Consider the following 56,935-nt stretch of genomic DNA (forward strand, 5'->3'; position numbering starts at 1 on the left):
CGAGAAGTAACCCCGCAGCCCGCATACGCCGGTCCGGTGCCGTGCCGCCTCCTCAGGGGCACGGCGCCGGCCGGCGGGGACGTACCGGCCCCGGAGAAACGATGAGCGACGATGGCTGGTGGGGCGCCGAACTCCTCGCCTGTGCCGACCCGCGAGCGGTCTGGGCGGAGGTGGACGGACCCGACCCGTCCGCTGCCGTCTCCTTCGAGACCCTGCGCGTACGGACCGCGCGCCTGGCCCGCACCCTGACCTTCCACGGAATCCGTCCGGGGGCCTCCGTGGCCCTCCACGGCTCCCCCAGCTTCACCCACCTGTGGGCGGTGTTCGCCCTGTGGTCGATCGGCGCGCAGGTCATCCTGCTGGAACCGGCCCTGGGCCGCGCGGAACGGGAGGCACTGCTCGAGCTGAGCGACCCCCAGTACGTGGTGACCCTCGGCGAACTGCGCCGCGACGAGAAGACCTTCGTCCCGGAGTGCGAGGTCCTGGTGCGGCCGCGGCCGAACGCCCGGGCCCCGCGCACGGACCACTGCCTGGTGCAGTTCTCCTCCGGCACCACGGGCCGCCCCAAGGCGGCCGGCCGCACCGCGGACTCACTGCTGACCGAGGTGCGCCGCCTCGGACGCCTCCCGCTGATGCCCCGGGCGGGCGAACGGGTGGCCGTACTGGAACCGGTGGCCCACTCGTTCGCGCTGATCGGCGGGGTGCTCCACGCCCTGGCGGTGGGGGCGGCTGTGGTGTTCCCGGCCGCCGCCGACCGTACATCGGTCGTCTCCGCGGCCCGGCGCTGCGAGGTGCTCCTGGGCCGCCCGAACCATTTCGCGCAGCTCACAGGCGCCCCGGCCGGGTTCCGGCTGCCGCGCCTGCGGCTGGCCGTGTCGGGCGGCGACGCCCTGCCCGGTGAGACGGCCGGAGCCTTCGCCCGGCGCTACGGGGTCCTCGTCGGCCAGGCCTACGGCACCACCGAGACCGGCATCGTGGCCACCGACCTGGCGGGCACGCACGGCCCGGGGTCGATCGGCGTACCGGTCCCGGGCGTCCGCACCCGGGTCTCCGGCGGAATCCTCCAGGTCGAGATCCCCCGCTCCCCCTACCCCTACGAGGCCTCGCCGCTCCATGACGAGGGCTGGCTCTCCACCCATGACCTGGTGGCACGCGATCCGGCGACGGGCGCGCTGCGGCTGCGCGGCCGGGCCGGTCGGACCACCTCGGGCGCGGACCTGCTGGACATCGAAGCGGTGCTGCGCGCCCACCGGCACGTCACGGACGCGGTGGTACTGGGCGGAGCGGATCCGGTGGAGGCCCACGTGGCGGGCACCGAAGACCTGCGCCCGGCGGAACTGTCCGACTGGTGCCGCCGCTTCCTCGGCGAACACTCCTCCCCGCGCCGCTTCCACGTGGTCCCCGAGCTGGCCCGCTCCGCCAGCGGCAAGGTGCTGCGTGACCGGGCCCGGCTGCACGCCCGGGGCTGGGCCCCGCCGCCGGGGCCCGCGGGACGGAGACGGTGATGCCCGTACTGACGGCCGCGCCGCCGTCCCCCGCCCCGTCCCCCGCCTACGCGAGCGACGAGGAACGCTGGCGGGCGGTCCGGGACGGGGACGGGGCCGCGGACGGGAAGTTCTACTACGTCGTCCGCACGACCGGCATCTACAGCCGCCCCTCCTGCGTGGCGCGCCTCGCGAACCGGGAGAACGTCGAGTTCCACTCCACCCTGGAGGAGGTCCGCGCCCGCGGCTACCGCCCGTGCCGCCGCTGCCACCCCGACGAGCCGGTACTGAACCGCTACTACGCCGACACGGTGGCCCGCGCCTGCCTCCTGATGGACGAGGCGCTGGCACCCCCCAACCTGGACCTCGTGGCCCGGTCGGCCGGCTACAGCCGCTTCCACTTCCACCGCATGTTCAAGTCCCTGACGGGCGTGACCCCGTACGCGTACTGGACGGCGGTGCGCGCCCACCGGGTGCGCGGCGAACTGATCCGGGCCCGGACCGTCTCCGACGCCATCTACCAGGCCGGTTTCAATTCCAACGGCCAGTTCTACGCCGCCTCCTCCGCCATCCTCGGCATGACCCCCCAGGAATTCCGCGCGGGCGGCGCCGGCGTCCACATCCACTCGGCGACGGGCACCACCACCCTGGGCCCGGTCCTGGTAGCGGCAACGGCCAAGGGCGTGTGCGCGGTCCTCGCGGAGGCGGAGGACCCGCCGGACGCCGGGGACGCCGCGGACGGCACCGACGGTGCGCGGCTGCACGCCCGGCTGACGGAACTCTTCCCGCACGCCGACCACCACGAGGCCGATCCGGCCTTCGACACTCTCGTCGCGCGGGCACTGCTGCGCGCTGAACTCCCACTCACCGGAGGGAAGTTACTGCCTCCCACCGCCCTGCTCGTCTGCCTTCGGGAGCGGATCCGCCAGGAGCTCACCCCGCTGCGGGCCACCCCATTCCGGTGTGGAACCCGGGTCCGGACGAACGTAGCCTTCCTCGGGTGACGAAGACCGTGACGACGTACGTCGAGATGACCGACCCGAGCCGGCTCGTCCCCGGTGCTCCGGTCCCCGGGCTGGCACTCGTCTCCCTCGATGGGGACCTGTCGCCGGTTCCCGGCCTGATGGCCAGGATCGGCGCGCCGTACCAGTGGCGCAGCGCCCGGCGTGACCCACAGGAGTGGCAGGCGTGGTTCGCCGCGCATCCGGACAGGACCTGTTGGCTGCTGACGCTGGCGGACGAGCCGGCCGGCATGGTCTGTTACGACCTCCACCCGGGCGCCGACGTCGAGATCAGGACCTTCGGGCTCCTGCCGGAGTTCACCGGCAAGGGGCTCGGCGGTCACGCGCTGACGCTCGCGGTCCGGCAGGGCTGGACCCTGGTGCCGGGCGTGCGCCGGGTATGGCTGCACACGTCGTCGGCGGACAACCCCAACGCGCTCCCCAACTACCACCGCCGCGGATTCCGCACCTTCAGGACCGAAGAAGGCGACCACTGAACTCCCGGGCCCCGACTCGGGAGGGGACTTGCTGCCGCTCAGTGCGCCAGTCAGCCCTCGTCAGGCTCCGCCACGATGAACCCGCGCACGGGCACGGGGCCGTTCCGGTCCGGGGCCTGCACGCTCTGAGCCTGACGCATGACCTCGATGACATCGGCGTACTCGGGGGCGATCCACTCCATCATGGCGGCAGCCTACTCAGCCCTTCGGCTTCGGGATGATGACGATGGGGCCGCCGTCATCCGAGTGCCGGCAGGACGCGGCGACGGAAACGGCGGAGTCCTCCGGGCCGCGCCACAGGTCCGCGTCCACGGTGTAACCCGCCGCTCCGATAGCGGCCACCGTCCGTTCGACGGAGCTGTGCGGCCGGTTGTCGGGATCGGGCCGCTCCGGCACGTGGTGGATGAAGCCGCCGAGCCGGGCGCACAGGGCCTGGTAGAGGCGGGTGTGCAAGACGAGCGCGTGCCAGCCTTCATCGACCACCCGGGAAGGCACGAGACCTTGCGGGCGCCGGACTGCCGTGGCAAGGAATGCCAGGGCGTCGACGACGATCCGTCCGGCCAGCTCCGGGGCCATGCCCGGATTGTTGTCGAGGACCGTGTGCATGACGCCGTTGAACTCGGCGTCGCTGAGCAGGGCGCGCGGGTTCACGGATACGGAGGTCGTGAGGCTACCTCCAGGCAGCGCGGACGGTGCCGGAGCGTCGGGCCGGGTGATGCACGGGGGCGGGACCGGATTGGGTACGGGACTGGACATGCTTCTCCCTAGATCGTGTGCAGGAAGGTGCGATTCAGCGCGGCGTGCCGACGACGATGGCGGCGAAGGTGCCGAGCACGATCAAGACGTACAGGGCCTGCCGTGCGTACTCGTTCATCCGCTGGCCTCGATGTTGCGTATGGCCGTCGTCAGCTCTCGGCCGGACGGCATCCGGATGTAGGCGATCCGTGCGTACTCGGGGTCTCCGCAGACGCGGCGGACCTCTTCGCGGACGACGGCCATCAGCTTGCCGTGCGTGCCCGAGGCGATGTCGCGAACCTGTTGATGCAACAGCGGGTGGTCCAAGTGCTCGAACGGGTCAGACATCGGACACGTCCTCAAGAGAGGAAACGAACCGCTCCAGCCCGGACTCGGCGCGAGCCATCAGCTCGGGGCTCGGCGCCTCCGGCAGGGCGGGCAACCTACCTCGCTCCCGGCTCTGTTCGTCTGCGCTACTCGTCGTCATAAGAGGATGGTGGGCTGACATGCAGAGGGGCAGAAAGGCCATTGCGCGGCCATCGGTGGCCATGTGGCGGCCATGGCCGGGGACCGACGCCATGACACCTCACACTGGGGCCATGGGCCACCGAAACGACGCGCTGAGGGCCGCCCGACTCCGGATCGGATGGCGCAGCATGGATGCTGCGGCCGCAGCGCTCAGCACCCACGGACAGCGGTTCCTCGGCGACCGGTCGTACGAGGTGTCCGCACGGACATGGCGGCGCTGGGAGGGTACCCAGCCGGGATGGCCGTCGGAGGAGACCGCGACCGTGCTGCACGACGCGCTCGGCCGATGGCCCGAAGACCTCGGCTTCCGGGCGCCCGCCGGCTGGATCCGGCCTGAAGCCCACCCAGAGGAAGACATGAAGCGCCGCACCTTCGTCAACGTCACGGCCGCCGCACTCCTGCCCGGCCCCGTCGCCAAACAGCACGTCGACCCCGCGCTCATCACGTACTTCCAGGAGCAGTTGGAGGGCCACTACCGCGCCGACATGTTCCTCGGCCCCCACGACCTGATCGGCACCGTGTCCGCGCAGTATCAGCTGATCGACAAGCTGGTCCGCAGTGCCGCAGGCGAGACCCGCCGCGGCCTCCTCCGCGTTGGTGCCGCCTACGCCGCGCTCGTCGGCTGGCTTTACCAGGACGCCGGCGACCTTGGCGCGGCCAGCTTCTGGCGGGGGGTCACGCAGGAGATCGCGGCCCGCTCCCGAGACCCTCACCTCGTCGGCTACTCCCTCGTGAACCTCGCGCAGGTCCGGACCGACCTCGGCGACGGTCACGGCGTCATCGACCTGTGCGAGGCCGCCCTCCACGATGACCGGGTCATCCCCAAGGTGCAGGTCATGGCCATGCAGCAGCAAGCCCACGGTGCCAGCCTGACCGGCGACCGGACCGCCGTCGACCGGCTTATCGACACCGCCGGTGGGCTCATCTCACGCGTGGACGATGACCTGCCGTGGGGCAACGCCTGCCGACGCACTCCGGGCTACCTGGAGGTGCAGCGGGCCACTTGCTACGGCCGTCTCGGGCTCGGCCAAGAGGCGGAGGCGCTGTGGTCGCAAATCCTCGACGCTGTGCCCGCGACCGCTCGCCGGGACCGCGGCGTGTACCTGGCCCGGCACGCCACGGCGGCCGCCGGGGCCCGGGAGCCGGAACAGGCAGTAGAGATCGCACGCGCCGCAGCAGAGATCGCGGCAGAGACCCGGTCCGCACGCATGCTGCGTGAACTGCGCGGCCTGGAGCGGGCCATGCGGCCGTGGCACGATGCCCCGGTAGGCCGGGACCTCACCGAGATCCTGGCCCCCATGAACGAGGGGAGCTGACATGGGCGTACCGACGCCGCTGTCCGACGAGGAGATCGTGCGTGGCTTGGCCAAGCTGCCGGGGTGGGAGCGTGAGGGCGAAGAGATCACCCGTACGTACGAGATCCGCTACCACGCGGCGGTCGCCGCGATCGTCACGATCGCGGACCGGTCCCGCCGTATCCAGCACCATGCCGACCTCGACCTCCGGATCGACAGTCTGCGCGCATCGATCACCACACACGACGCCGGCCACCGGCTGACGCTCGCGGACTTCGACCTCGCGCACCGCATCGACGCGATCGTGGCTGCGCACCAGGCGCTCCCTCTGGACTGATCCGCACGCACGCGCTCCCTCCCGCCCATGGTCGAGAGGGAGCGTTGTGCTGTCAGCCGACACCGGCCCTCGTCGTGCCCCGTCAGCTCCAGAGGTTCTTGCGCTGTTCGCGCAGTTCCTTGAAGGAGTCGAGGTCCGGGACGGTCCAGCCGTCCAGGTCGTACTCCTCCAGGGCCTTTTCCGCGAAGCCGCGGTAGCCGTCGAGCTGGCCGCTGGCGGACTGGGCGTGGAAGATGTCGGTGCGGACCTGCTCGTGGTTGCCGGAGTAGTTGCGCTCGTAGAGCTCGTGGCGGCCGCCGAACTCGGTGCCGACCGCGTCCCACAGCATCTTCATCAGCTTGACCCGGCTGACGGAGTCGTAGCCGTTCGAGCCGCGGACGTACTTGTCGAGGTAGGGGCGGATCTCGGGGTTGTTGAAGTCCTCGGCGCTGGAGTTGACGTAGATCAGGCCGCTGGCCACGTCCTGCTGGATGATCTCCTTGATGCGCGGGTAGCCGATGGTCATGAACCAGCGGTAGGCCATGCCGTAGTCGAGCCGCGGCAGCAGCGCGCCGTTCTTCCACTCCTGCGGGTTGCGGGCCGCCGCGTCGCTCAGCGCCCAGAACATGTTCCGCCAGGCCAGGACCTCGCCGACGCGGGCCTGGATGCCGCGGAAGTCCTTGGAGCCGGTCATGTCCACAGCCTTGAGGAGGAGGCCCGCGATGAAGTCGATCTTCACCGCCAGGCGGATGGCCCCGTGGAAGGTCAGCCGCTCCAGGAAGCCGGACTGGGGGGCGAAGCCGTTGACCTTGTCGACGTCCCCGTAGAGGAAGACGTTCTCCCAGGGGATGAGGACCTTGTCCATCACGAAGATCGTGTCGTTCTCGTCGAGCCGGCTGGAGAGCGGGTAGTCGAAGGGGCTGCCCATGACGGAGGCGGCCGCCGCGTAGGAGGGGCGGCAGATCAGCTTCAGGCCCGGCGAGCCCATCGGGATGGTCGCGACGAGCGCGAACTTCTTGTCGCGCAGGGGCAGCCCGTAGTGCGAGATGAAGTTGTAGTTGGTGATGGCCGAGCCGGTGGCGACCACCTTCGCGCCGGAGACGATCAGACCGGCGTCCGTCTCCTTCTCCACGTGCACGAAGACGTCCTGGACCTCCTCCGTCGGCAGGTGGCGGTCGACCGGCGGGTGGATGATCGCGTGGTTCCAGAAGAGGACCTTCTCCTGGGACTCCTTGTACCAGCGGCGCGCGTTGTCCTGGAACGGCGCGTAGTACTCGCTGTTGGCGCCCAGGGTGCCGAGGAAGGCGGCCTTGTAGTCGGGGCTGCGGCCCATCCAGCCGTAGGTCATCCTGGCCCACTCGGCGATGGCCTCGCGGTCCTCCACCATGTCCTGGACGGTGTGCGGGGTCCGGAAGAACTTGTGGGTGAAACCGTTGCTGCCGGTGTCCGTGCGGGTGGTGAGCACGTCCTGCTTGGCCGGGTCGTGCAGCGCGTTGTACAGCCGCGCGGTCATCAGCGCCGAATTGCGGAAGGCGGGGTGGGCGGTGACGTCCTTGACGCGTTCGCCGTAGAGGTAGATCTCCCGGTCGTCGCGCAGGCTCTCCAGGTACTCGTCGCCGGTCATGGGCCGGGTCACGGGGGCCTCGGGAGCGCCGGTCGGGGCCGCCGTCGGAGCCGCGGTCGGGGCCGCTTCGCCGTTCGTGAGCGTCATGTGGTTCGTCCTTGTCCGGTCAATGAGCCTGTGAGTGATGGGTGGTCGTCCTCGCGGATGCCGAAGGCCGCCGTCCAGCCGTGGGCGGGCCCGTCGAGCGACCCGGTCCAGGCCGCCCCCTCGGACGGCCGGCGGAAATCGCCGAGCACCCCGGAGTGGAAGACGAGGGGTGGACCGCCGGGGGCGTCGAAGGCGACGACCTGCCCGATGTGGAGCACGTGGTCCCCGCCGTCGTACGAGGCCCAGGGCACGCAGGAGAAGTGGGCGACGGCGCCCTCGATGCGCGGGGCCGCCGTGTCCTGGCCCCAGCTGAGGTCCGGCGCCGCCGCCCGGTCGCCGCGGCCCGCGAACAGCCAGGCCAGGTCCTGCTGGTGGGCCCCGAGGACGTTGATGCCGAAGGGGGCGCCGACGAGCCGTTCGCAGGTGCGGCTGCGGCGGTCCAGCGACACCAGGACCAGCGGCGGATCGAGCGACACCGAGGTGAAGGAGGAGACGGTGGCGCCGTAGACGGCGTCGTCCTGCGCGGTGGTGACCACGGTGACGCCCGAGGCGAACTGGCCCAGGCAGTTCCTCAGCGCGCGCTGGTCAAGGCTCACGGGTTCTCCTCGGCGAACTCGATTGGTCTCGATCGATCTCGATTGATACGGGCGCAAGAACCGGGAAACAGCATTCCTTTTGAATTTGATAGAACGGGCGGACCGGCGATATAGGCCAGGGCGGATCACCGCCGCCACGCGGGCATTGTTCCAGTAGTCACTGAAGAACCGGTCCAGGGATATAGGACCTCTTCAAGACGCTTGACGAATTCTCGCGCCCGCTCTAGCTTTCTGCTGTTTCCTGCGCGTCGCCGCAGGTCGTCAGGGTGTGTGAACCGATCCGCACCGAATCCGCTGTCGCCCGTACTGACCCAGGAGTATCCCCATGCGTATCCAGGTCGATGTCAATGAAGCCCTTCAGGACTATGTGGCCTCCATTTCTCTTCGCGAGCCCGAGGTACTGGGGGACCTCCGGGTGAAGACCTCGGAGCTGCCCCTTTCGCTCATGCAGATTTCCCCCGAACAGGGCCAGTTCATCTCGCTGCTCGTGAAGGCGATCGGGGCCAAGCGCGCCCTGGAGGTCGGCGTGTTCACCGGCTACAGCCTGCTCGCCACGGCGCTGGCGCTGCCCGAGGACGGCAGTGTCGTCGCGCTGGACATCAGCGAGGAATGGACCGCGATCGCCCGTGAGTACGCGGACCGCGCCGGGGTCTCCGACAAGATCGACCTGCGCATCGGCGACGCGCGCGAGTCCCTCGAGGCGCTGCTCGGCGAGGAGGGCGCGGCCGGCTCCTTCGACTTCGTCTTCATCGACGCCGACAAGGAGAACTACTGGGCCTACTACGAGGCCGCCCTGACGCTGCTGCGCCCCGGCGGCCTGGTCGTGGTGGACAACGTGCTGTGGCACGGCGCCGTGCTCGACGAGACGAAGCAGGACTCCGAGACCACCGCGCTGCGCGCGTTCAACGCCAAGGTGCGCGACGACGAGCGGGTCGAGCTGAGCGTCCTGCCCTTCGCCGACGGCCTGACCTTCGCCCTCAAGCGCTAGAGGGTGTCTGGCGGATCGGGGCCGGGCCCGATCCACCAGACACCCCCTACCCCCGGGGCCGCCCGCCCCCCGCACCGTCCAACCGCCTCAGGCCTCAGGCCTGCGAGGTCCGAGCTCTCAAGAAGGTATGACCATGGCGCAGTACCCAGCCGGGATGCACAGACGACGCTTCCTCATCGGAGCGGCCGCCGCGGGCGGAGCCGCAGCCCTCGGCATGGAAGGGAAGGCCTTCGCGGACGACCCCATCATTCCCGCGGAGAGCACGGCGAGCACGGCGGGCCTGACGACGAACTCGATCGGCGCGATCTCCGTCACCCAGGCCGACCAGCAGTACCCGGACATGGTCCGGGCGCTGAACGCCCGGTACACAGCCGCACCGGAGTCCGTCCGGGTCGTGGACGCCCCCGCCCAGGTGGCCCCGATCGTCACCGAGGCGGTGCGGGCCGGCAAGCGGCTCACCATCCGCAGCGGCGGCCACTGCCTGGAGGACTTCGTCTACAACTCCGAGACGCAGATCGTGCTCGACGTCTCGAAGATGAACGGCGTGTACTACCACTCCGGGACGAACGCGATCGCCGTCGAGTCCGGCGCCACGCTGCTGGACGTGTACGAGAAGCTGTACTCGGCCTGGGGCGTGACCATACCCGGCGGCATCTGCTACTCCGTCGGCATGGGCGGGCACGTCGCCGGCGGCGGCTGGGGCATGCTCGTGCGCCGCAACGGGCTGGTCGTCGACCACCTGTACGCCGTCGAGGTGGTCACCGTGGCCGCCGACGGCACCGTGAAGACCATCGTGGCCACCCGCGAGGCCGCCGACCCGAACCGCGAGCTGTGGTGGGCCCACACCGGTGGCGGCGGCGGCAACTTCGGCGTGGTGACGCGCTACTTCTTCCGCTCCCCCGGGGCCACCGGCACCGACCCGCGCCAGTTGCTGCCCAAGCCCCCGGCCGAGGTGCTCTTCAGCGCCGTCTCCTGGGCGTGGAGCGACCTCACCAAGGACGAGTTCGTCCAGCTCGCGCAGAACTACGCGTCCTGGCACGTGGCCAACATCGGCGCGGACAGCCCGACCCGCTTCCTGACCAGCTTCCTGCTGCTCAACCACAAGTCCAACGGCCAGATCGGCCTGGTCACCCAGGTGGACGCGAACGCGCCGAACGCGCAGCAGATGCTGGACGACTACCTCGCCCACATGAACCAGGGCGTCAACGTGGTCCAGGGCGCCCTGACCGAGCCGATGGGCGAGATGTCGGCCCTGCCGCACTTCGCCTCACCCCGCCGGATGCCGTGGCTCCAGGCGACCCGCTTCGCCGGCACCACGAACCCGCTGCTCAACGACCCGACGCTGCGGGCCGAGTACAAGTCGGCGTACATGAAGGCCAACTTCCCGCGGGCCCACGCGGAGACGATGTACAAGTACCTCACCAGCACGGCCATCGACAACCCGAAGGTCAACATCCAGCTGACCCCGTACGGCGGCCGGGTCACCGCGCTCGGCGACACCGACACCGCCGTGTCCCACCGTGGCTCCGCCTTCAAGATCCTGTGGTCCGTGCTGTGGAACGACGCCTCCGAGGACGCCAAGCACATCGCCTGGACCCGGGAGAGCTACGAGGAGACGTACGCCGACACGGGCGGCGTGCCCGTACCCAACACGGTCACGGACGGGTGCTACATCAACTACCCGGACGCCGACCTGAACGACCCGCTGCGCAACCGGTCCGCGGTGCCGTGGCACGACCTGTACTACAAGGGGAACTACCCGCGGCTCCAGCAGGCGAAGAAGAAGTACGACCCGAAGAACTTCTTCCGCCACAGCCAGTCGGTGCGGTTGCCCGCCGCCTGACGCGCCACCCACCGCCCCACGGGCCGGGTCCGGATCCTCCGGGCCCGGCCCGCCGCGCGTGGCCGCGGCCCGCGTCCCGAGAACGAGCGCAACTCTTGGGGCGCCCGCAGCCCTTGCGATCCATAGCGTGGCTCCGGTCAAGGAGTGATCGGCGGAGGGGTTGGGGCGATGGTGCAGGACAGGGGCGGTATAGGACGGCGCAAGTTCCTCGCGGGCAGTGCCGCGGCGAGCGGGGCCGCGCTGCTCGCGGGCACGGTCGCCGCGAGCCCCGCGGCGGCGGTCGAGGACGGGGCCCTGGCCGAGCCCCTCACGGCGGTCACGCCCGTCGACAAGCGGTACAAGGACCTCGTACGGGGCTGGAACCAGCGCTGGGTCGCCTCGCCCGAGACCGTCTACCTGGCCGAGACCACCGCGCAGGTGCAGCAGGTGGTGCAGAAGGCGGTGACGGCCGGCAAGCGGCTCACCGTCCGCGGCGGCGGGCACTGCTGGGAGGACTGGGTCTTCAACGCGGACGTCCGCGTCATCCTCGACATGACCAAGATGAGCAAGGTCTACTACGACCCCGCGCGCAATGCCATCGCCGTGGAGGCCGGGGCCCAGCTGCTGAACGTCTACGAGCGGATGTACCGGACCTGGGGCGTCATCGTCCCGGCCGGCATGTGCTTCCAGGTCGGCGCGGGCGGCCACATCAGCGGTGGCGGCTGGGGGCTGCTCTGCCGCCAGCTCGGGCTGGTCGTCGACCACCTGTACGCCGTGGAGGTCGTGACGGTCGACGCCGACGGCACCGCCCGGGTGCGCGTGGCGACGCGCGAGGCCGACGACCCGAACCGCGAGCTGTGGTGGGCCCACACCGGTGGCGGCGGCGGCAACTTCGGCGTCATCACCCGTTTCTGGTTCCGCTCCCCCGGCGCCACCGGCACCAACCCGGCCGCCCTGCTCCCGCAGCCGCCGGCCGAGGTGCTGCTCAGCGCCGTCTCCTGGCCGTGGGCCGAGATGACCAAGGAGCGCTTCGCGCGGCTGGTGAAGAACTACGGGGACTGGCACGCCCGGAACCTCAAGCCCGGCACCGTGAACGACAACCTCGTCACCATGCTGGCGCTGAACCACAAGTCCAACGGGTACATCGGGCTCGTCACCCAGCTCGACGCGACCATCCCCGACGCGGAAGGGGTGATGGACCGGTTCCTCGCGGAGATGACGGCGGGCCTGGACCTGGCCCACCAGCCGCTGACCACCCACATGGGCGAGCTGTCCGCCATGCCGGAGCTCGCCAAGCCGCGCCGGATGCCGTGGCTCCAGGCCACCCGGTACATGGGGACGACCAACCCCACGCTGAACGACCCCAGCCTCAAGGGCGACTTCAAGTCCTCGTACTACCGCACGGCCATGCCGGACTCGCACATCGACGCCTTCTACACCCACCTCACCCGCGAGGACCTGGTCAACCCCACCGCCTCGGTGCTGCTCAGCTCCTTCGGCGGGAAGGTCAACGCGGTGGCCCCCGGGGACACCGCGGCCCCGCACCGCGAGGCCGCGTACAAGGCGGCCTGGATGATCTGGTGGACCGATCCGGCGGACGAGGCCAAGTCCCTCCAGTGGATCCGGGAGTTCTTCCACGGGGCCTACGCGGACACCGGCGGCGTCCCGGTCATCAACGCGGTGACCGACGGCTGCTACGTCAACTACCCGGACATCGACCTGCACGACCCGGCCTACAACACCTCGGGCGTGCCCTGGTCCACGCTCTACTACAAGGACAACTACCCCCGGCTCCAGCAGGTCAAGAAGAAGTACGACCCGCGCAACGTCTTCCACCACAGCCAGTCCGTCGAGCTCCCGAAGCCGTGACCGGGCAGCCGCCGCGCGCGCCGCGCACACCCCGGCGCGGCGGCTGGCCGGCGGTGGCCTCGGTGGCGCTCGGGTCCTTCACCCTGGTGCTCTCCGAGCTGCTGCCGGTCGGCGCCTTGACCGACATCGGCGAGGACCTGTCCGTCTCGACGGGGACGACCGGGCTCCTCGTCGTGATGCCGGGTCTCGCGGCGGCCGTGTCCGCTCCCGTGCTGACGGTGGCCTCGCGGGGCCTCGACCGGCGGACGGTGCTGTGGGCGCTCGCCGCCCTGACGGCCCTGGCCGACCTGGTCTGCGCCCTGTCCCGCGATCTCACCACGATGCTGGCCGGCCGGCTGCTGCTGGGCCTCGCGCTCGGCGGCTTCTGGGCCGTCGGCGCCGCGATCGCACCCCGGTTGGTGCGCCCGGAGTCCGTCCACCGGGCCTCCTCGCTGGTCACCGCCGGCATCTCCGTCGGTACGGTGGCCGCCCTGCCGCTGGGCGCGCTGGCCGCGCGGAGCGCGGGCTGGTGGACGGCGTTCTGGGCGGCCGGCCTGCTCGGGCTGGCCGCCCTGGCCGCGCAGATCCGCTGTCTGCCGCGACTGCCCGCCGATTCGGCCGTCGGCTGGCGGGACCTGGCGGGGGTGGTACGGATCCCCGCGGCCCGTGCCGGGCTGCTGGCCACCGTCTTCGTCTTCCTGGGCCAGTTCGCCTCGTACACCTACATCGCCCCCTACCTGGAGCGGCACGCCCGCTTCGGCGCCGGGGCGGCGGCCGCGCTGCTGCTCGGGTACGGGCTCGCCGGGATCGCCGGCAACTTCCTGGCCGCCGCCTCGCTCGCCCGCTCCGTACGGGCGACCGTCATGGCGAGCGCGGCCGCGCTGGCCGCCGTGGCGGCCCTGCTCCCCGTGGCCGCGGACTCCGCGGTGCTGGTGGCGTTCCTCGTGCTCGTCTGGGGCGCGGCGTTCGGCGCGCTGCCGCTGAGCCTGCAGACCACGATGCTGCGGGCCGTGCCCGCGGCGCCGGAGCGCGGCCTCGCGGTCTTCGTGACCGTCGTCCAGGTGTCGCTGGCCACGGGCTCGCTGTTGGGCGGCGTGGTGGTCGACGGGTACGGGATCCCGGCGAGCCTGGGCGTCGGGGCGGCGCTGGCCGCCTGCGCCGTCGCGGTGGTCGCGGCAGCGCCCGTACGCCGTTCCTCCCGTAGGCCGGACCCAAAGCCGGACTCAAAACCGGACCGAAGGCCGGAGCAAAAATCGGTGGTGTGAACGGCGGCCCGCCGGGGCCAGCCTGGGGGGACAACGCGGCTCACCGGATGGCCGGTCGAGCGTTCCCCTCTGGAGGAGACATGGCTGTCCACCCGGGCGAGGTCTACTACAACCCGCGGTGCCGGGAGAAGATCGTCATACGGACTCCCGCGGCACACACCGGCGGCGAGCGAGCGGTCATGGACCTCTACGTGGAGCCCGGCGGCTTCGCCGCCGGCTACCACGTGCACCCGTTCAGCGAGGAGATCTTCACCCTGGTCCGCGGCAGTCTGCGGGTGCACATCGACGGGCGCGACATCATCCTCGACGAGCTCGGCCAGACCGTCACGGTCCCGGCCGGCACGGAGCACCGGTGGTTCGGCAACACCGAGGAGGAGACCTCCTTCGCGGTGGTGGAACTGGTCAACCGGGCCGACCGTTTCGAGCAGCTGATCCTGCGCCAGCTCTTCGGTCTCGCCCAGGACGGCAAGACCGACGCCGAGGGCCGGCCGAGCCTGCTCCAGCACGCGGTGACGATGCGCGAGTTCTCCGACGTACTGCGGTTCACGGACCGCCCCTGGCCCGTCCAGCGCCTGGTGAACGGCGCCCTGGCGCCGCTGGCCCGGATGCTCGGCTACCAGGCCTGCAACCCCGACTACATGAACCGGCGCCCGCTGGAGGTGGCCGAGCCGGAGGAGCTGCCCGACGTGGTCGCCGCCCGGCTGGGCGCGCCGAGCGGGCGCGGCTGACCCGGCCGGCGCGATCCGCGCGGGCCGCTCCCGGCCCGCGCGGGACCCCGTACGAACGAAGGACCCCGGTGGCCTCACGGCCGCCGGGGTCCTTTTCGCTCGGTGAGCGGTTCCTGGGTGGGGAGTGCGTACCGAAAGGTCGGGTCAGAAGGTCTTGACGAAGCCGGCGTCGACGGCGAAGTCGGCGCCCGTGGTGCTCGCCGAGCGCGGCGAGGCCAGCAGCAGGATCGCGTCCGCGACCTCCTGCGGGGCGACGAGGCGGCCGGTGACCTGGCCCATCATCTGCGGGGCGATGGACTCCATGATGCTGTCGCGGTCGGCGCCCGCCATGCCGGCGATGATGTCGGCCGCGCCGCCCTCCTCGGTCCACCAGGCGGTGAGCACCGCGCCCGGGGAGACCGTGTTGACGCGGATGCCCTGGCCGCCGAACTCCTCGGACAGCGACTGGGTGAGGTTCGACAGACCGGCCTTGGCCGCGCTGTACTCGACGTTGACGGGGGCGGGCTGGCGGGCCATGCCGGTGGAGACGTTGATGATGGAGCCGCCGCCGCGCTCGAGCATCTTGGGGATGGCGGCGCGGATCGCGCGGACCGCCGAGTACAGGTTGAACTCGAAGATCGCGGCCCACTGCTCGTCGCTGCTGTCGAAGAAGCCCGTACGGGGCATCGAGACGCCGGGGGGCGGGCCGCCCGCGTTGTTCACCAGGATGTCGAGGCCGCCGAAGTGCTCGACGGCGCGGGCGACGACCTCGGCGGGAGCCTGCGGGTCCATCAGGTCCGCGGAGACGTGCAGCAGGTCCGGACCCGCGAGCTGCTCGAGCTCGGGGGTGTTCTTGCGGGAAACCGCCACGACCTTCGCGCCCTCTTCGAGCAGCGAGCGGGTGACGGCCAGGCCGATGCCCTTGGAGGCACCGGTGACCACTGCGACGCGGCCGGAAAGCTGGAGATCCATGGTTTTCCTTCTCTGTGTATCGGGCCCGCACCCAGGAGGGAGGGGGAGAGCTCTGCCGTGCGCTCTCACCCTTTGAACACCGGTGGTTTCCATCGGGTTGCACGGGTCGCGCGACACGGGTCGCACCGGCTCCCCGGTGCAACCGCGGACCGGGCGGCGGGGTTCTGACCCACACACCCCTCCCCCGCTTCACGCTTCCCAGGAGCCCCCATGCCCTCGACCGAGCAGCTCGCTTCGCGCAGGTCGGTGGTGATCCTGGTGTCCCTCGCCCCCTTGCTGGCGAACGCCGACGCCGGACTCGTCGTCCTGGCCCTGCCCGACATCCGGCACGGCCTCGGCATGAGCCTGACCGGCGCCCACTGGGTGACCAACCTGTACGTCCTACTGATCGGCGGGCTCCAGCTGCTGGGCGGCCGGCTCTGCGACCGGGCTGGATCCCGGCGGCTGTTCCTCGTCTCGCTGGCCGCCTTCGCGGCCGCCTCGGCGGTGTGCGGGGCCGCGCCCAACGGGCCGGTGCTGCTGCTGGCGCGCGCCGGGCAGGCGGTGGCCGCCGCCGCGATGGTGCCGGCGGCCATGTGCATCCTGCTCACCTCGGTCGCGGGCGGGCCCGAGCGGCGCCGGGCCCTGGCCCTGTGGGCGGCGTGCGGGGGGATCGGCTCGGTCGCCGGGGTGATGGCGGGCGGGCTGGTGGTCAGTCAGCTCGGCTGGCGCTGGGCCTTCCTGCTCAACGTGCCCGTCGCGCTCGCCGCGCTGGTCGCGGCCCGCCGTCTCTGTCCCCCCGACGGGGCCCGCCCGCGCGCCTCCTCCCCCGACGTCCCGGGGGCCCTGAGCCTCGTGGGCGCGCTGCTGGCCCTGGTGTACGGGCTGGTGGGCACCGCGGACCGGGGACTGGGGGCCGGCACCTGGGGGATGTTCGCCGTCTCGGGGGTGCTGGCCGCGCTGTTCCTGCGCAGACAGGCACGGGCCGCCGACCCGCTGCTGCCGGCCGTGCTGCTGCGGGACCGCTCGCTGGCCGCGGGCGCGCTGGGCATCGTGTTCGTCGCGGCGGCCACCGGTCCCGTGGTGTTCCTGGGCAGCGTGTACATGCAGGAGGTGCACGGGTACGCCGCCTGGACCGCGGGCTGCGCGCTGCTGCCGGTGGTCGGCGGGGTGATCCTGGTCGGGCGGCTGTGCAGCCGCCTGCTGGGCCGCTTCGGCCCCCGGATCCCCTGTCTGACCGGCTGCGCCCTGAGCGGGTCGGGCCTGTTGCTGCTGACGCAGGTCTCGTACGCGTCCTCGTACGCCACGGGGCTGCTGCCGGGGCTGACCCTGGTCGGCGCGGGGCTGCCGTTCCTCTGGATGGCCTGCGAGACGGCCGCCGTGGCCGGGGTGAGCCGGTGCGCCGTGGGGGCGGCCGCCGGTGTGGTGCAGTGCGCCGGCCAGATAGGCGCCGCCCTCGGGCTCGCGCTCGCCGTGAGCGCTTACGGAGCGGCTGCTCACGCGGGCGGCGGCCCGGTGGATCCGGTGGCGCTGACCTCGGGAGTGGCGCGGGCGTTCTGGGTGTGCGCCGCGCTGATGGCGTGCGCCGCGCTCACGGCCCGGTTCGGGCTGGGCCCCGTACGGCGGGAGACGGCCGTGGCCGCCACCGCCGCACCGGCTGCGGCCGTGCCCGGCGCCGCTGTGGCCGCCGCTGCTGTGCCCGGCGCCACTGCGGCCGCCGCTGCCGTGCCCACCTCCGTCGTGCCCGGCGGCTACGCGCCCAGCAGCACCGGCCTGGCCTCCGACCAGCCGCCCGTCCCGGTGCGCGGCTGAGCGGTGGCGCGGCGGGGCCTGGGCACCACGGCGTCCAGCGACAGCCGCAGCTCGCCCTCGGTGGGCGGCTCCAGCCGGGGGTGGCCGCACAGGATGTCGGTGATGAGCCGGTGGATGCCCTGGCCGGGGGAGGTGCCGAGCTCCTCGCGCAGGGTGCGGCGCAGCCGGTGGAACGCGGCCAGGGCGTCGGCTTGGCGGCCCGAGCGGTACAGGGCCAGCATCAGCTGGCCGGTGAGCTGCTCGTTGGCGGGGTCCTGGTGGACCAGGGCGCAGAGCTCGGCGAGGAGCTGGTGGTGGCGGCCCAGCCGCAGCTCGGCGCGGACCCGCAGGACCATGGCCTCCAGCCGGTCCCGTTCCATGGCCGCGAGGGCGGCCCGCAGCAGCGGGCCGGCGGGTGCGTCCACGGGGCCCTGGCCGCTCCACAGGGCGTGGGCGGTGCGGATCTGGCGGGCGCCCGCCTCGAGGTGGCCCGCGTCGAGGGCGGCGCGGCCGGCGCGGACCTGGCGCTCGTAGGCGTGCAGGTCGAGTTCGCCGTCCTGGACGTGGAGCACGTAGCCCTGGTCGCGGGTGACGAGCCGGCAGGCGCCGGCGCCGGTCGCGGGGCCGGAGCCCTGGAGGATCCGGCGCAGCTGCATGACGTAGGTGTGGACGGCGGCGACGGCGCTGGGCGGTGGGCTGTACTCCCAGAGCTCTTCGACGAATTGGGCCATCGAGACCACATGGTTGGCGTTCATCAGCAGGAGGGCGAGCATCTGGCGGTGCTTGGGCGCGCTGGGTGTTCTGTCCTCCCCGTTTTCAGTGACGCACATGGGCCCGAGTACAGAGAAACGCATTACCCCTCCACGGATATTCACCCGGCCAGGAACCCTTCGACCGTAGCGATAATCCGCCACCGGGCGGCGAACTCGGGAACCACTTTGGCAACTTGGAAATCCGGTACGGAGCCCCGCCCATTCCGGATAATCGGAATACGGGGCTCCGCTGCCGACCGCGAAGTGGAGGGAAAGGGAACGCCCGGTCAATGCCCGGTGACGCGCGCCAGCAGCTCCGCCGGGTCCCGGGGCGGCCGGTTGCCCCGCCAGGCCACGTGCTGGTCCGGCCGTACGAGGACCAGGTCGCGCTCGTAGAGCTCGCGCGCGGCGGGGTCCTCGACCCGGACCACGGTGAGCGGGATCCCGGCGGCGCGGGCCGCGTCCTCGAAGCCGGAGGTGTCCTGGTGCAGCACGCACAGGCTCAGCAACGTGAACCCGGTGCCGAAACGGTCGAAGAGGGAGTCGCCCTCGCCCCGGCCCTCGCCCAGCCACAGGTGCGGGGCGCGGCCGCCCGGGACCCCGGAGGGGGTGTACGAGGTGAAGTCGTCCGGCGGCGGGACGTCCCCGGCCGCGTCCACGATCGGTGACGCGTCGTAACGGGCGCCCAGCTGGACTCCGGTGGTGGCCAGGGTGAGCAGCCCGTACTCGGCGAGCCGCGCGCCGGTCTTCTCCCGGGCGGCGGCCCCCTCGGCGGTGTCCGCCTCCAAGGCCGCCGGCCGGTCGATGGCCCCGAGCCCCACGTTCAGTTCGCGCGCGGCGGCCGTGTTGCGCAGTGCCACGGGGCGCCGTTCCGACTCGTAGGAGGGCAGCAGCCCGGGGCCCGCCCAGCCCTGGACCGCGGCGGCCAGCTTCCAGGCGAGGTTGGCCGCGTCGTCCACTCCGGTGTTCATGCCGAAGCCGCCGTTGGGCGTGAACAGGTGCGCGGCGTCCCCGGCCAGCCAGGTCCGGCCCGCCCCGAAGCGCTCGGCCACCAGGGCCGCGCCGGGGGTCCAGGCGCGGCGGCTGAGGACCTCGACCTCCAGCGGGACCCCGGCCGCCTGCCTGACCAGGGCCGCGATCGCCTCGTCGTCCGTGTCGTCGGGGTCTGCGGAGCTGGTCAGCAGGAAGTACTCGTCGGCGCCGTCGAGGGCGATCAGGTTGAGGGCCAGATCGCGGTTGAAGACCCAGTTGCTCCAGCCGGCCCGCTCGCGCAGGAAGCCGCCGCGCAGCCCCGGGACGCGCAGGTGCGCGGCCGTGGCGCGGCGGCCCAGGACGTCCTGGTCGAGGGTGCCCTCACCGGTGTACGCGATGCCCAGCGAGCGCCGTACAAGGCCGTGGCCGCCGTCGCAGCCGACCGCGAAGGCAGCCCGCCAGGTGCGGGACACGCCGTCGGGGCCCTGCTCGGTGAGGGTGATGTGGCCGGATTCGGCGGCGGAACCGGCGGACCCGGCGGCCTCGGAAGCTCCCCCGGGTACGGCGGACTCGGCGATCGCGGTGACCCGGTGTCCGTAGCGCAGGGTGATGTTCGGCCGGGTCCGGGCCCGGTCCCAGAGCAGCCGCTCCACGTACATCTGGTTGGCCCGGTGCATCGGTTCGGGCAGCTGGTCGGTGCGCTCCGAGGCCGCCACACCGGCGCGGACCTCGTCGGCGCCGGGCCAGCGGAGGTCGGCGAGCAGGTGGCCGTCGTAGCGGGTGAAGAAGGAGATCCCGGCGCTGTGCCCGCCGGGCAGACCGAGCGATCGCACCCGGGAGGCGAGCCCGAGCCGCCGGTAGTGCTCCATCGTGCGGGCTCCGTGGGTGCTGCCCCGGGGCTCGGCCGGTACCGATTGCCCGGTGTTGAAGACGACCGACTCCACTCCGTGGCGGTCGAGGAAGAGCGCGAGGAGCAGCCCGACGGGACCGCCCCCCACGATGGCGACCTGCGTACGCGCGGGACGGTCCATCGAACCGGCCTCCAGCCTGAGTCACTTTCGAATACGGGACGCGCCGCATCCTCGCAAACCCTTCTGAAGGATTAATGGAAGGCCTGTTGGGGAATTACGCGGATTTCCTCTCCAGAGGATCTTTAGATGCCACCTGGACACTCGGTGCCGGACCGGGCCCGACTTCCCGAAGCCCTCAGCGGAGTGTGAGGTATTCCATGTTTCTTTTTGGCACGCACCGATCCGTTGTGCAACGCCTGCGCCTCACCGCGGACCGTGAACTCGGCGCCGGGAACTTCTTCTGGCACGCCTGGGAGATATCCCGTGACCGGGACCGGCCGCTGCTCTTCCACCCCGACACCGAACAGCCGGGCTGGGAGGACCGGGAGCTGCGCGGGCTGTCCCTCAACGACATCCGCCGCACCGTCATCCGGTACGCGCACTGGTACCGCGAGCAGGGTGTGACCCCCTCCTCCCACGTCGGCCTGTACACCCGCCACGGGCTGTTCGGCCTGCTGCACCACATCGCCGTCACCAGCCTGGGCGCGGCGGCCGTCCACTGCAATCCGCGCATGGAACCCCGCACCGCCTCCGAGTACTTCCTGCGCACCGGAACCACGCTCGTCGTCGGCGACGGGGATCTGCTGGGGGACCTCACCTCGGCCTGGCAGGCCGCCGGCGCGAACGCCCCCGAACTCCAGGACGTCCACGCCCTCGACGCGGACGCCGTGCGACCGCCCGCGCCGCCGGCCTCGTACCCCTACCGGCACGCCGCCGACGACCTCGTGATGATCTCCCACTCCTCGGGGACCACGGGCCGGCCCAAGGCCCCGGTCTTCCACCACCGGTCCTTCTTCATCGGCAAGCGCGAACGGCTGTGGACCTTCCCCTCGTTGCGCAGCGACCGGCTGCTCACGGCGCTGCCGCACAGCCACTCGGCCGGCATCAGCTACCTGTCCATGGCCCTGCTGCTGGGCATCCCCACCCTGGTCCTGGACGGCGCCGACGGCGACCGGGTGACCCGCGCGATCAACGGGTTCCGGCCCACGATCGTTCTGGGGTTCCCCCTCACCCTCGCCGAGATCGACCCCACCGCCATCCGTCCGGAGGCCGCACGGAGCGTCCGCACCTGGAACGGCATGGGCGACGCCTCCCACGAACGGCACATCCGGCCGCTCGTGGCCCTCGGCGACAGCGGTACGGGGACCGCCGACGGCGGCTCCGTCTACCTCGACGGGCTCGGCTCCTCCGAGATGGGCATGGTCCTCTTCAAGGCCGCCCACACCGCGCGGAGCACGCACTACGGACGGTTCATCGGCACCCCCGCGAAGGTGGTGCGCAAGGCCGCCGTGCTCGGCGCCGACGGCCGCGAACTGCCGCCCGGGCAGGCCGGATTGCTCGGCGTCCGGACCCCGAGCGTCACCCCCGGCTACTGGGACGACCCGGCGCTGAACAAGGAGTCGCTGCTCAGCGGCTACTTCCTCACCGGCGACATCGTCCGCAAGGACACCGAGGGCAACTGGTACCACCTGGACCGCACCCCCGACGTCATCAAGGCGGCGGCCGGGGACGTCCACAGCCTGCCCCTCGAAGAGGTCGTGCTGAACTCCACCCGGGCCCTGGACGCGGCGGTGGTGGCAGTGGCCGATCCGCAGCTGCCCGGCTCGTCCTGCCCGGCCGCGGTCGTGTACTACGCCGACGGGGTCCAGCGCAGCGCCGCCGACCTGCTGTCCGTCTGCAACACGGCCCTGGAGGGCGCCGGCCTGGCCCGGCTCAACGCCCTGGTCCTCGTCTCCGCGCGCGAGGACCTCCCGGTCGGAGTGACCGGCAAGGTCCTCAAGCGCGTCCTGCGCGAGCGCCACCGCGACGTGCTGAGCGGACCGTCCACCAAGACCGTCGCCAAGGCCGCCGCGGCGGGCCCCTCCTCCGGGGAACGGCCGGGCGAGCGCCAGGCCGTGCGGTCCGCCGGCCCGGCGGCCAGCCCGGCCGCCGACCCGTCCGCCCGCCCGTCCGCCGCCTGATCCCTCGTCAGCCAGCTGACCGACAAAGGACCGATCATGCCCGACCAGAAAGCAGTCCGCCGGGTCGTCGACATCATCACCGGAACGTGGCAGGCGCAGGCCCTCTACGCGGCGGTCGCCTTCGGCCTCGCCGACCACGTGGCGGCCGGAGACGTCACCGACGAGGCCCTCGCCGCCCGTACGCAGGCCAGCCCCGACGGCATCCGCCGCCTGATGCGCCTGCTGACCGCGATGGACGTCTTCGAGCGGACCCCCGGCGAACGGACCGGCGAGGCCGCAGGCAGCGACGCCGACGGCGACACCCCCGGCGCCCCACGCAGCGGCGGCTACCGGCTGACCCCCGCCGGGGAGCTGCTGCGCGCGGACTCCCCCCAGTCCATGCGGGACATGATCCGCATCTACGGCGAGGAGTTCCACCGGGCCTGGGGCGCGGTCGAACCGGCCGTGCGGACCGGTACCTCGGGATTCCAGCACGCCTTCGGCAAGACCCTGCACGAGTACCTGCGCGACCCGCAGGCCGGTGCGAAGTTCCAGCGGGCGATGAACGCGGGGAACGTCTTCTTCCCCGACGTGCTCGACGCGTTCGACTTCACGCACTGCCGCACGGTCGTCGACGTGGCGGGCGGCAGCGGCATGCTGCTCGGCACCGTCCTGCGGGCCCATCCGCACCTGCGCGGCATCCTCTTCGACCAGCCCCACATGCTGCCCGTGGCCCGGACGCACCTCGACGAGGCCGTCGGCCGGGGCCGCTACGAGGCCCTGGCGGGCGACCTCTTCGAGGGCGTGCCGCCGGGCGCGGACGTCTACCTGCTCTCCCGGGTCCTCCAGGACTGGGACGACCCGCGGTGCACGGCCCTGCTCTCCCACATCCGCGCCGCCCTGCCCGAGTCGGGCCGGCTGCTGATCCTCGAACGGGTCGTCCCGGACGACGGGGAGACGCTGCTGCCGCTCCTGTACGACCTGCACCTGCTCATGGCCGCGGGCGGGCGCGAGCGCGACCTCGCCGGGTACCGCGCCGTCCTCGCATCGGCCGGGCTGCGCCTGGAGTCCGTGCACGCCCTCTCCCTTGAGACCAGCCTGCTGGTCGCGGCCGTCGCGTGAGTACGCGCGTCCCCGCCCCGCCCACCACCACCCGTATCGGAGGAGCCGGATGAGCCGCGGGGAACTCACGGTCTGCATAGTCGGTGCCGGGCCCCGCGGCCTGTCGGTGCTGGAGCGGATCTGCGCCAACGAGCGCAGGTCCCCTTCCCGTTCCGCGCTGACGGTCCACGTGGTCGACCCCTTCCGGGCCGGACCGGGAAGGGTCTGGCGCACCGCGCAGTCGCGGCAGCTGCTCATGAACACCGTGGCCTCCCAGGTCACGGTCTACACCGACCACAGCGTGGAGATGAACGGACCCGTCGAGGACGGGCCGAGCCTCTACGAGTGGTCCTCGGAGCTCTCCCGGACCGGGGACGCGGGCTCCGGGAGCGCCGGCTCCGAGAGCACCGCCTTCCTCGCCGAGGCGCGCCGGCTGGGTCCCGACTCGTACCCCAGCCGCGCCCTCTACGGCCGCTACCTGGAGGAGAGCTTCGACCGGGTGGTCCGGGGCGCGCCCCGGCACGTCGCCATCCACGTGCACCGGGCCCGGGCCACCTCCCTCGACGACGGCCCGCCCGGTGGTGCGCCCGGCCGGCCCCAGACCCTGCGGCTGTCCGACGGGACCGTGCTCACCGGGCTCGACGCGGTGGTGCTCGCCCTGGGCCACGTACCGGCCGAGCCCACCGCGGAGGAGGCCCGGACCTTCGAGGAGGCGCGGTCCCTGGAGCTGACGCACGTGCTGCCGGCCAATCCCGCCGACGTGGAACTGCGGTACCCGGCCCCGGGCGAGCCCGTGCTGCTGCGCGGGCTGGGGCTCAACTTCTTCGACCACATGGCTCTGCTCACCGTCGGCCGCGGCGGCCGCTTCGAACGCACCGGGTCCACCGGGGACCGGCTGCGCTACGTCCCCTCGGGGCGCGAGCCGAAGCTCTACGCGGGTTCCCGGCGCGGGATCCCGTACCACGCGCGCGGCGAGAACGAGAAGGGCGCCCACGGGCGCTACCTGCCCCGGCTGCTGACCCCGGAGCTGATCGCGGAGCTGGCGGGCCGGGCCGTGGACGGCGAGCGGGTGCACTTCGGCACCGACGTGTGGCCGCTGATCGCCAAGGAGGTGGAGAGCGTCTACTACGGGACGCTGCTGACCGCCGCCGGGCGGGACCCGGAGCGCGCCGCCCTCGTCGACCGCTACCTGTCCGTCCCGGCGGGCGAGGACGAGCACAAGCTCCTGGACGAGTACGGGATCACCGCGGCCGACCGCTGGGACTGGGAGGAGCTCTCCCTGCCCTACGGGCGGCGGGTGTTCGCCGACCGGGACGATTTCCACGCCTGGCTGCTGGAACACCTGGCCTCGGACGTGCGCGAGGCCCGCGCCGGCAACGTCAGCGGCCCGCTGAAATCGGCCCTGGACGTCCTGCGGGACCTGCGCAACGAAATCAGGCTGGTGGTGGACCACGGCAGGCTCGAGGGGAACTCCTACCGGGACGAACTGCAGGGCTGGTACACCCCGCTCAACGCGTTCCTCTCGATCGGCCCGCCCGCCTCGCGCATCGAGGAGCTCATCGCTCTGGTGGAAGCCGGGGTCGTCTCCCTCGTCGGTCCGGGCATGCGGGTGCGGATCGCCGCCGAGGGCGGGGAGGGCCCCGAGTTCGAGGCCACCTCCGACCGGGTGGGCGGGGAGCCGGTGCGCGCCCGCGTCCTGATCGAGGCCCGGCTGCCGGAGCCGGACGTACGGCGCACCGCCGATCCGCTGCTGGCGCACCTGCTGGCGACCGGGCAGATCACCCCGTACCGCATCGCCGGTACCTGCGGGTCGAGTTACGAGACGGGCGGGCTGTCCGTCACCGAGCGCCCGTACCGGGTGCTGGACGCGGACGGCCGCGCCCATCCGCGCCGGTTCGCCTACGGGGTGCCCACCGAGGCCGTGCACTGGGTGACGGCCGCGGGCATCAGGCCCGGGGTCAACTCGGTGACCCTGGGCGACTCCGACGCGATCGCCCGGGCGGTGCTGTCCCTGCTCCCGGCCTCGGGTCCGGACCCGGGCGAGGCCGACGAGGCCGACGGCGGGTTCGACGAGATCGACCTCGACGGGGCCGACTTCTCGGAGGTGGCGATATGACAGCCGCACCCGGAGTCGCACCCGCAGCGGGAGCCGACACCGGGCTGCTGTCCCCCGTCCGCGCGGGCACCCCCGTCGAAGCCGCCGTCGCCGACGAGGCCTGGCTCCAGGCCATGCTCGACGCGGAGGCGGCCCTGGCCCGCGCCCAGGCGGCCCTCGGCACGCTGCCCCGCTCCGCGGCCGAGGCCATCACCGCGGCCGCCGACGCCTCGGCCTTCGACGTACGGGCCCTGGCACTCGCCTCCCGGGAAACGGCGAACCCCGTGGTGGGGCTCGTACGGGAACTCGGGCTGCGGGTGGCGCGCAGCGACCCGGCAGCCGCCGAGTACGTGCACCGCGGGTCCACCAGCCAGGACGTCTTCGACACCGGAGCCATGCTGGTCGCCCTGCGGGCCCTGCGCCTGATCCGGGCCGACCTGCGCCGGTCGGCCGAGGCCCTGGCCGCGCTGGCCGCGCTCCACCGCGACACCGCCATGGCCGGGCGCACCCTGGCCCTGCACGCCGTACCCACCACCTTCGGGCTCAAGGCCGCCGGGTGGCGCGAGCTGGTCCTCCAGGCCGACCGGCGGCTGGCCGCGCTGGAGGACACCCTGCCGGTCTCCCTCGGCGGGGCCGCCGGAACCCTCGCCGGGTACGCGGAGTACGCGGCCCTGGCCGGCGCCGACCCCGTCACCTATCCCGACCGGCTGATCGACGCCTTCGCCGAAGAGACCGGACTGGCACGCCCCGTCCTGCCCTGGCACGCCCTGCGCATCCCGCTCGCCGACCTCGCCGCGGCCCTCGCCTTCACCACCGGAGCCCTCGGCAAGATCGCGGTCGACGTCCAGTCGCTGACCCGCACCGAGGTCGGGGAGGTCACCGAACCGGCAGTGGCCGGGCGCGGCGGCTCCTCCGCCATGCCGCACAAGCGCAACCCGGTGCTCTCCACCCTGATCCGCGCCGCCGCCCTCCAGGTCCCGGCCCTCGCGGGCGCGCTGACCCAGTGCCTGGTCACCGAGGACGAGCGCTCCGCCGGGGTCTGGCACGCCGAGTGGTCGCTGCTCCGCGAATGCCTGCGACTGGCCGGCGGCGCCGCGCACACCGCCGTGGAACTCTCCGAAGGGCTGGTCGTCGCCCCGGACCGGATGCGGAACAACCTCGGGCTCACCGGCAGCCAGGTCGTCTCCGAGCGGGTTGCGGTGGTGCTGGCCCCGCGGCTGGGCCGGATCCGGGCCAAGGAGCTGCTCACCGAGGCCTCGCTGACCGCCGACCGGGAGGGCAGCCCGCTCCACTCCGTACTCGCCGCCCTCCCGGAGGTCCGCGCCCACCTCGGCGACGCCGAACTGGCCGCGCTGCTCGACCCGGCCGCGTACACCGGAGCCGCCGGACTCCTCGTCGACCGGGCCCTCGGCCCGGACGCCGGCCCGCACACCAGCCCACACCTCCGTCCGCACGCCCGTCCGCACGCCCGCACCCTTCCCCAGGAGTGACATGTCCCGCCGTCTGTTCACCTCCGAGTCCGTGACCGAAGGCCACCCCGACAAGATCGCCGACCAGATCAGCGACACGATCCTGGACGCGCTCCTCGCCGCCGACCCGACCTCCCGCGTGGCCGTGGAAACCCTCATCACCACCGGCCTCGTGCACATCGCGGGCGAGGTGACGACGAAGGCCTACGTGCCCATCGCGCAGCTGGTGCGCCAGAAGATCCTGGAGATCGGCTACGACTCCTCCGTCAAGGGCTTCGACGGCGCCTCGTGCGGTGTGTCGGTGTCGATCGGGGCCCAGTCCCCGGACATCGCGCAGGGCGTGGACACCGCGTACGAGCAGCGGGTCCAGGGCTCGGCCACTGGCCAGGAGGACGAGCTGGACCGGCAGGGCGCGGGCGACCAGGGCCTGATGTTCGGTTACGCCTGCGACGAGACCCCCGAGCTGATGCCGCTCCCGATCCACCTCGCGCACCGGCTCTCGCACCGCCTGTCGGAGGTCCGCAAGGACGGGACGATCCCCTACCTGCGTCCCGACGGGAAGACCCAGGTCACCATCGAGTACGACGGGGACAAGCCGGTCCGCCTCGACACCGTGGTCGTCTCCACCCAGCACGCCACCGATGTCAGCCTGGACGGACTGCTCATCCCCGACGTCCGGCGCAGCGTGGTCGAACACGTACTGGCGCAGCTCGCCGCGGAAGGCATCAAGCTGGAGACCGAGGGCTACCGCCTCCTGGTGAACCCGACCGGGCGCTTCGAGATCGGCGGCCCGATGGGCGACGCGGGCCTCACCGGCCGCAAGATCATCATCGACACCTACGGCGGCATGGCCCGCCACGGCGGCGGCGCCTTCTCCGGCAAGGACCCGTCCAAGGTGGACCGTTCCGCCGCCTATGCCATGCGCTGGGTCGCCAAGAACGTGGTCGCCGCCGGTCTCGCCTCGCGGTGCGAGGTCCAGGTCGCCTACGCCATCGGCAAGGCCGAGCCCGTAGGCCTCTTCGTCGAGACCTTCGGCACGCACAAGGTGGACGTGGAGAAGATCGAGGACGCGATCGGCGAGGTCTTCGACCTCCGCCCCGCCGCGATCATCCGGGACCTCGACCTGCTGCGCCCGGTCTACGCCCGGACCGCCGCGTACGGCCACTTCGGCCGCGAGCTGCCGGACTTCACCTGGGAGCGCACCGACCGCGCCGACCGGCTCCGCATCGCCGCGGGCCTGTAAACCGCCCCCGTCTCCCCCCACTCGCGACCCGCGACCGCCGAAGGCCCCAAGGAGAAATCCGTGCGCATCGCCGTCACTGGTTCCATCGCCGTCGACCACCTGATGGTCTACCCCGGGCGATTCGCCGACCAGCTGATCCCCGGCCAACTGGACCGGGTGTCACTGTCCTTCCTCGCCGACGAACTGGAGATCCGGCGCGGTGGCGTCGCCGCCAACATCGCCTTGGGCCTCGGCCGGCTCGGCGTACGGCCGCTGCTGGCCGGGGCCGTGGGCGCGGACTTCGCCGAGTACCGCGAATGGCTGCACGCACACGACGTGGACACCACCCTCGTCCTGGTCAGCGCGACCCTCCACACGGCGCGGTTCGTGTGCACCACGGACTCCGACCAGAACCAGATCGCCACGTTCTACGCCGGAGCGATGTCCGCGGCCAGGGAGATCTCCCTGGCCCCGGCGTCGGCGGACGGCCCGCTGGACCTCGTGGTCGTCGCCCCCAACGACCCCGCGGCGATGCTCCGGCACACCGAGGAGTGCCGCACGCTGGGCATCCCCTTCGCCGCCGACCCCTCCCAGCAACTCGCCCGCCTCACGGGCGAGGAGGCACGGCAGCTCGTGGACGGGGCCCGGTTCCTGTTCACCAACGAGTACGAGGCCGCCCTGCTCCAGCAGCTCACGGGCTGGAGCGAGGAGGACGTCCTCGGCCGGGTCGGCAGCTGGATCACCACCCTCGGCCCGGAGGGCGCGAGGATCGCCCGCTCCGGCGAACCCCCGCAGCTGATCCCCTCCGTCCCGACCACGTCCATCGCCGACCCGACCGGGGCCGGCGACGCCTTCCGCTCGGGGTTCCTGGCGGGCGTCTCCTGGGGGTGGACCCCCGAACGGGCTGCGCAACTGGGCTGCGCGATCGCCACGGTCGTCCTGGAATCGGTGGGCACCCAGGAGTACAAGCTCTCCGCAGCCGACCTCACGCTACGCATCGAGAACGCCTACGGCCCGGACGCGGCCCGGGACGTGGAGCACCGGCTCCAGGGGTCCACGACATGAGCACCGTCCGGATCGAAGCACTGCGGCAGGCACTGGCGACGCGGGTGGTCGTCGCGGACGGCGCGATGGGGACGATGCTCCAGGCGCAGGATCCGTCGATGGAGGACTTCGAGCAGCTGGAGGGCTGCAACGAGATCCTGAACGTCACCCGCCCCGACATCGTGGCGAACGTGCACCGGGAGTACTTCGGGGCCGGTGTCGACTGCGTAGAGACGAATACGTTCGGCACGAACTACGCGGCCCTGGCGGAGTACGAGATCTCGGAGCGGAATTACGAGCTCTCCGAGGCCGGTGCCCGGATCGCCCGTGAGGTCGCCGACGAGTTCACTGCTTCTACGGGTCAGCAGCGCTGGGTCCTGGGCTCCATGGGCCCGGGCACCAAGCTCCCGACGCTCGGCCACATCGGCTACGGGACCATCCGCGACGCCTACCAGGTCAACGCGGAGGGCTTGCTGTCCGGCGGCGCCGACGCACTCCTCGTGGAGACCACCCAGGACCTGCTCCAGACGAAGTCCGCGATCGTGGGCGCCCGGCGTGCGATGGAGGCGCTGGGTCTTTCCGTCCCGCTGATCTGTTCGGTGACGGTGGAGACGACCGGCACGATGCTGCTGGGTTCGGAGATCGGTGCGGCGCTGACGGCTCTGGAGCCGCTGGGCATCGACATGATCGGCCTGAACTGCGCCACCGGCCCCGCCGAGATGAGCGAGCACCTGCGCTACCTCGCACGGAACTCCCGTATCCCGCTCTCCTGCATGCCCAACGCCGGCCTGCCCGTCCTCGGCAAGAACGGCGCCCACTACCCCCTGACGGCCTCCGAGCTCGCCGACGCCCAGGAGACCTTCGTCCGTGACTACGGGCTCTCCCTGGTCGGCGGCTGCTGCGGCACCACCCCCGAGCACCTGCGCCAGGTCGTGGAACGGGTGCGGGGCGCGGCTGCCACCGAGCGCACGCCCCAGCCCGAGCCGGGTGCGTCCTCGCTGTACCAGACGGTGCCGTTCCGTCAGGACATCTCGTTCATGGCGATCGGTGAGCGGACGAACGCGAACGGGTCGAAGAAGTTCCGCGACGCGATGCTCGAAGCCCGCTGGGACGACTGCGTGGAGATGGTCCGCGACCAGATCCGCGAGGGCGCGCACATGCTCGACCTGTGCGTGGACTACGTCGGCCGCGACGGTGTCGCCGACATGCAGGAACTCGCCGGCCGCTTCGCGACCGCCTCCACCCTGCCGATCGTCCTGGACTCCACGGAGGTTCCCGTCCTGCGGGCGGGTCTGGAGAAGATCGGCGGCCGCGCCGTCATCAACTCGGTGAACTACGAGGACGGCGACGGCCCCGAATCCCGCTTCGCGAAGGTCACCGCCCTGGCCCGGGAACACGGCGCCGCACTGATCGCCCTGACCATCGACGAGGAAGGCCAGGCACGGTCGGTCGAACACAAGGTCGCCATCGCCGAGCGCCTGATCACCGATCTCACCACCCGTTGGGGGATCCGGGAGTCGGACATCCTCATCGACACCCTCACGTTCACGATCTGCACCGGTCAGGAGGAGTCCCGCAAGGACGGCATCGCGACGATCGAGTCGATCCGCGAACTCAAGCGCCGCCACCCCGACGTCCAGACCACGCTCGGTCTGTCGAACATCTCCTTCGGCCTGAACCCGGCCGCCCGCGTGCTGCTGAACTCCGTCTTCCTCGACGAGTGCGTCAAGGCCGGCCTGGACTCGGCGATCGTGCACGCCTCGAAGATCCTCCCGATCGCCCGCTTCGACGACGATCAGGTCGGCACCGCCCTCGACCTGATCTATGACCGACGCAGCGAGGGCTACGACCCGCTGCAAAAGCTCATGGCCCTCTTCGAGGGTGTGAACACGAAGTCGATGCAGGCAGGCCGCGCGGAGGAACTCCTCGCACTGCCGCTGGACGAGCGGTTGCAGCGCCGCATCATCGACGGCGAGAAGAACGGCCTCGAAACGGACCTGGACGAGGCCCTCGCAACGCGTCCGGCCCTGGCGATCGTCAATGACACCCTGCTGGAGGGCATGAAGGTGGTCGGCGAGCTCTTCGGCTCCGGCCAGATGCAGCTGCCGTTCGTCCTCCAGTCGGCGGAGGTCATGAAGAACGCCGTGGCGTACCTCGAGCCGCACATGGAGAAGTCGGATGCGGACGGCAAGGGCACGATCGTGCTGGCCACGGTCCGTGGCGACGTCCATGACATCGGCAAGAACCTCGTCGACATCATCCTGACGAACAACGGCTACAACGTCGTCAACATCGGCATCAAGCAGCCGGTCTCCGCAATCCTCGAAGCCGCCCAGGAGCACAAGGCCGACGTCATCGGCATGTCGGGTCTCCTGGTGAAGTCCACGGTGATCATGAAGGAGAACCTGGAGGAGCTCAACCAGCGCAAGCTGGCAGCCGACTACCCGGTCATCCTCGGCGGCGCCGCCCTGACCCGCGCCTACGTAGAGCAGGACCTCCACGAGATCTACGAGGGCGAAGTCCGCTACGCCCGCGACGCCTTCGAAGGCCTGCGCCTCATGGACGCCCTGATGGGTGTGAAACGCGGGGTCCCCGGAGTCGTCCTTCCCGAACTCAAGCAGCGCCGCGTCTCCAAGCGCGCCGCGCCGATTGTCGACATCGAGGAAGTGGAGCAGCCCGGCGGCCGCTCGGACACCGCCATCGACAACCCGGTCCCCACCCCGCCGTTCTGGGGCACCCGCGTCGTCAAGGGCATCCCGCTCAAGGACTACGCCTCCTGGCTCGACGAAGGCGCCCTGTTCAAGGGCCAGTGGGGCCTGAAGCAGGCCCGTGCGGGCGGAGCCACGTACGAGGAACTGGTCGAGTCCGAGGGCCGACCCCGTCTGCGCGGGCTCCTCGACAAGCTGCACACCGAGAACCTCCTCGAAGCAGCCGTCGTCTACGGCTACTTCCCGTGCGTCTCCAAGGGCGAGGACCTGATCATCCTCGACGAGGCCGGCAACGAGCGGACCCGCTTCACCTTCCCCCGCCAGCGCCGCGGCCGCCGCCTGTGCCTCGCGGACTTCTTCCGCCCCGAAGAATCCGGCGAAATCGACGTCGTCGGCCTCCAGGTGGTCACCGTCGGCTCGAAGATCGGCGAGGCCACCGCCAAGCTCTTCGAAGCCGACTCCTACCGCGACTACCTCGAACTCCACGGACTGTCCGTCCAGCTCGCCGAAGCCATGGCCGAGTACTGGCACGCCCGCGTCCGCGCAGAGCTCGGATTCGGCGGCGAGGACCCCACCCAGGTCGAAGACATGTTCGACCTCAAGTACCGCGGAGCCCGCTTCTCCCTCGGCTACGGCGCCTGCCCCGACCTCGAAGACCGCGCGAAGATCGCCGACCTCCTCAAGCCCGAGCGGATCGGCGTCCACCTCTCCGAGGAATTCCAGCTCCACCCCGAGCAGTCCACCGACGCCATCGTCATCCACCACCCCGAAGCCAAGTACTTCAACGCACGCTGACACGGAGTTTGACCATGGCCTTTGCCCCAGCCGTCGCCCCCGGCGTGCGTGAACTCCTCGCCCAGGGCCGCAAGAGCTTCTCGTTCGAGTTCTTCCCGCCGAAGACCGATGCCGGCGAGCGGACGCTCTGGGCGGCCATCCGCCGGATCGAGGCCCTCGCGCCTTCCTTCGTGTCCGTGACCTACGGAGCCGGCGGCTCCTCCCGCGACCGCACCATCGAGGTGACCAAGCGCATCGCAGCCGAGACCACGCTGCGCCCCGTGGCCCACCTCACCGCGGTCGGGCATTCGGTCGCCGAGCTGCGCCACATCATCGGCCAGTACGCCGACGCCGGAATCCGCGACGTCCTCGCCCTGCGCGGCGACCCGCCCGGCGACCCCAAGGGCCGGTGGACCCCGCACCCCGAAGGCCTCCGCCACGCCGATGAACTCGTACGGCTCATACGCCAGTTGGGAGATTTCACGGTAGGCGTCGCCGCCTTCCCCGAGCGGCACCCCCGGTCCCCCTCCTGGAGCGAGGACATCCACCACTTCGCCGCCAAGTGCCGGGCCGGCGCCGACTACGCCATCACGCAGATGTTCTTCCACGTGGAGGACTACCTGCGGCTGCGCGACCGGCTCGCCGCCATCGGCTGTGCGACTCCGATCATCCCGGAGATCATGCCGGCGACCGATTTCCGTCAGATCCGGCGCTTCGCCGAGCTCAGCGACGCCCGTTTCCCCGACGCGCTCGGGCACAGGCTCGAAGCGGCCAAGGACGATCCGGCCGAGGGGCACCGGATCGGCGTCGCGTACGCGACGACGATGGCCGAGCGGCTGCTCGCCGAAGGCGCGCCGGGCCTGCACTACATCACCCTCAACAAGTCCACCGCGACCCTGGAGATCCACCGGAACCTCGACGTGGACCCGGAGAAGTAGGGGAATGGGGCGCCAGATCGCGGGGGAACGGAACCTGGCGCCCCGGTCTTCGGTGCGGCCTCCGGAGCCTCCGGGGGCAGCGGGGTCAGGCGGATTCCTCCAGGTCGAGGAGGTACTTCTTGGCCTCGACCCCGCCGGCGTATCCGGCGAGGCCTCCGGCGGACGCGACGATGCGGTGGCAGGGCAGGACCACGCACAGGGGGTTCGCGCCCAGGGCCGTGCCGACCGCCCGCGCCGCCCGGGGGCGGGAGAGCGCCCCGGCCAGCTCGGCGTAGGTCGCGGTGCGGCCGTAGGGCACGAACGCGTCCAGGGCCAGGACGGTCTGGCGGCTGAACGGCGTCGCCAGGACCAGGTCGACCGGCAGCGTGAAGGAGCGCCGCGTGCCGGCGAGGTACTCGTCGATCTGGGTCCGGGCGTCCGCGAGCAGTTCGCTCTGGCGCGGTGTCCACCGGGCCTGCGGCGTCCGGGTCAGTCCGGCCCGCGCGATCCGCAGGTCCACGGTGTCGGGGTCCTGGAATCCGCAGTACACCAGCGCGTGGTCGGTGGCGGCGAGTCTCAGCTCTCCGATGGCCGTCGCGTGGCTGGTCCGCGCGACGCCCGGTGAGGCGGCGCCGACGCTCTCGGGGGCGGCGGCACTGGCACGGGCGGTACTGGGCATGTGGGGACTCCTTGGGCGCGATCGTGCTCAGACCGGCAGCGGCCGGCAGCTCTTGCAGGCTCGGTATCCCGCCTGCCGGGCGTCCCGTGCGGTGGCGAACGGCACCCGGTGGGGCGGGGTGATGCGCCGGGCGTGGGCGCAGGTGGGGTGGCAGTAGATGCGGGTGGTGTCGCTGCCGAGGAACACCGAGCCGCTGCGCGACCACTGGTCCACCTCGGCCCGGTCGATGCCCTCGGCGTCGCGCAGGGCGTCGCCGGTGGCCGGGAGGTACCCGCAGTCGCAGGGGGAGCCGTTCTCGTAGGTGACCCGGTGGCAGGGGACGAGCACCGTGAACGGGTTGCGGGCGAGGGAGCCCGCAATGCCGTCGAGGGCGTCCGGGGACGGCAGTCCGGCTTCCCGGAGGATCCAGGAGAGCGGTCGCAGCTGGCCGTGCGGGACGGCCCGTACGGCCTCGAGCACGGCGGCGTCCACCGGGTCCACGGCGGCCAGGTCCAGGGGCAGGCTCCGGGCCCGGCCGGTGCGCAGGGCTCCCACCAGGCCGGGGAAGGGTTTGGGGGTGGGGATCGCGGACCGGCCGGTCCGGGCCCGGTGCAGTTCCTCGAACCGCTCGGCCGTCAGCCCGGCGCCGCCCAGCGCGGATCCGCTGACGCTCTCCGGGGTGAACGCCACGAACAGTGCGCCCGCCGGTGTCTCCAGCCGGACGTAGGTGTCGTAGCGCTCGCGGGGAATGCCCACGCGCTGCAGGATCCGCAGCGCGAAGTCCACGGGAGCCGGCGGGCTGCCCAGCTCTTGTCCGGGGTCGCCCGCCACGGGTGGCGCGGATGACCCCTCATGATCGTTTCCGCTCACGTAGCCACCTCCTTCAGCTCCTCCTCCGGCGCCAGCAGGCGGCGCAGGTCCCCCATGCCGCGCGATACCTGTGCCTTGGCCGTGCCCACGGGGCATCCCTGCACTTGGGCCACCTCCGCGTAGCTCATCCCGACCACGTGCCGCAGTACGACCGGTATCCGGTAGTACTCCGGCAGCTCCGACAGTGCCGCGACCAGTCGGCCGCGGTCGTCGGAGTTGACGGCGCGCTCGACCGGTCCGGGGCCGGTGTCGGCCCAGCTGTCCTGCGCATCGTCGATGCGCAGGGCCGACACCGGCCGCCGCATGCTGCTGCGTACATGATTGCGCCATACGTTCGCCGCGATCGTCATCAGCCAGGCGCGCGGACGCAGCTCCCGGCGCCGGGCCGGCGAGTACGTCTGCAACGCCGTGTAGGCGCGCAGGAACGTGTCCTGACCCAGATCGTCCGCCTCCGCGGCTGATCCGGACACGCGCAGCAGGAACGCGTGCACACCCTTGGCGTGGACCCTGACCAGTTCCGTGAAACCGTCGTCGAGATCCGTCGCCAGCAGGTCCGTTAACTGCTCGGCCACCTTGTCCATCACTAACGAAACACCGTCCCCGGGAAAAGGGTTGCTGGTTGCTGCGGAGTGCCGGGGCGCGGCGGCTCCGCCGACCGCCGGCTCATGTGGCGTGCAGTGCACCCGCCGGCGCGCGGAGCACGGGATCATCGGCGTCGATCGCCTCGTACAGGCGTCTCAGCCGTGGCACCGGTTCGATGCCGAAGTGGTCGCCCAGCCGGCAGCGGAGCCGCTGGAACACGCCGAGCGCCTCGGGCCGCAGACCGGACCGGTGGAGGGCGAGCATGTACTGGGCGTGGATGTTCTCGTGGGTGGGGTGCTGGGCGGACAGGCCCGCGAGTTCGGTGAGCAGTTCGCGGTGGCGGCCGAGCTGGAGGTCCACTTCGACCCGCCATTCCCGTACGCCCTTGCGGGCCTCTTCGAGCTCCACGACGTGCGGGGATCCGACCGCTCCGGCCGGTACGTCGGCCAGTGCGGGCCCGCGCCACTGTTCGAGGGCCTCGCCGAACAGGCGCGAGGCCCGGACCGGGTCGCCGGTGGCCACGGCCTCGCGGCCGAGGCGGGCGAGGTTCTCGAAGCGGAGCCGGTCGCTGGCCTCCGGGGCCACCCCGAGCTGGTAGCTCTGGTTGCGGGTGATCAGGCTGCAGCTGCGGTCCGTGGCTCCGCCGCGCAGGATCTGGCGGATGTAGAGCACGTAGGTCTGCAGGGTGGACAGCGCGGTCTTGGGCGGGTGGGAGCCCCACAGCTCCGTGATGCACTCCCCGGCCCGGACCATCTGGTTGGCGTTGAGCATCAGCAGGGCGAGCAGCTGGCGGGGTTTGGGGGCGCTGGGGGTGCGGTCCTCCCCGTCGACGACGAGGGAGAGCGGCCCGAGCACCCCGATCCGCACCCAGGGCTCGACGGCCGGGGCCTCGGCGGGGACCTCGGTGGGGGCTTCCGCGGGGATGCCGGACGGGGTGCTCATGCGAGGTCCTCGTCGTACTCGCCGATGTTCTTGACGATCAGTCCGCGCAGGACCACGCGCCAGATCTGCGCGAGCTCCTCCCCCGGGCCGGAGTGGTTGCCGGTCATCAGGGCCACTCCACCGCCCCGGACCTGTATTTCGGCGCCCGCCACGAGGTGGGCCGCCAGTGCGGCGAGGGCGTCGGGGTCGCTGTCGCGGCGCAGGCCGCACTCGTTCTGCGCCTGGTGGAAGAGCTCGCGTACGACGGGGAGCCAGTCGGCTGACCAGGGGGCTACGGACGGCGGGCATTCGCGGGCCAGCCGTGCGGCGGCGCGTACTTCGACGTTGTCCTCCAGTAATCGGGCCAGCGCGAGGGTCAGGGCGATCCCGGTGGCCAGGGCGGGGCGCGGGCGGGCGACGACTCCGGCGACCGCTTCCCGGACGAGGGCGCGGCCCTGCTGCTGCACGGCCTCGGCGAGCGCCTGTTTGGTGGGGAAGTGGAAGGTCAGCGCCCCCATGGAGATCCCGGCCAGCCGGTTGATCTGGTTGAGCGTCGTGCCCTCGTAGCCGGAGCGGTCGAACTGGGTCGATGCCGCGTGGACGAGGAGTGAGCGGGTCCGCATGGCTCTCTGCTGTTGCGCCATGGACGTTCTCCGATCGAGTCGGGGAGCCGGGGGGCGACGGCCGGTCGGCCGCTGGAGCACCTTGCGACCTCTGTCGCGCGGGGCACAACGCCGACTTGCCAAAGCCGTCACATGGAGGGCCGTCACTCCACTCTAGAACATAGAGAGCGTTCGCTATGCTACTTGCGCCGACCGAAATCCTGGGATGAGCAGCAGGGGGAGCGGGCATGACCGCGTACCGCAGCACGATGCACATGCGGAATCCGTTGGACGAACCTTCGACCAGCACGATCAGCTCGATCAGCACGGCCCGTACGGGCAGCACGGGCAGCACGGGCAACGCCTTCAGCGCGTTCGCCCAGGAGGTCTTCGGGCACCTGCCCCGCCAGGACCAGCGCCGCTGGGCCGAGACCTACCTCAAGGGCCTCCTGGGCACACCGGGCCGGAAATCGGTGCGCCGCATGGCCTCCGCCGTCTCCGCCGCCCCGACCGCCTCGCAGTCCCTGCACCAGTTCATCAGCGCCAGCCCCTGGCCCTGGGATCCCGCCCGGCGGGCCCTGGCCCACTGGGCCGGGCAGCGCGCGGCGGTACGGGCCTGGACCCTGGCCCCGATCGTCGCCCCCAAACGGGGCCTGCACTCGGTCGGCGTGCACCGGCGCTACGACGCCGCGGCCGGCCGGGTCATCAACTGCCAGGTGGGGATAGGCATGCACCTGTCCACCTGCTGCGGGGACCTGCCCGTCGACTGGCGGCTCCACCTGCCGGAGACCTGGTGCGCCGATCCCGAGCTGCGCCAGCGCGCCCGGATACCCGACTCCGGCGACCCGCGGCCGCTGTGGGAACTGGGCCTGGAGATGGTCGACGCCCTGGCCGCCCAGTCCGCTGGCCCGCCCCCGCCGGTGGTCGCGGACGGGCGCGAGCTCACCGACGCCGTGGCCCTGGCCAACGGGCTGAGCACCCGGTGCCTGAAGTTCCTCGTCTCGGTGCCCGGCCAGCTGCCGCTGCACGCCGGCCCGCATCCGGGCGGCCGCCATCCGCACCGCCTCGCCGGCCCGGCCCGGATGCACGCCCCCAGGTCCCCCCGGGCCCTGTGGACCCTGTCCGGGCCGGTGTACCTGCCGGGCGCGCACCACACGCTGCGGCTGCTGGCCAAATGGCATCCGGCCCGCACCCGGCCCGTCCGGATCTGGATGACCAACCTCGTGCACGCGGGCCTGGACGAGCTGCTCCCGCTGGTCGGGACGCAGGCCGGTACCCGGGCGGCCATGCAGTCCCTACGGGAGGACTTCGGCCTCCTGGACTTCGAAGGCCGGTCCTTCCCCGGCTGGCACCGCCACACCACCCTGGTCTCCGCCGCGTACGGCTGGCACCGGCTGTCGCAGGCGCCCGGCCACGCCCCGGCGTGTCAGCCGACGGCGCCGGCGATCTCGGTGCCGCCCAGCCGGAGCCGGGCCCTGGCCTGCGGGGTGGCGATGCCGGGGAGCAGGTAGCGCCACATCACGAGGATCCGGTCGGGGAGGTCCGCCCGGCCGTTGACGAGCTCGGACACCAGCTGCGTGCCGCTGTACGCGCTCACCAGGAGCAGCGACAGGTCTTCCTCGTCCACCTCGGGCAGGACGTCGCCCGAGGCGCGCGCCGCCACGAGCTGCTCGCGGAAGAGTCCGGCCCAGTTCATGTACGGGGTCTCGTCGCGCATCCCGAACGCCCTCTGCTCCACCGCGAGCCGCACTCCGGCGCGCAGCAGCTCGTTGACCCGAAGCTGGTCGGCCAGGTACATCGTGATGTCGATCAGCCGCTGCAACCCGTCCGGCCCACCGGGCAGTTCGAGGTCGTCGGCCTGCTCATTCATCACCGCGCGCGCCAGGTCCTCCTTCGAGGCGAAGTGGAAGTAGATCGCCCCCATGGTCAAACCGGACTGCTTGGTAATAGCCGTGAGGCGGGATCCGTGGAAGCCGTTCTCCTCGAACACCACCGCCGCGGCACGCAGGATCGTCTGCCGCGTTCGCGCCGCGCGTTCCATCTTGGACATGATCAGCAACCTCTGGCCTGGGCGTTCCACTGTGGTGCCGCGCAGTGAAGGACGGAAAACGAAAGTGCCTTCGCCGATGGGGCGGTGGGCTTTGTCAAGAGGTTCCGCCTGTTCAACTGAAGGAAAAATTCTGCCTGCAGGGTATCTGCTCCCGCCTCCAGTTTCATGGGTGCGTCGAAGGTTCGGGCTGCTCAACGGCACCCTCCTGGCCACAACCCGCCGTCCGGAGGGGGACGGTCGTCCAGGTGAAACGTCACCTGCGGCCATCATCACCACAGGCCACCGCGGCCTCTACCGGTCCGGAATATGCCTGATCGGACACCTGCCGCCCGTCTCCATACGCGGTCGTTACACGCCATATTTTCCCCCTCGACAACAAAAAGAGCGTCCTCTATCTTGTAGCCGCCGACCTACCCCAAAGGGGCGGCGGCCATGCAGGACACGACCTCTTCGATGACGAAGGAGATCTTCCTTATGCGTGCCACCACAGACTCGAGGAACTTGGACTCCGGTTTAGGACAGGCAGGCCACGACCTGTCCGACCGCTCTCTGTTCGAAGCCCACCCGGAACTCGCGGGTTCGCTTCTGCCCGAAACCGGGTACCACCGGCCGGGCACCACCGTGCCCCGCCAGTACGTCCACCGTGCCGCCCTGGCCGAGGTGTTCCTCACCGGGATAGGCCCCGCCGGCGCGGACTCGTACCTCGTCACCGCCCAGTGGCCGCGCGGCCACAGCCTCTACGGATCGCGCGACGGCCGGCTCGACCCGATGCTCGCGTGCGAGACCGTGCGCCAGACCGTCCCGCTCCTGTCCCACACCGTCTTCGACGTCCCCTTCGGCCACATGCAGAGCTGGGACCGGATCGCCGTCGGCCTCGACCCCGACGCCATGAGGGCGGGGGCGACGCCCCCGGAGATCGAGATGCGGGTGCGGTGTCACGACACCGTGCTCCGGGGCAGCCGCCTCGTCTCGACCTCCCTGGCGATCCTGCTCTTCCGGGACGGCGACCTGCTCGGATCGGCCCAGGCCCGCTACTCCTGCCACACCCCCGCGGTCTACAAGCGGCTGCGCGCCGGACGCGCCGACGTCCATCCGGACCTGCTCACCAAGGACATGCCCCAGCTGCCGCCCGCCGTCCCGGCGGCCGTGGGCCGGGACCGCGCCTCGGACGTGGTCCTCTCCCCCACCGGACGGCCCGGACAGTGGCTGCTGCGCGTGGACCCGTCCCACCCGATCCTCTTCGACCACCCGGTCGACCACGCCCCCGGCATGCTCCTCCTGGAGGCCGCGCGCCAGGCCGCGCACGCCGCCTGCGGCGGCGGGGACGACGTCGTGCTCAGCCTGGAGTCGGAGTTCATCCGGTACGTGGAACTCGACGCACCCTGCCGCATCGAGGCCAGGAGGCTGTCGGCCGATCCCTTCGGACGGTCCCAGGTCCTGATCACCGGAACCCAGAGCGGGGCCACCGCCTTCACCGTGGCGGTGACCATGCAGCCGCGGGCCGAGGTCGCCGGGCGGGCCGCGCACGCAGCCGCGTAGCCCCCGAACGCGATGTCGGAAAGCCGCCAGCGCGAAGGGAGCAATCGGGAAATCATCACCTCATGGACCTTTCGTCACCCCCGGCGACGCTCTTCACCACAGTCCCCAGCCCCTTGGGCGAACTGCTGCTGGTGGGCCGGGAATCACCCACCGCCCCCGGCACGGCCGCCCTGGCCTCGCTGTCCATGGCCGGCGGCCGCGGCGAGCCGGGCCCCCGCCCGGGCCGGCGGCGCGAGCCTGCGGCCTTCACCGAGGTGCTCGGGCAGCTGCGCGCGTACTTCGACGGCCGGCTCACCCGGTTCGACCTGGAGTACGTCACGGGCGGCACCCCCTTCCAGCGCCTCGTCTGGGAAGCCCTGGACGAGATCCCGTACGGCACGACCACCACGTACGGCGAACTGGCCGAGCGGCTCGGCGTCCCCCGCGCCGAGGTACGGGCCCTGGGCGGGGCCATCGGCGCGAACCCGCTGCTCCTCGTGCGCCCCTGCCACCGCGTCATCGGGGCGGACGGCGCCATGCGCGGCTACGCGGGCGGGGTCGAGCGCAAGGTCGCGCTGCTCACCCACGAGGGCGCCCTGCTGCCGCTGTTCAACTGACCGAGAACGAGAGACACCACATGACGACCACCCGAACGAAAACACCGGTACCGACACCGGCTTCGGCACCGGCGCCGTCGTGGGCGGGCGAACGGGCCGGGGCGGCCGACTGGGCCGCCCTCGCCGCCGAGCTCGACGCCTACGGGTGCGCGCCGACCCCGCAGCTGCTCACCCCGGCCGAATGCCAGGACCTGATCGCCCTGTACGAGGACGCCGGGCGGTTCCGCACCACCGTCGACATGGCCCGCCACCGTTTCGGATCGGGCGAGTACCGCTACTTCACCCACGAACTCCCGGAGCCGGTGGCCGCGTTGCGGGCAGCGCTCTACCCGCACCTGGTGGGCATCGCCCGCGACTGGGCCGAACGGCTCGGCAGGCCCGCGCCGTGGCCCGACTCGCTCGACGAGTGGCTGGAGATGTGCCACCGGGCCGGGCAGGACCGCTCGGCCCAGATCCTGCTGCGCTACGGGGCGGGCGACTGGAACGCCCTCCACCGGGACGTCTTCGGCGAGATGCTCTTCCCGATGCAGGTGGTCATCGGGCTCAACGCGTACGGCACGGACTACACGGGCGGGGAGTTCCTCCTCGTGGAACAGCGGCCGCGCGCGCAGTCGCGGGGCACCACGACCGCGCTGGCCCAGGGCCACGGGCTGGTGTTCACCACCCGGGACCGTCCGGTGCGCTCGAAGCGGGGCTGGTCCGCGGGGGCCGCGCGGCACGGGGTGAGCACGGTGCGCAGCGGCCGGCGCCATGCGCTGGGGCTGGTGTTCCACGATGCCGCGTAGGCCGTCCCTTCCGGACCTTCCCGGGTCCGCCGCGCGGGGGCACGAGGTGTCCCCGCTGCTCGGTGCGGCTCCGGCCGGGGGAACCGGGGAGTTCCCCGAGGCCCCGCCCGCGCACACGGCGGCGGAGCTCTCCGCACTGATCGGGCTCCTGACCGGGACCGGGCCGGGCGACGAGCTCGTGACGGTGGCCGTCGGGCACGGGCGCGACGATGCCTCGCGGGCCGCCGCGGCCGCCTTCGCCCAGGAGTGGCGGGCGCGGGGCGGTCAGATCCTCGCGACGGTGGACTGGCCCGAGACCGCCGCGTCCTGGCTCCGGCCGGCCCGCAGGCTGACCGCGCAGGGCCCGCAGGCCTGGGTGGTCACCGGGGCCCTGACGGGCTGGGCGCAGATGAGCCGGCGGCTGCGGCACAGCACGGACTGGGATCCGGCCCGTACCTTCGCGTTCGCCGCCCTGCACGACCCCCGCCTGCGGGAGCTGGCGGGAGCGGACGCCGTACGGGGACTGCGTGGCGCGACCGCCGAGGGCGGGACCTGGGAGTTCGGCGAAGGGGCGGACGAATGGTTCCGGCCTGCTCCGGTCAGTCCGCCGCGGGGCCGGCCCGCAGCCCCGTGACGAACATGCGGATCAGGAGGGCGTAGCTCTCGTCCAGGGCTTCGGGCAGGGCGAAGGCGCCCGTGGTCTCGAGGGAGACGAAGCCGTGGGTCGTGGCGCGCAGGCAGCGGGCGGCGTGGATGGCCGCCGAGTCCTGCAGTCCGTACGCGCGCAGCGCGGCGAGCATGATGGTGACGAGGCGTTCTCCGGCCTCGGCCGTCCGGGGTTCCGGGCTGTGGATCAGCGCGGCGTAGCGGTGCGGATGGCGTAGGGCGTAGCTGCGCCAGGCCGTCATGAAGGCGCGGATCGCGTCGTCGGCGGAGCGGCCGAGGACGGCATCACCGACCTCGTCGGCGATCTGGTGGAGGATCCGGGCCGAGAGGAGGTCGCGTAGCTCCGCGAGGTTGCGCACGTGCTTGTAGAGCGAGGGGGTGGCCACGCCCGCCCGGCCTGCGACCGCCGACAGGGTCAGGGCCGCGGGGGTCTCTTCGTCGACGATGCGCAGCGCCAGGTCGACCACCGCGTCCGCGGAGAGCGCGGCCCTAGGCACGGTCGCCGCCCAGGAAGGACAGGATGGCGGCGGTGGTCTCGGCGGGGAACTGCGCGTGGGCGTAGTGACCGGCGCCCTCGATCATTTCGACGCGGCCCAGCCCGGCCGGCAGCTCCGCCACGATGCCTTCGCCCTCGGCGCGGGGGTCGGCCCAGTCGCAGTCGAGGGTGCCTTCGAGGACCAGGACGGGGCACTTGACGTCGCCGAGGCGGGTGCCCGCGTCGGTGGGGGCGGACATGCCCATCTTGGCCACGACGGCCATCCGGCCGGGGCGGGCCAGGTCGGTGGCGAGGGCGGCGAGGTGGTCCGCGTATCCGGCGGGGCGGGCGCCGGGGTAGGCGTGGTCGAGGTAGCGCGTCCACAGTCCGCGGCTGCGCAGGATGCCGGTGCCCATGAGGAGGAGCATGCCCTTGCGGTAGCGGGCGTTGGACCCGAGGGCGCCGAACTCGATCTTCTGCGCCCGGGTGAACGGGCTGATCTCGACGATCGCGCCGACCAGCTCGGGCTCCTGGGCGGCCGCGATGGTGGCGGCGCCGCCGGCGAAGGAGTGGCCGACGATGACGGCGGGCCCGCCCAGGTGCCGGATCAGGGCGAGCAGGTCGCCCGCCACGTCGGTGCGGCTGTACGAGGCCCAGCCAGTGCTCGACTCGCCGTGCCCGCGCAGGTCGGTGGCGGCGACGCGGTATCCGGCGGCGACGAGGAGCGCGGCGCTCTCGCGGTAGGCCGCCCGGTTGTCGCCCATGCCGTGGGCGAGCACGATCAGCGGGCCTTCGCCCGTGACCTCGTACGCGATCCGTCCGTCTTCGATGCTCAGAAAGTCCGTCATGGCCCGTCCCCGGAAGCGATTGGCTGTTCGCCAGCCTTGCTGGCTAATCCCTGTTGCCTAAAAGCTAAACCCATTAGCCAACCGCGTCAACCCCTCCGTCGGCGCGTGCCGTCCGCGGCCGCCCGGACCGGAGGTTTCCGCCCGGCGGGGCGGGAGCCCGCGCACGCCCCGCCCCGCGGGGCAGTCCCCGGGCCTTCATTGCCCAGCTACCCCCGGTGCGCCATGCTTCGACGGCAGAACCCCAGGTCCGGGACCGTGAACCCGCTGGTGATGCGGAAAGGTCGTGAGGCAGTGCCCCGATCGGTCAGGCCCGCCCTTGCCCGACCACCGCGTGCCGCGGCACCCGCACGGTCCCACCCCGGGACGGGACCGCCCGGCAGCGTCCTCGTCACGCGTGTGGGACTGCGACTGCCCGAGATCCTGCCGTTCGCCCGGTGGGAGCGGGCGGGCAGGAAACTGGCGGACATCGTCGAGTCCTCGTCCTGGTGCCTGGGCGACTGGCTGGTCTACGGGTCGGACATGTACGCCGACCGCTATCGCCGGGCCGTCGAAGCGGCCGGGCTCGACTACCAGACGCTGCGCAACTACGCGTGGGTCGCCCGGCGTTTCGACATCGGGCGGCGGCGGGAGAGCCTGAGCTTCCAGCACCACGCCGAGGTCGCCGCGCTCGCGCCCGAGGAGCAGGACCGCTGGCTCGACCGCGCGCAGCGGGACGCCTGGTCGCGCAATCAGCTCAGGACGGCGGTACGCGCCGAACGCCAGGGCGGCGCCGACACGAAGACCGTGCTGCTGCCCAGGGTCAGCGTCGAAGCCGCGCTCGTGGCGCGCTGGCGGCAGGCGGCCGCGGAGACGGGCTCCAGCCTCGACGACTGGATCGTGGGCACGCTGGATCGGTGCGCCATGCAACTATTGGCGGACCGGCCGGACGAACGGCAGACCGCCGACGTCCGCTGAGCCCCTTCGGATGAACTGGAGATCCCCGCGGGAATGCAGGTGGTGGGCCGCGCGCTGCGCGTGCTGTCCCGACTGGCACAGAAGGAATCCGGCGCGACGCTGAGCGAGTTGGCGCGCGAGACGGACATTCCGGTGAGCAGCGCGCACCGGATCCTGCGCGCACTGCAGGCCGAAGCCCTGGTGACCAGGTCGCAGCGCAACCAGCGCTGGTTCCTGGGGCCCGCCGCCCGGTCCCTCGCCAACGAGCTCTCCCGGCGCCCGCTGCACGTCCCCCCGCAGGCGGCGACCGACCTTGCCCGCGCCTGCGGCGAACGGGTGCTGCTCTCGGAGCTGTTCGACGACCGCGTCATCTGCACCGCCGTCGCGACCCCGCAGCCGCACGACGACGGGAACCTCTTCGCCCAGGTCGGACAGTCCATGCCGCTGCACGCCTCCGCGTCCGCCCGGATCCTGCTGGCCTTCCAGCCGGCCGCCGAAGTCGGCGGCTGGCTGCGCCACCGGCCGCTGACCCGGTTCACCGCGGCCACCCCGCAGACGGTGGACGAGGTGGCGGCGCGGCTGGAGACGGCCCGCTCCCGCGGGTACGACGTGTCCGCCGGCGAACTCCAACAGGGCATCTGGGCGGTCGCCGTACCCCTGCGCACCTCCACGGGCCGGGTGTGCGCGGGGCTGACGATCGCGGCCCGGGCCGAGCACGCCGCCACGGCCGAGCAGCGCGCGGGGCTGCTCGGCCTGCTCCGCAGCGGCGCGCAGCAGATCTCCGCCGGACTGGGCTACGGCCCGGTCCCCTCCTCGTAGCCCAGCTCGGCGGAGACGGCCCGGGCGGTGCCCAGTACCGCTGCCCTGATCCGGCTCGCCCCCCGCCGCCGCAACCGCGACCGGTGGGTGACCACGGCCAGGGCGGCGATCACCCGACCCGCCCCGTTGCGTACGGGCGCCGCCATCTCCCAGGACTCCGCGGCGCATTCGCCGTAGGCGATCTCGAACCCGCGGCGCCGCACCACGCCCAGCCGCCGCGACAGGTCCTGCACGCTGTCGAACGCCCCCGCCCCGTCCGGCGCCGGATCCTGGTCGGCGAGCAGCCGGCCCACCTCGACCTCGGTCAGGTCCAGCAGGAGGGCCCGCGCCGCGGCGGCCGTCCTGAAGGGCACGACCTCCCGCGTCTGCACGTAGGCGGCGGACCAGTGCCGCGGCCCCCGGTCGAGGGCGAGGACGGCCCTGCGCGCCCGCATCTCGACCAGTACCGCCCGCTCGCCCAGCTCCTCCGCGAGCTCGGTCACCATCCGGACGCAGGCGCCGGACGCCAGGACGGCGGGCCGCAGCGCGCCGAGCCCCACCTCCAGCGCCGCGGGCCCCAGATAGCAGCGCGCCCCGGCCGCCTGCCGGCTGACGAACCCCTGGTGCTGGAGCTCGGCGAGCAGCCGGTGCAGGCTGGTCGCGGGCATGCGGAGCCGTTCGGAGAGCTGGGCCGCGGTCAGGCCCTCGGAGGACTCCGCGAGGGTCCTGATCACCAGGTGCGCCCGGGCCAGGACCTGCATCGGCTTCACCTCTTCCCCGGGGTGGCGGCCGTGTCGTCCCCGTCCCGCCGGCGGGACGGGGACGGCTCCGGGGCCGGGCCGGTCAGGCCGTGGGGACGATGTCGTAGAAACCGTCGCCGTCCAGGTAGTGCGCGGTCAGGATGTCGTGCAGCACGGTGCTCTGCGTCCCGTGCACCAGGTACACGCGCATGGGGTAGGTCCAGTCGTCCACCGAGCGGTGGATCCGCCCGCCCGGACTGACGTTCAGGGCCAGGCCGTGGAAGCTGTCGAGGCCTTGGAGGTGCTCCATGTTCGGATAGCTGCGCAGGGTGCCGTCCGCGGGCGAGATCATGTTGACCAGCCCGGCGTGGCGGACCAGTTCGTACGGGTCCTCCCAGCGTTCCAGGAAGCGGGCGGGGTCCACGTACGCGTCGGCGGTCCATTCCATCTGGCTCTCGCCGATCGCCGCCCGCACGGGGACGTGGAGGTCCGCGCCGCAGGCGCGGGCGGCCGTCTCGATCAGCCGCGGGCCCTGGGGCGTCAGCTTCACCTCGCTGTGCGCGGGTCCGTTGCGCACCCCCAGGGCGTCGAGGACCCGGCAGGTGTACTCGACCAGCGCGTCCTGGTCGGCTCCGCGGCGGGGCAGCAGCCGCGCGCTGGCCCCCAGGTCGCGGACCCCGTTGGCGCTGAGGTGCTGCATCCGCCAGAGGTCGGTGACGTGGTGCCTGCCGTCGAGGCTCACCGTGTTGACGATGTACTCGCCGCCGACGAGGTACTCCTGCGCGAGCACCTCCCGGTTGCGGGCGCCCAGGGCGCTGTCGGTGCCGAGCAGCGCCTCGAAGGCCGCCCGTACCTGGTCGGCGTCGTCGCAGAAGTGGATGCCGTCGTTGCCCGCGCTCCTGACGGGCTTCAGGACGACACGGCCGCCCGCCTTGGCGTACCAGTCGAGCAGGGTGTCCAGGTCGGTGGCCAGGATCTGCTCCACGGCGGGAACCCCGGCCGCCCGGACCGTTTCCAGCATGCGGTACTTGTCCCGGCGGGCCGGGCTCAGCTCCGTGCCGTTGGTCCGCAGCCCCAGGGCCTCGCTCAGGACGTCGGCCAGTTCCACGCCGCTCTCGATGCCCGGCAGCAGGCAGACGGGCGCGTACCGCGCGACGGCCTCGGCGGTGCGCGCGGCGTCGCCCCCGTGCACGATGTCGGCGAGGAAGTCCCCGGGCCGGAAGCTGCGTTCGTACACGGGATTCGCGGTGGCGGCGCTCCTGACGTGCAGGCAGTCGAAGCCCCTCTCCCGGAACACCGGTGCGAGACTCCGGGCGCTGGAGTAGGCGTCGACGATCGCGACGACGGGGCGGGCGGCGGGCTGTTCACTCATGCGGACCTCATGCCTTGCTGTGCGGCGGTGTGGCGGGGGGTCGGTGTGGTGTGGGGACATCGGTACGTCGGTACGTGTGTGCGTCGGTGCGTCGGTCAGTGCAGGGGCAGGCCCGTCTGCCAGGCGAGGAACGCCAGGGTGTCGGCGGCCAACGCGGCGGCCCTGCTCACCGACCGGCCCTTGTGTCCGGCCTCGGTCTCGCTGCGCAGCAGGATCGGCGCGCGGCCGCCGGTGGCGTACTGGAGCGCCGCGCACATCTTGCGGGCGTGCATCGGATCGACCCGGGCGTCGTTCCCGGACACGGTGAACAGCACGGCCGGATACTCCACCGCCTCCCGTACGTGGTGGTAGGGCGAGTACCCCAGGAGCCAGCCGAGCTCCTCGGGCTCGTCCGCCGACCCGTACTCGGCGGACCACAGGCGCCCCATGCCGAAGCCCTCGTACCGGACCATGTCCAGCAGCGGCGCCTCGCACACCACCGCCCGGTAGAGATCGGGCCGCTGGGTCAGCGCGGCGCCCACGAGCAGGCCCCCGTTGGAGCCTCCGTGGATGCCCAGGCGGTCCGCGGTGGTCCAGCCGCCGTCGATCAGGGCCCGGGCCGCGCAGTGGAAGTCGTCGAAGACCTGCTGCTTGTGCTCCCGCATCCCGGCCCGGTGCCACTCCTCGCCCTCCTCGCCGCCGCCGCGCAGGTTGGCCACGACGTAGACGCCGCCCGCCTCGACCCAGGCGAGCACCGACGGGTCGTACTCGGGGACCAGCGAGGAGCCGAAGCCCCCGTAGCCGAAGAGGACCGTGGGGCGCGGGCCGGTGCGGCCGAGGGGCTCGACGACCAGCATCCGTACGGTCGTCCCGTCGCTGGAGCGGTAGCCGACCTGGGAGCTCTTCACCTTCGGGACCGGCACCGTCCCCGGGGCGGCCGCCCAGACCTCGGTGGTCCCGTGGCGGGCGTCGTAGCGCAGGACCGAGGCCGGCGAGGTGCTGTCGGTGTACGAGAACCAGGCCTCGTGGCCGCCCTCCGGCCGTTCGAAGAGGCCGCCGAGCGAGCCGATGCCCGGGGTCGGCACGGAGCCGAGCCGTTCGCCGGTCTCCAGGTCGTGCACCGTCACCTCGTTGACGGCGTGCCGGGTCCAGCCGGCCAGGAGCCGCGGCCGGTCCAGTCCGGGGCCGTCCAGGATGGCGAAGTCGCTCAGCACCGCCTCGGGGTCCTCCGGCAGCAGGTCGCGCCAGGCCCCGTAGGAGAGGTCGCCGGGAGAGGCCACGCACAGACGGGAGCGCGGCGCGCCCCGGTCCGTGAAGAGGTACGCCCGGCCGTCGCGCCACATGTACAGGCCGGTGTCGGCGTCGACCCCGACCTGGACCGGCTGGAACAGCGGAGCCTCGGGGGTGCCCGCCTCCAGGTCGCCGAGCCAGAGGTCGCTGCGGTTCTCGGTGCCCCGGGACGCGCCGAGGCTCAGCCAGCGCCCGTCGCCGCTGACGAGGATCCCGAAGTCGGTGGTGTCGGGGAGCCCTTCGCCGAAGACCACGACGTCCTCCAGCTCCGGGTCGGTGCCGACCCGGTGCAGGTAGACCCGGCGGCCCGGAGCGGATCCGGGCAGCAGGCGGACGTAGTAGTAGGCGCGGCCGCCCGGGAGCCAGGCGATGGCCGATTGCCGGGCGCGCGGGATCGGGCCCTCCAGCAGCGCGCCGGTCCCGACGTCGAGCACGTGGAGGTGGGACTCCTCGCTGCCGCCCCGGGAGGTCTTGTAGGCGAGCCGGCACCCTTCCGGGTCCGGATGCCAGGAGTCGAGGGTGGTGGCGCCGGAGGGATCCAGGCGCATCGGATCGAGGAGGACGCGCTCCTCGCCGGAGGGCTCCACCGTGAGCAGGACGGCACGCTCCTCGCCGGGCATGCGGCGGGTGAAGAACTGCCGCCGCCCGCGCCATACGGGAGCGCCCACGCTGCCGGTCCCGAGCAGTTCGGTGATGCGCTCCCGCAGGCCCGCGCGGCCGGGCAGCCCCTCCAGGACCCGGTCGCACAGCTCGCGCTGCGCGGCCGTCCAGCGCCGGGTCTCCTCGCTGCGCGGGTCCTCCAGCCACCGGTAGGGGTCCTCGACCACGTGGCCGTGCAGCTTCTCCTGAAGGGGTTCGCGGGGTGCGGGCGGGTACGAGAACGTCATCGCTCGCCCTCCCGGAAGCCGGCCGGGACCGCCGGGCCGGACGGGGGGACGTCCAGGGCGTGGAACGCGCCGCCGAAGAAGACGAGGGGGCCCTCCCCGGGATCCTCCGACGCGGTGAACGCCCGTACGAGGGCCAGCACGATCGTGTGGTCCCCGGCGGGCAGGAGCGTCTGCACCCGGCATTCGAGCCAGGCCGTGCCCGCCTCCAGCAGCGGGGCCCCGGTCTCCTTCCCGGGCCGCCACGGGTGCCCTTCGAACTGCTCCTCGCCCAGCGGGCGGTCCCCCCGGGCGAAGTGCGCGGCGGTCTCCCGCTGCCCGGCCCCGAGGACGGTGACGCCGAGCGGGGCCCCTTCCGTGACCAGCGAAGCCAGGTGCGAGGTGTGCTCGACGCAGACCATCACCAGCGGCGGGTCGAGGGAGACGGTGACGAAGGAGTTCACCGTGGTGGCGTGCGGGACGCCGGAGTCGACCCCGACGGTGGACGCGACGGCGACACCGGTGGCGAAGGCCCGCCCGGCCCGCCGCACCAGCAGCGCCTCCGCGTCCGCGTCCGCGTCGGGACCCCCGGCCTGCTCCGCTCTCCCGGCCTCCGCTCCGGCCGGCTCCGGCGCGGTGACCCCGTGCCGGCGCGCGGCGACCTGGCCGACCCAGGCGGACACCAGGGCCGCGGCCGCGGCGATGAACAGCAGCACGGTGAACGAGCCGCGCATCGAGCCGAAGCTGGTGATCCCCATGAACAGCAGGATGCTGAGGGTCACGCCGGCGAAGGTTCCCAGCGTGAAGAGGCCGGACACCCGGCCGGCCACCGCCACCGGCTCGTTCTGCAGGATCCGGGACTGGAAGACGACCGCGAACACCTGGCCCGCCAGCAGCATGGTCGAGCTGGCGAGGACCGCCACCCAGGCGGTCGTCACGAAGGTCATGCCGAGCAGGGACACCGCCACGGCCACTGCGGCGAGCACGCCCGGGCGCAGTCCGCGCTGCTTGCCCATCCGGGCCGCGAGGGTGGCGCCGAGCACCGCCCCGGCGCCGTTGGCCAGGTTGATGACGCTCAGCCACATGGCGCCGCCGCCCAGGAAGCCCCGGGCGACGACGTTCGGATAGACGTTGATGAGCCCGGCGCCGGCGTTCAGCGCGAAGACGCTGACCAGCAGCCACTTGCTGCCCGGGGTCAGCCGCAGCTTTCCGGAGCCGGCCGCGGCGCCCGCCTGACCGCCGCCCGTCGGCGTGGGAGCGGGGGCCGGGGCGGGCATCAGCCGGATCAGCAGCAGCCCGGAGACGACGAAGCTGACGATGTCCAGCGAGATCAGCACGGGCAGGTTGCTGACCTGGAGCATCAGGGGCGCGGCCGCGGTGCCCAGGATGAACATCGACCAGTCGACCTTCGACACCGCCGCCAGCGCCGACGGCATCCCGTCCGTGGGCAGCACCCGCCGCAGGTAGGCCGTCTGCGAAGCGGTGAAGAACGGGGTCAGCAGGGACAGGAACCCCATCACCCCGATGGTCGCCGCGGAGGTGAAGCCGATGCCGCCCCAGACGGCCGCGAGCAGCACCGCGAGCACCACGGCGCGCAGCGCGTCCAGGCCGATCAGCATCCGCCGGGTCTCGTAGCGGTCGGCCAGCGGTGCCAGCAGGCGCGAGCCGAACAGGATCGGCAGGTACACCAGCACGATCGCCGTGGTGAGCAGCGCCGTCGAGCCGTGGCTCTGGTTGTAGGCGTAGTAGACGACTCCCGTGCGGAACAGCCAGTTGCCGAACTGGCTCACCGCGTACGCCGACAACAGCGACCGGAGGGAACGGCGCTCGGCTGCGGCGAGGCGCTCAGTGGGTGGCACTCGGTGCTCCTGCTCCTTGTGAATGCTCGGCGTACGAGTGGCTCGGCTCAGCTGCGGGCCTTGGCCAGCCGGGTGCGCAGTTCGTCCAGCTCCGCCGGGTCGGATCCGCGTTCGGCGGCGAGCCCGATGTCCGTCTGCGCCCCGTCCAGGTCGGCCAGTTCGAGCCGGAGCACCGCGCGGTTGTAAACGTAGTCCGGGTCGGCGGACAGCCGTACCGCGTTGTCGAGGCAGGCCAGGGACTCCTGGAGGTGCCCGCTCCCGTACAGGACGTGCGCCAGGTTGTTCCAGGCCTCGGTCAGCTTCGGATCGCGGGCCACCGCGGTGCGCAGGCTCTCCTCCGCCTCCTGCTCGCGCCCCAGTTCGGAGAGGGCCAGGCCCCGGTTGCTCCACGCCTGCGCGTTCTTCGGGTCGTGGTAGACGGCGGCGTCCAGGCTGACCAGTGCCTCGGCCGCCCGGCCCTGCTTGAGCCGCAGGGCTCCGAGGCCCAGGTGGGCCCGCGCCTCGGAGGGCTTGAGTTCCACCACGCGCAGGAAGTCCTGCTCCGCGGCGGCCCGGTCCCCGGTCTGGAGGTGGAGGCGGGCGCGGTTGAGGTGGGCCTCGTAGTAGGGCGGGCAGAGGGCGATGGCCCGCTCGTAGCATTCCAGCGCCTCGTCGAACTGCCCCGTGCGCTGGAGCATGTTGGCCAGGTCGTTGGCGTATTCCCCGTAGTTCGGGTCCAGGGCCATGGTCCGCCGGTAGATCTCGTGGGCCTTCGGGAAGTCCTTGACCATTTCGTAGATCTGCGCCGTGTTGTAGACGAGGATCGACTGGTGGAGGGCGTACTTCTCGTCGCCGTAGATCTTCTGCATCCGGTCCATTCCCTCGGTGCAGAGCCGCAGGGCCTCGTCCAGGTTCCCCTGCCGGGCCCGGATGTAGGCGAGGGCGTTCTCGGCGAATACCTTGATGTACTCGAATTTGGGGTGGTCCTGGAACTCGGTGGCGAGCTTCTCCAGATTGAGCAGCGCGAAGCGTTCGGCGGTGACCAGGTCCGGCGGCGACTGGTAGCGGCCGTGCGCCATGCTCTGCGAATACAGGACCGTCGGCGTGTAAAGGCTCTGCGGGAAGTGCTCGTAGAAGGTGTCCAGATAGGGAATGGACACGTGCGCCAGCCCGAGCGAGTACAGCACGAAGGACATCCGCAGGTACACCAGGTTGTGCGTCTGCCCGCCGCCGGGGAGGGTGCGCAGCTGCGGATCGGCCCAGAACCGGGAGAACAGGTCGAACCAGGTGTCGTAGAGCCCGATCTCCTGGAGGGAGATCGACAGCGGCGCGAGGGCCACCATCCGGTCCGAGGCGTCCCGCAGGGCGAGGTGGTGGACCGGGTGGAGGACCTCCTCGGGCGTACCGGCGAGGCCGTCGAGCACCCCGCGGTGGCTGCGTTCGCGGATGCCCGCGTCGTACGTCTCGTAGTTGCGCACCGCGACCGGGTCGTCGTCCGCGCAGTGGCCCCGTACGTACTGCTCCAGGAGGTCGTACCGGGGGCGCTCGCCGAGGAGGCTCAGGTAGAGGTCCAGGTGGGTCTCGAAGGTCAGGTAGTCCGGCAGCGCCACCTTCGCGTCGGCGGCGCGCAGCAGCGCCGAGAGGCGGGCCGGCCTGCCCTGGGCGAGCCGCCACAGGCTGTCGAGCTGCTTGGCCGCGGGGACCGCGAATCCCCAGCTCTCGATCAGCTGCCGGGACTCGGGCCTGGTCAGCGGTGGCACGGCGACCCGGGCGCCGTGTTCGGCGAGGGCGATGTCCGGTTCGCCGTTGACCAGGAGCACGATCGTCAGCCGGCGGCACAGGCCGCGGCGGCGGGCGACGATGTCGAGGAACTGCATCACCGTGGGCGACAGGCGCTCGGCGTTGTCGATGACCAGGGTGTGGGGCGGGCGGCCGGGTGAGGCGAGGAAGGCTTCGAGGAACTCGTACACGCCGTTGAGCAGTTTGCTCTGGTACTCGTGGAAGTAGAACCGGGTCCGCTCGTCCCGGCCGGCGACCCCGGTGAGGTCCTTCGGCACCCGGAAGGCGGGGGACTCCAGGTGCGGGAAGATCCGCTTGAGGGACTGCTCGGCGGCGCTCACCAGCTCCGGGGCGTCCGCCTCCGCGAGGGTGACGGCCCGGTCCACGAGCGGCTGCAGGCCCGCGAGGTAGCCGTGGGCCAGCTTGTCGCCGTCCCCTTCGATGACGGGGCCCTGCCGGCCGCTGCTCCCGGAGTCGAGCCAGGCGCGCACGGTGTCCGCCTTGCCGCCGCCGTCCGGTGAGGTGACGAGCAGGAAGACGGGGGCGTCCGGGTCACCGGAATCCAGCCGCCTGCTCGCATGGTCGAGCTCCGCGAAGAGGGCGGGGCGCACGCGCGGATAAAGAACGGTCATGCCGGATTCTCCCGTGTCGCATTTCGCAAGGTGTCTCACCGAAGGGGAATGGGGGGCCCGGCAGAACGGGCCCCCCATCGAGTTCGCCTTAGCCGGCGACGTACGACGTGGTGGTGCGCACGGTGTCCTGCTTCTCAGAGACCTTGACCTTCATTTTCGTCACCCCTTTTCGTGGGAAAGGAAGACCTGCGTCCTTGATTTCGAACATCAGCAGCATGGTGTGGCCCGCTCGTTGACGTCAAGGAAGGACGGATCCCGCGGACCCGGTGCGGAGGGGCCGTCCGGCGCGTGCGCGATTCTGTCGCAGGTCCCGCTCCGGTCAAGGAGGATTTCCGGCCAAAGGCGGTGCGTAATGTACCGAAAAACGGCCCGGCCCCGTATACGAATTACGGGAGCGCATCGGTTCCGGACAAATGGCCGGGGTCCGACCCCGGCCATTTGGTGCGCCGTACGTCGGACCCCGGGGGTCTGCTGTCCTCACCCGCCTACCGCTTCGCTTCCCGCTTGAAGGAGGCGCGGGCCCACAGGTAGCCGAGGAGGCTGAGGCCGGTCACCCATGCGAGGGCGATGGCACCGCTGTTGCCGATCTCCGTACCCAGCAGCAGTCCGCGCAGGGTGTCGATGACGGGGGTGAAGGGCTGGTATTCGGCGAACCAGCGCAGGCCGGCCGGCATCGACTCCGGCGGGACGATGGCGCTGCCGAGGAAGGGCAGCAGCGTCAGGGGCATCGGGGCGTTGCTCGCCGCCTCCACGCTGCTGGAGCCGAGCCCCATGGCGGCCGAGAGCCAGCTGAGGGCGAAGCCGAGGAAGGTCAGCAGACCGAGGGCCGCGAGCCATTCGACCGGGGTGGCGTCGGGGCGGAAGCCCACGGCGAAGGCGACTCCCAGGACCAGGACCAGCCCGACCAGGGTCTGTACGACGTTGCCGAGGACGTGCCCGGTGAGGACGGAGGACCGCGAGATCGACATGGTCCGGAAGCGGTTGATGATGCCTTCGGTCATATCGCTGCACACCGAGATGGCGGTGGCGATCGCACTGGAGGTCACGGCCATCAGCAGGATGCCGGGGACGACGAAGTTGGTGTACGAGGCCCGGTCGCCGACTCCGCCGCCGGGGAGCGCGATGCCGGCGCCGAGCGCACCGCCGAACACGTACACGAAGAGCAGGAGCATCACGATCGGCATCGCGACGAGCGTGATCGTCATGGACGGGTAGCGCCGGGCGCGCTTGAGGCTGCGGCGCAGCATCGTCATGGAGTCGCGCAGTGCGTACGTGGTCCTCGCGCCGGTGTGGGCGCTGGGGGTCGTGGTGGTCATCGCCGGGGCTCCTTCGGGGTGCCGGTGAGTGCGAGGAAGACGTCGTCCAGGTCGGGGGTGTGCACGGTCAGCTCCTCGGCCTCGATGCCGGCGCCTTCGAGCAGGTCGAGGACGGAGCGCAGGGCGGGGATGCTGCCGTCGCTGGGGATGTCCAGCGTGAGGTTCTCTTCGTCGCGGGTCAGCGCGGGGAGGTTCAGGTGGCGGACGGTCGCGTCCAGGCTCTCCTGGTCGCCGAAGCGCAGCCGGATGTGGCCTCCGGGGATCAGGCGCTTGAGCTCCTCCGCGGTGCCCTCGGCGACGATCCTGCCCTTGTCGAGGACCGCGATCCGGTCGGCGAGCTGGTCGGCTTCTTCCAGGTACTGCGTGGTGAGGAAGATGGTGACGCCCTGGGCGGTGAGCTCGCGGATGAGCTGCCACATCACGCGGCGGCTGCGCGGGTCGAGGCCGGTGGTCGGTTCGTCGAGGAAGATCAGGCTCGGGCTGCCGACGAGGGTCATCGCCAGGTCGAGCTTGCGGCGCATGCCGCCGGAGAAGGTGGAGGCGAGCTTCTTGGCCTCCGCGGTCAGCTCGAACTGGCTCAGCAGCTCGGCGGTGCGGCGGCGGCCTTCGGCGCGGTCGAGGTGGTGCAGGTCCGCCATCAGGAACATGTTCTCCTCGGCGGTCAGCAGGCCGTCGACGGCGGCGAACTGGCCGGTGACCCCGATGCGGGCACGGATGGCGTCCGGGTCGCGGTCGAGGCTCCGGCCGGCCACGTAGGTCTCGCCGGAGCCGGAGTCGGCGCCGATGAGCGTGGAGAGGATCTCGACGGTGGTGGTCTTGCCGGCTCCGTTGGGGCCGAGGAGCGCGAAGATCGTGCCCGGCCGGACGGTGAGGTCGATCCCGGCGAGGACGGTCTTGTCCCCGTAGGACTTGCGCAGGCCGACGGCGGTGATCCCCTGGGGCGGGGCGTCCTGGACGCGGGTGGGTGTCGTGGTGGCGGCGCTCATCGGGCCTCTCCGTCCGTGGTGGTGTGCGGGGCGCGCTGGATGCGGATGTCACCGAAGCCGGTGCGGGCGTGGACCGTGACCCTCTCGGCGCCCTCGGCGGGGGCCTTGGTGGCCCCGAGGTCGCTGCTGACCCGGCCGGACTTGGAGTTGACGTCGAGCCAGGCGGCCGAGCCGAGGCGGATGCCGACCTCGACGTGTCCGGTGCTGGTCTCGAACTCGGCGGCGCCGCGGGCCAGTTC

The 56,935-nt window shown here is 72.1% G+C and carries 51 protein-coding genes (2 of these 51 cut by a window edge); 27 read left to right on the plus strand and 24 right to left on the minus strand.

All coding sequences use genetic code 11. The annotated features are described in order from the left end of the window. The 4 genes from OG490_RS38300 to OG490_RS38315 all read left to right on the plus strand — a co-directional run. Positions 1–10, plus strand: partial view of a 3-dehydroquinate synthase II gene (locus OG490_RS38300; RefSeq protein WP_330301363.1) — the end only. 1,100 nt of this gene lie to the left of the window's left edge; 10 of the gene's 1,110 nt are visible here — the last part of the coding sequence; its start codon lies beyond the left edge, outside the window; its stop codon occupies positions 8–10. A 91-nt stretch (positions 11–101) separates the two neighbouring features. Continuing rightward, a complete protein-coding gene (locus OG490_RS38305) occupies positions 102–1,505 on the plus strand; it encodes a class I adenylate-forming enzyme family protein (protein WP_330301364.1) in 1,404 nt (467 codons plus the stop codon). Beyond that, complete coding sequence (locus OG490_RS38310; protein ID WP_330301365.1) at positions 1,505–2,488, plus strand: bifunctional transcriptional activator/DNA repair enzyme AdaA; 984 nt, start codon at positions 1,505–1,507, stop codon at positions 2,486–2,488. Before OG490_RS38305 ends, OG490_RS38310 begins: the two co-directional genes overlap by 1 nt. Beyond that, positions 2,485–2,982, plus strand: coding sequence for a GNAT family N-acetyltransferase (locus OG490_RS38315; protein WP_330301366.1), 498 nt, complete (start codon positions 2,485–2,487; stop codon positions 2,980–2,982). The genes OG490_RS38310 and OG490_RS38315 overlap by 4 nt, the downstream gene beginning before the upstream one ends. 50 nt (positions 2,983–3,032) lie before the next feature. On the opposite strand, the gene OG490_RS38320 is transcribed toward OG490_RS38315, so the two are convergent. From OG490_RS38320 to OG490_RS38330, 3 genes are all read right to left on the minus strand, one after another. Then, on the minus strand, positions 3,033–3,167 hold the full coding sequence (locus OG490_RS38320) for a hypothetical protein (RefSeq protein ID WP_330301367.1): 135 nt from the start codon (positions 3,165–3,167) through the stop codon (positions 3,033–3,035). A gap of 13 nt (positions 3,168–3,180) precedes the next feature. Further along, on the minus strand, positions 3,181–3,633 hold the full coding sequence (locus tag OG490_RS38325; protein WP_330301368.1) for a glycine-rich domain-containing protein: 453 nt from the start codon (positions 3,631–3,633) through the stop codon (positions 3,181–3,183). A 219-nt stretch (positions 3,634–3,852) separates the two neighbouring features. Beyond that, positions 3,853–4,065, minus strand: coding sequence for a hypothetical protein (locus OG490_RS38330; RefSeq protein ID WP_330301369.1), 213 nt, complete (start codon positions 4,063–4,065; stop codon positions 3,853–3,855). 443 nt (positions 4,066–4,508) lie between these two features. Here OG490_RS38330 and OG490_RS38335 point away from each other — a divergent pair, with 443 nt between their 5' ends. After that, complete coding sequence (locus tag OG490_RS38335) at positions 4,509–5,561, plus strand: Twin-arginine translocation pathway signal (RefSeq protein WP_330301370.1); 1,053 nt, start codon at positions 4,509–4,511, stop codon at positions 5,559–5,561. 1 nt (position 5,562) lies between these two features. After that, positions 5,563–5,877 (plus strand): 4a-hydroxytetrahydrobiopterin dehydratase, encoded by a 315-nt coding sequence (locus OG490_RS38340; protein ID WP_330301371.1) that lies wholly within the window; start codon positions 5,563–5,565, stop codon positions 5,875–5,877. Between the two features lie 82 nt (positions 5,878–5,959). Here the strand turns inward: OG490_RS38340 and OG490_RS38345 are convergent, their stop codons facing one another. Both OG490_RS38345 and OG490_RS38350 read right to left on the minus strand, forming a co-directional pair. Continuing rightward, positions 5,960–7,480, minus strand: coding sequence for a 4-hydroxyphenylacetate 3-hydroxylase family protein (locus tag OG490_RS38345; RefSeq protein WP_330301509.1), 1,521 nt, complete (start codon positions 7,478–7,480; stop codon positions 5,960–5,962). A gap of 83 nt (positions 7,481–7,563) precedes the next feature. Next, the gene (locus OG490_RS38350; RefSeq protein ID WP_330301372.1) at positions 7,564–8,163 is read right to left on the minus strand and encodes a flavin reductase family protein; all 600 of its coding nucleotides are present in this window, start codon (positions 8,161–8,163) and stop codon (positions 7,564–7,566) included. A gap of 325 nt (positions 8,164–8,488) precedes the next feature. Between OG490_RS38350 and OG490_RS38355 the strand changes: the two genes are divergently transcribed. From OG490_RS38355 to OG490_RS38375, 5 genes are all read left to right on the plus strand, one after another. Next, positions 8,489–9,151, plus strand: a complete 663-nt coding sequence (locus tag OG490_RS38355; RefSeq protein ID WP_330301373.1) for an O-methyltransferase — start codon at positions 8,489–8,491, stop codon at positions 9,149–9,151. A 133-nt stretch (positions 9,152–9,284) separates the two neighbouring features. Further along, positions 9,285–10,994: an FAD-binding oxidoreductase gene (locus tag OG490_RS38360; RefSeq protein WP_330301374.1), complete on the plus strand. Its 1,710-nt coding sequence runs from the start codon at positions 9,285–9,287 to the stop codon at positions 10,992–10,994. A gap of 168 nt (positions 10,995–11,162) precedes the next feature. Then, positions 11,163–12,842, plus strand: coding sequence for an FAD-binding oxidoreductase (locus OG490_RS38365; RefSeq protein ID WP_330301375.1), 1,680 nt, complete (start codon positions 11,163–11,165; stop codon positions 12,840–12,842). After that, complete coding sequence (locus tag OG490_RS38370) at positions 12,839–14,086, plus strand: MFS transporter (RefSeq protein ID WP_330301376.1); 1,248 nt, start codon at positions 12,839–12,841, stop codon at positions 14,084–14,086. Before OG490_RS38365 ends, OG490_RS38370 begins: the two co-directional genes overlap by 4 nt. 80 nt (positions 14,087–14,166) lie before the next feature. Next, positions 14,167–14,814: a cupin domain-containing protein gene (locus OG490_RS38375; RefSeq protein WP_330301377.1), complete on the plus strand. Its 648-nt coding sequence runs from the start codon at positions 14,167–14,169 to the stop codon at positions 14,812–14,814. A gap of 144 nt (positions 14,815–14,958) precedes the next feature. On the opposite strand, the gene OG490_RS38380 is transcribed toward OG490_RS38375, so the two are convergent. Beyond that, entirely contained in the window at positions 14,959–15,765 is an 807-nt protein-coding gene (locus OG490_RS38380; RefSeq protein WP_330301378.1) for an SDR family NAD(P)-dependent oxidoreductase, read from the minus strand. A 210-nt stretch (positions 15,766–15,975) separates the two neighbouring features. Here OG490_RS38380 and OG490_RS38385 point away from each other — a divergent pair, with 210 nt between their 5' ends. Continuing rightward, a complete protein-coding gene (locus tag OG490_RS38385) occupies positions 15,976–17,556 on the plus strand; it encodes an MFS transporter (protein WP_330301379.1) in 1,581 nt (526 codons plus the stop codon). Here the strand turns inward: OG490_RS38385 and OG490_RS38390 are convergent. Beyond that, positions 17,496–18,365, minus strand: a complete 870-nt coding sequence (locus tag OG490_RS38390) for an AfsR/SARP family transcriptional regulator (protein WP_330301380.1) — start codon at positions 18,363–18,365, stop codon at positions 17,496–17,498. The two genes, OG490_RS38385 and OG490_RS38390, sit on opposite strands and share 61 nt — an antisense overlap. A gap of 209 nt (positions 18,366–18,574) precedes the next feature. Further along, entirely contained in the window at positions 18,575–20,290 is a 1,716-nt protein-coding gene (locus OG490_RS38395) for an FAD-dependent monooxygenase (RefSeq protein ID WP_330301381.1), read from the minus strand. Positions 20,291–20,517: 227 nt separating this feature from the next. Here OG490_RS38395 and OG490_RS38400 point away from each other — a divergent pair, with 227 nt between their 5' ends. Genes OG490_RS38400 through metF form a run of 8 tightly spaced genes read left to right on the plus strand, consistent with a single transcriptional unit; the run spans position 20,518 to position 33,620 of the window. Beyond that, positions 20,518–22,290 carry a class I adenylate-forming enzyme family protein gene (locus OG490_RS38400; RefSeq protein WP_330301382.1) on the plus strand — a complete coding sequence of 591 codons (1,773 nt, stop codon included), beginning with the start codon at positions 20,518–20,520 and terminating at the stop codon, positions 22,288–22,290. 36 nt (positions 22,291–22,326) lie between these two features. After that, a complete protein-coding gene (locus OG490_RS38405) occupies positions 22,327–23,391 on the plus strand; it encodes a methyltransferase (protein WP_330301383.1) in 1,065 nt (354 codons plus the stop codon). A gap of 49 nt (positions 23,392–23,440) precedes the next feature. Continuing rightward, positions 23,441–25,486 carry an FAD/NAD(P)-binding protein gene (locus OG490_RS38410; protein ID WP_330301384.1) on the plus strand — a complete coding sequence of 682 codons (2,046 nt, stop codon included), beginning with the start codon at positions 23,441–23,443 and terminating at the stop codon, positions 25,484–25,486. After that, positions 25,483–26,955, plus strand: a complete 1,473-nt coding sequence (pcaB, locus tag OG490_RS38415; RefSeq protein WP_330301385.1) for a 3-carboxy-cis,cis-muconate cycloisomerase — start codon at positions 25,483–25,485, stop codon at positions 26,953–26,955. The genes OG490_RS38410 and pcaB overlap by 4 nt, the downstream gene beginning before the upstream one ends. A 1-nt stretch (position 26,956) precedes the next feature. Beyond that, positions 26,957–28,177 (plus strand): methionine adenosyltransferase, encoded by a 1,221-nt coding sequence (metK, locus tag OG490_RS38420; RefSeq protein WP_330301386.1) that lies wholly within the window; start codon positions 26,957–26,959, stop codon positions 28,175–28,177. Positions 28,178–28,237: 60 nt separating this feature from the next. Next, positions 28,238–29,221, plus strand: a complete 984-nt coding sequence (locus OG490_RS38425) for a carbohydrate kinase family protein (protein ID WP_330301387.1) — start codon at positions 28,238–28,240, stop codon at positions 29,219–29,221. After that, positions 29,218–32,703, plus strand: coding sequence for a methionine synthase (gene metH, locus OG490_RS38430; protein ID WP_330301388.1), 3,486 nt, complete (start codon positions 29,218–29,220; stop codon positions 32,701–32,703). Before OG490_RS38425 ends, metH begins: the two co-directional genes overlap by 4 nt. Before the next feature lie 14 nt (positions 32,704–32,717). Next, the gene (metF, locus tag OG490_RS38435) at positions 32,718–33,620 is read left to right on the plus strand and encodes a methylenetetrahydrofolate reductase [NAD(P)H] (RefSeq protein WP_330301389.1); all 903 of its coding nucleotides are present in this window, start codon (positions 32,718–32,720) and stop codon (positions 33,618–33,620) included. 85 nt (positions 33,621–33,705) lie between these two features. Here the strand turns inward: metF and OG490_RS38440 are convergent, their stop codons facing one another. The 5 genes from OG490_RS38440 to OG490_RS38460 all read right to left on the minus strand — a co-directional run bounded on the left by OG490_RS38440 (position 33,706) and on the right by OG490_RS38460 (position 37,274). Continuing rightward, positions 33,706–34,278 carry a methylated-DNA--[protein]-cysteine S-methyltransferase gene (locus OG490_RS38440; RefSeq protein ID WP_330301390.1) on the minus strand — a complete coding sequence of 191 codons (573 nt, stop codon included), beginning with the start codon at positions 34,276–34,278 and terminating at the stop codon, positions 33,706–33,708. Positions 34,279–34,305: 27 nt separating this feature from the next. After that, positions 34,306–35,127 carry an Ada metal-binding domain-containing protein gene (locus OG490_RS38445; RefSeq protein WP_330301391.1) on the minus strand — a complete coding sequence of 274 codons (822 nt, stop codon included), beginning with the start codon at positions 35,125–35,127 and terminating at the stop codon, positions 34,306–34,308. Then, a complete protein-coding gene (locus tag OG490_RS38450; protein ID WP_330301510.1) occupies positions 35,124–35,708 on the minus strand; it encodes an RNA polymerase sigma factor in 585 nt (194 codons plus the stop codon). Before OG490_RS38450 ends, OG490_RS38445 begins: the two co-directional genes overlap by 4 nt. A gap of 82 nt (positions 35,709–35,790) precedes the next feature. Beyond that, positions 35,791–36,651, minus strand: a complete 861-nt coding sequence (locus tag OG490_RS38455) for an AfsR/SARP family transcriptional regulator (protein WP_330301392.1) — start codon at positions 36,649–36,651, stop codon at positions 35,791–35,793. Further along, the gene (locus OG490_RS38460) at positions 36,648–37,274 is read right to left on the minus strand and encodes a TetR family transcriptional regulator (RefSeq protein ID WP_330301393.1); all 627 of its coding nucleotides are present in this window, start codon (positions 37,272–37,274) and stop codon (positions 36,648–36,650) included. Before OG490_RS38460 ends, OG490_RS38455 begins: the two co-directional genes overlap by 4 nt. Before the next feature lie 278 nt (positions 37,275–37,552). Here OG490_RS38460 and OG490_RS38465 point away from each other — a divergent pair, with 278 nt between their 5' ends. Next, positions 37,553–38,743, plus strand: coding sequence for an IS701 family transposase (locus tag OG490_RS38465; protein ID WP_443066025.1), 1,191 nt, complete (start codon positions 37,553–37,555; stop codon positions 38,741–38,743). Here the strand turns inward: OG490_RS38465 and OG490_RS38470 are convergent. After that, a complete protein-coding gene (locus OG490_RS38470) occupies positions 38,659–39,282 on the minus strand; it encodes a ScbR family autoregulator-binding transcription factor (RefSeq protein ID WP_330301395.1) in 624 nt (207 codons plus the stop codon). The two genes, OG490_RS38465 and OG490_RS38470, sit on opposite strands and share 85 nt — an antisense overlap. Positions 39,283–39,756: 474 nt before the next feature. On the opposite strand from OG490_RS38470, the gene OG490_RS38475 reads away from it, so the two are divergent. The 4 genes from OG490_RS38475 to OG490_RS38490 all read left to right on the plus strand — a co-directional run bounded on the left by OG490_RS38475 (position 39,757) and on the right by OG490_RS38490 (position 42,815). After that, positions 39,757–40,821 carry a ScbA/BarX family gamma-butyrolactone biosynthesis protein gene (locus OG490_RS38475; RefSeq protein ID WP_330301396.1) on the plus strand — a complete coding sequence of 355 codons (1,065 nt, stop codon included), beginning with the start codon at positions 39,757–39,759 and terminating at the stop codon, positions 40,819–40,821. 62 nt (positions 40,822–40,883) lie between these two features. Further along, positions 40,884–41,417, plus strand: a complete 534-nt coding sequence (locus OG490_RS38480) for a methylated-DNA--[protein]-cysteine S-methyltransferase (protein ID WP_330301397.1) — start codon at positions 40,884–40,886, stop codon at positions 41,415–41,417. Between the two features lie 20 nt (positions 41,418–41,437). Further along, positions 41,438–42,202, plus strand: a complete 765-nt coding sequence (locus OG490_RS38485; protein WP_330301398.1) for a 2OG-Fe(II) oxygenase — start codon at positions 41,438–41,440, stop codon at positions 42,200–42,202. Beyond that, positions 42,192–42,815: a hypothetical protein gene (locus tag OG490_RS38490; RefSeq protein WP_330301399.1), complete on the plus strand. Its 624-nt coding sequence runs from the start codon at positions 42,192–42,194 to the stop codon at positions 42,813–42,815. The genes OG490_RS38485 and OG490_RS38490 overlap by 11 nt, the downstream gene beginning before the upstream one ends. Here OG490_RS38490 and OG490_RS38495 read toward each other — a convergent pair. Next, a complete protein-coding gene (locus tag OG490_RS38495; RefSeq protein WP_330301400.1) occupies positions 42,781–43,344 on the minus strand; it encodes a TetR/AcrR family transcriptional regulator in 564 nt (187 codons plus the stop codon). The genes OG490_RS38490 and OG490_RS38495 overlap by 35 nt on opposite strands. Further along, positions 43,337–44,170, minus strand: a complete 834-nt coding sequence (locus OG490_RS38500) for an alpha/beta fold hydrolase (protein WP_330301401.1) — start codon at positions 44,168–44,170, stop codon at positions 43,337–43,339. The genes OG490_RS38495 and OG490_RS38500 overlap by 8 nt, the downstream gene beginning before the upstream one ends. Positions 44,171–44,566: 396 nt before the next feature. On the opposite strand from OG490_RS38500, the gene OG490_RS38505 reads away from it, so the two are divergent. Then, a complete protein-coding gene (locus OG490_RS38505; RefSeq protein ID WP_330301402.1) occupies positions 44,567–45,124 on the plus strand; it encodes an LmbU family transcriptional regulator in 558 nt (185 codons plus the stop codon). Positions 45,125–45,157: 33 nt separating this feature from the next. Beyond that, positions 45,158–45,922 (plus strand): IclR family transcriptional regulator, encoded by a 765-nt coding sequence (locus OG490_RS38510; RefSeq protein ID WP_330301403.1) that lies wholly within the window; start codon positions 45,158–45,160, stop codon positions 45,920–45,922. On the opposite strand, the gene OG490_RS38515 is transcribed toward OG490_RS38510, so the two are convergent. The 8 genes from OG490_RS38515 to OG490_RS38550 form a co-directional block, all read right to left on the minus strand. After that, entirely contained in the window at positions 45,898–46,662 is a 765-nt protein-coding gene (locus OG490_RS38515; RefSeq protein WP_330301404.1) for an IclR family transcriptional regulator domain-containing protein, read from the minus strand. The two genes, OG490_RS38510 and OG490_RS38515, sit on opposite strands and share 25 nt — an antisense overlap. 82 nt (positions 46,663–46,744) lie before the next feature. After that, a complete protein-coding gene (locus OG490_RS38520; protein ID WP_330301405.1) occupies positions 46,745–48,013 on the minus strand; it encodes an ATP-grasp domain-containing protein in 1,269 nt (422 codons plus the stop codon). 95 nt (positions 48,014–48,108) lie between these two features. Then, on the minus strand, positions 48,109–50,169 hold the full coding sequence (locus OG490_RS38525) for a prolyl oligopeptidase family serine peptidase (RefSeq protein ID WP_330301406.1): 2,061 nt from the start codon (positions 50,167–50,169) through the stop codon (positions 48,109–48,111). Beyond that, entirely contained in the window at positions 50,166–52,004 is a 1,839-nt protein-coding gene (locus tag OG490_RS38530; RefSeq protein ID WP_330301407.1) for an MFS transporter, read from the minus strand. Before OG490_RS38530 ends, OG490_RS38525 begins: the two co-directional genes overlap by 4 nt. 47 nt (positions 52,005–52,051) lie before the next feature. Beyond that, positions 52,052–54,394: a tetratricopeptide repeat protein gene (locus OG490_RS38535; RefSeq protein WP_330301408.1), complete on the minus strand. Its 2,343-nt coding sequence runs from the start codon at positions 54,392–54,394 to the stop codon at positions 52,052–52,054. Between the two features lie 485 nt (positions 54,395–54,879). Continuing rightward, positions 54,880–55,710 carry an ABC transporter permease gene (locus OG490_RS38540; protein WP_330301409.1) on the minus strand — a complete coding sequence of 277 codons (831 nt, stop codon included), beginning with the start codon at positions 55,708–55,710 and terminating at the stop codon, positions 54,880–54,882. After that, complete coding sequence (locus OG490_RS38545; protein ID WP_330301410.1) at positions 55,707–56,696, minus strand: ATP-binding cassette domain-containing protein; 990 nt, start codon at positions 56,694–56,696, stop codon at positions 55,707–55,709. The genes OG490_RS38540 and OG490_RS38545 overlap by 4 nt, the downstream gene beginning before the upstream one ends. After that, positions 56,693–56,935, minus strand: partial view of a DUF4097 family beta strand repeat-containing protein gene (locus OG490_RS38550; protein WP_330301411.1) — the 3' end only. 627 nt of this gene lie beyond the right edge of the window; 243 of the gene's 870 nt are visible here — the last part of the coding sequence; its start codon lies beyond the right edge, outside the window; it ends in the stop codon at positions 56,693–56,695. Before OG490_RS38550 ends, OG490_RS38545 begins: the two co-directional genes overlap by 4 nt.

The organism is Streptomyces sp. NBC_00503 (assembly GCF_036346895.1).
GTDB lineage: Bacteria > Actinomycetota > Actinomycetes > Streptomycetales > Streptomycetaceae > Streptomyces.

Coding starts and splice junctions, on each gene's coding strand:
- OG490_RS38305 (WP_330301364.1), top strand. CDS start 102: ATGAGCGACGATGGCTGGTGGGGCGCCGAACTCCTCGCCTGTGCCGAC.
- OG490_RS38310 (WP_330301365.1), top strand. CDS start 1,505: ATGCCCGTACTGACGGCCGCGCCGCCGTCCCCCGCCCCGTCCCCCGCC.
- OG490_RS38320 (WP_330301367.1), bottom strand. CDS start 3,167: ATGATGGAGTGGATCGCCCCCGAGTACGCCGATGTCATCGAGGTCATG.
- OG490_RS38330 (WP_330301369.1), bottom strand. CDS start 4,065: ATGTCTGACCCGTTCGAGCACTTGGACCACCCGCTGTTGCATCAACAG.
- OG490_RS38340 (WP_330301371.1), top strand. CDS start 5,563: ATGGGCGTACCGACGCCGCTGTCCGACGAGGAGATCGTGCGTGGCTTG.
- OG490_RS38345 (WP_330301509.1), bottom strand. CDS start 7,480: ATGACCGGCGACGAGTACCTGGAGAGCCTGCGCGACGACCGGGAGATC.
- OG490_RS38355 (WP_330301373.1), top strand. CDS start 8,489: ATGCGTATCCAGGTCGATGTCAATGAAGCCCTTCAGGACTATGTGGCC.
- OG490_RS38360 (WP_330301374.1), top strand. CDS start 9,285: ATGGCGCAGTACCCAGCCGGGATGCACAGACGACGCTTCCTCATCGGA.
- OG490_RS38365 (WP_330301375.1), top strand. CDS start 11,163: ATGGTGCAGGACAGGGGCGGTATAGGACGGCGCAAGTTCCTCGCGGGC.
- OG490_RS38375 (WP_330301377.1), top strand. CDS start 14,167: ATGGCTGTCCACCCGGGCGAGGTCTACTACAACCCGCGGTGCCGGGAG.
- OG490_RS38380 (WP_330301378.1), bottom strand. CDS start 15,765: ATGGATCTCCAGCTTTCCGGCCGCGTCGCAGTGGTCACCGGTGCCTCC.
- OG490_RS38385 (WP_330301379.1), top strand. CDS start 15,976: ATGCCCTCGACCGAGCAGCTCGCTTCGCGCAGGTCGGTGGTGATCCTG.
- OG490_RS38390 (WP_330301380.1), bottom strand. CDS start 18,365: ATGTGCGTCACTGAAAACGGGGAGGACAGAACACCCAGCGCGCCCAAG.
- OG490_RS38395 (WP_330301381.1), bottom strand. CDS start 20,290: ATGGACCGTCCCGCGCGTACGCAGGTCGCCATCGTGGGGGGCGGTCCC.
- OG490_RS38405 (WP_330301383.1), top strand. CDS start 22,327: ATGCCCGACCAGAAAGCAGTCCGCCGGGTCGTCGACATCATCACCGGA.
- OG490_RS38410 (WP_330301384.1), top strand. CDS start 23,441: ATGAGCCGCGGGGAACTCACGGTCTGCATAGTCGGTGCCGGGCCCCGC.
- pcaB (WP_330301385.1), top strand. CDS start 25,483: ATGACAGCCGCACCCGGAGTCGCACCCGCAGCGGGAGCCGACACCGGG.
- metK (WP_330301386.1), top strand. CDS start 26,957: ATGTCCCGCCGTCTGTTCACCTCCGAGTCCGTGACCGAAGGCCACCCC.
- metH (WP_330301388.1), top strand. CDS start 29,218: ATGAGCACCGTCCGGATCGAAGCACTGCGGCAGGCACTGGCGACGCGG.
- metF (WP_330301389.1), top strand. CDS start 32,718: ATGGCCTTTGCCCCAGCCGTCGCCCCCGGCGTGCGTGAACTCCTCGCC.
- OG490_RS38440 (WP_330301390.1), bottom strand. CDS start 34,278: ATGCCCAGTACCGCCCGTGCCAGTGCCGCCGCCCCCGAGAGCGTCGGC.
- OG490_RS38450 (WP_330301510.1), bottom strand. CDS start 35,708: ATGGACAAGGTGGCCGAGCAGTTAACGGACCTGCTGGCGACGGATCTC.
- OG490_RS38455 (WP_330301392.1), bottom strand. CDS start 36,651: ATGAGCACCCCGTCCGGCATCCCCGCGGAAGCCCCCACCGAGGTCCCC.
- OG490_RS38460 (WP_330301393.1), bottom strand. CDS start 37,274: ATGGCGCAACAGCAGAGAGCCATGCGGACCCGCTCACTCCTCGTCCAC.
- OG490_RS38470 (WP_330301395.1), bottom strand. CDS start 39,282: ATGTCCAAGATGGAACGCGCGGCGCGAACGCGGCAGACGATCCTGCGT.
- OG490_RS38475 (WP_330301396.1), top strand. CDS start 39,757: ATGCGTGCCACCACAGACTCGAGGAACTTGGACTCCGGTTTAGGACAG.
- OG490_RS38480 (WP_330301397.1), top strand. CDS start 40,884: ATGGACCTTTCGTCACCCCCGGCGACGCTCTTCACCACAGTCCCCAGC.
- OG490_RS38485 (WP_330301398.1), top strand. CDS start 41,438: ATGACGACCACCCGAACGAAAACACCGGTACCGACACCGGCTTCGGCA.
- OG490_RS38490 (WP_330301399.1), top strand. CDS start 42,192: ATGCCGCGTAGGCCGTCCCTTCCGGACCTTCCCGGGTCCGCCGCGCGG.
- OG490_RS38500 (WP_330301401.1), bottom strand. CDS start 44,170: ATGACGGACTTTCTGAGCATCGAAGACGGACGGATCGCGTACGAGGTC.
- OG490_RS38510 (WP_330301403.1), top strand. CDS start 45,158: ATGCAGGTGGTGGGCCGCGCGCTGCGCGTGCTGTCCCGACTGGCACAG.
- OG490_RS38515 (WP_330301404.1), bottom strand. CDS start 46,662: ATGCAGGTCCTGGCCCGGGCGCACCTGGTGATCAGGACCCTCGCGGAG.
- OG490_RS38520 (WP_330301405.1), bottom strand. CDS start 48,013: ATGAGTGAACAGCCCGCCGCCCGCCCCGTCGTCGCGATCGTCGACGCC.
- OG490_RS38525 (WP_330301406.1), bottom strand. CDS start 50,169: ATGACGTTCTCGTACCCGCCCGCACCCCGCGAACCCCTTCAGGAGAAG.
- OG490_RS38535 (WP_330301408.1), bottom strand. CDS start 54,394: ATGACCGTTCTTTATCCGCGCGTGCGCCCCGCCCTCTTCGCGGAGCTC.
- OG490_RS38540 (WP_330301409.1), bottom strand. CDS start 55,710: ATGACCACCACGACCCCCAGCGCCCACACCGGCGCGAGGACCACGTAC.
- OG490_RS38545 (WP_330301410.1), bottom strand. CDS start 56,696: ATGAGCGCCGCCACCACGACACCCACCCGCGTCCAGGACGCCCCGCCC.